The sequence below is a fragment of the Streptomyces sp. AV19 genome, from assembly GCF_015999245.1.
Lineage (GTDB): Bacteria > Actinomycetota > Actinomycetes > Streptomycetales > Streptomycetaceae > Streptomyces.
Genome location: NZ_JAEAMR010000007.1, coordinates 814,973 through 870,366, shown reverse-complemented (window position 1 = coordinate 870,366; position 55,394 = coordinate 814,973). Strand labels below are relative to the sequence as shown.

At 72.6% G+C, this 55,394-nt stretch carries 52 protein-coding genes and 1 pseudogene (1 of these 53 cut by a window edge); 26 read left to right on the top strand and 27 right to left on the bottom strand.

The window, feature by feature from the left end:
• Positions 1 to 1,873, top strand: the 3' portion of a protein-coding gene (locus tag I5Q34_RS13690) for a KGGVGR-motif variant AAA ATPase (RefSeq protein WP_277965258.1). 872 nt of this gene lie to the left of the window's left edge; the window shows 1,873 of its 2,745 coding nt (coding positions 873-2,745); its start codon lies off the left edge, out of view; it ends in the stop codon at positions 1,871 to 1,873.
• 151 nt (positions 1,874 to 2,024) lie between these two features.
• On the opposite strand, the gene I5Q34_RS13685 is transcribed toward I5Q34_RS13690, so the two are convergent.
• From I5Q34_RS13685 to I5Q34_RS13675, 3 genes are all read right to left on the bottom strand, one after another.
• Positions 2,025 to 2,429, bottom strand: a complete 405-nt coding sequence (locus tag I5Q34_RS13685) for a hypothetical protein (RefSeq protein WP_199892444.1) — start codon at positions 2,427 to 2,429, stop codon at positions 2,025 to 2,027.
• Between the two features lie 163 nt (positions 2,430 to 2,592).
• Entirely contained in the window at positions 2,593 to 3,255 is a 663-nt protein-coding gene (locus I5Q34_RS13680; RefSeq protein ID WP_199892443.1) for a sigma-70 family RNA polymerase sigma factor, read from the bottom strand.
• 175 nt (positions 3,256 to 3,430) lie between these two features.
• Positions 3,431 to 3,580 (bottom strand): hypothetical protein, encoded by a 150-nt coding sequence (locus I5Q34_RS13675; protein ID WP_199892442.1) that lies wholly within the window; start codon positions 3,578 to 3,580, stop codon positions 3,431 to 3,433.
• Between the two features lie 272 nt (positions 3,581 to 3,852).
• Between I5Q34_RS13675 and I5Q34_RS13670 the strand changes: the two genes are divergently transcribed.
• From I5Q34_RS13670 to recQ, 9 genes are all read left to right on the top strand, one after another.
• Complete coding sequence (locus I5Q34_RS13670) at positions 3,853 to 5,460, top strand: ATP-binding protein (RefSeq protein ID WP_199892441.1); 1,608 nt, start codon at positions 3,853 to 3,855, stop codon at positions 5,458 to 5,460.
• A complete protein-coding gene (locus tag I5Q34_RS13665; protein WP_199892440.1) occupies positions 5,457 to 5,861 on the top strand; it encodes a roadblock/LC7 domain-containing protein in 405 nt (134 codons plus the stop codon). The genes I5Q34_RS13670 and I5Q34_RS13665 overlap by 4 nt, the downstream gene beginning before the upstream one ends.
• Positions 5,858 to 6,220 carry a DUF742 domain-containing protein gene (locus tag I5Q34_RS13660; protein WP_199892439.1) on the top strand — a complete coding sequence of 121 codons (363 nt, stop codon included), beginning with the start codon at positions 5,858 to 5,860 and terminating at the stop codon, positions 6,218 to 6,220. The genes I5Q34_RS13665 and I5Q34_RS13660 overlap by 4 nt, the downstream gene beginning before the upstream one ends.
• Positions 6,201 to 6,815, top strand: a complete 615-nt coding sequence (locus I5Q34_RS13655; RefSeq protein WP_199892438.1) for an ATP/GTP-binding protein — start codon at positions 6,201 to 6,203, stop codon at positions 6,813 to 6,815. Before I5Q34_RS13660 ends, I5Q34_RS13655 begins: the two co-directional genes overlap by 20 nt.
• Positions 6,812 to 8,026 (top strand): cytochrome P450, encoded by a 1,215-nt coding sequence (locus I5Q34_RS13650; RefSeq protein ID WP_234428754.1) that lies wholly within the window; start codon positions 6,812 to 6,814, stop codon positions 8,024 to 8,026. Before I5Q34_RS13655 ends, I5Q34_RS13650 begins: the two co-directional genes overlap by 4 nt.
• Positions 8,026 to 9,306, top strand: coding sequence for a cytochrome P450 (locus I5Q34_RS13645; protein ID WP_199892437.1), 1,281 nt, complete (start codon positions 8,026 to 8,028; stop codon positions 9,304 to 9,306). Before I5Q34_RS13650 ends, I5Q34_RS13645 begins: the two co-directional genes overlap by 1 nt.
• Before the next feature lie 100 nt (positions 9,307 to 9,406).
• Positions 9,407 to 10,075 carry a VC0807 family protein gene (locus I5Q34_RS13640; RefSeq protein ID WP_199892436.1) on the top strand — a complete coding sequence of 223 codons (669 nt, stop codon included), beginning with the start codon at positions 9,407 to 9,409 and terminating at the stop codon, positions 10,073 to 10,075.
• A gap of 174 nt (positions 10,076 to 10,249) precedes the next feature.
• On the top strand, positions 10,250 to 12,292 hold the full coding sequence (locus I5Q34_RS13635) for a restriction endonuclease (protein WP_199892435.1): 2,043 nt from the start codon (positions 10,250 to 10,252) through the stop codon (positions 12,290 to 12,292).
• A 68-nt stretch (positions 12,293 to 12,360) separates the two neighbouring features.
• On the top strand, positions 12,361 to 14,238 hold the full coding sequence (recQ, locus tag I5Q34_RS13630) for a DNA helicase RecQ (RefSeq protein WP_199892434.1): 1,878 nt from the start codon (positions 12,361 to 12,363) through the stop codon (positions 14,236 to 14,238).
• 487 nt (positions 14,239 to 14,725) lie between these two features.
• Here the strand turns inward: recQ and I5Q34_RS13625 are convergent, their stop codons facing one another.
• The 7 genes from I5Q34_RS13625 to I5Q34_RS13595 all read right to left on the bottom strand — a co-directional run bounded on the left by I5Q34_RS13625 (position 14,726) and on the right by I5Q34_RS13595 (position 23,553).
• The gene (locus I5Q34_RS13625) at positions 14,726 to 15,577 is read right to left on the bottom strand and encodes a hypothetical protein (RefSeq protein WP_199892433.1); all 852 of its coding nucleotides are present in this window, start codon (positions 15,575 to 15,577) and stop codon (positions 14,726 to 14,728) included.
• 286 nt (positions 15,578 to 15,863) lie between these two features.
• A complete protein-coding gene (locus tag I5Q34_RS13620; protein ID WP_199892432.1) occupies positions 15,864 to 16,046 on the bottom strand; it encodes a DUF397 domain-containing protein in 183 nt (60 codons plus the stop codon).
• Between the two features lie 77 nt (positions 16,047 to 16,123).
• Positions 16,124 to 16,858: a helix-turn-helix transcriptional regulator gene (locus I5Q34_RS13615; protein ID WP_307811673.1), complete on the bottom strand. Its 735-nt coding sequence runs from the start codon at positions 16,856 to 16,858 to the stop codon at positions 16,124 to 16,126.
• 494 nt (positions 16,859 to 17,352) lie between these two features.
• A complete protein-coding gene (locus I5Q34_RS35770) occupies positions 17,353 to 18,378 on the bottom strand; it encodes a class F sortase (protein ID WP_199892431.1) in 1,026 nt (341 codons plus the stop codon).
• Positions 18,379 to 18,445: 67 nt separating this feature from the next.
• Positions 18,446 to 19,000, bottom strand: a complete 555-nt coding sequence (locus I5Q34_RS13605; protein WP_199892430.1) for a hypothetical protein — start codon at positions 18,998 to 19,000, stop codon at positions 18,446 to 18,448.
• A 123-nt stretch (positions 19,001 to 19,123) separates the two neighbouring features.
• Entirely contained in the window at positions 19,124 to 20,953 is a 1,830-nt protein-coding gene (locus I5Q34_RS13600; protein ID WP_199892429.1) for an MFS transporter, read from the bottom strand.
• A 224-nt stretch (positions 20,954 to 21,177) separates the two neighbouring features.
• Positions 21,178 to 23,553 (bottom strand): D-alanyl-D-alanine carboxypeptidase family protein, encoded by a 2,376-nt coding sequence (locus I5Q34_RS13595; RefSeq protein WP_234428753.1) that lies wholly within the window; start codon positions 23,551 to 23,553, stop codon positions 21,178 to 21,180.
• Positions 23,554 to 23,745: 192 nt separating this feature from the next.
• On the opposite strand from I5Q34_RS13595, the gene I5Q34_RS13590 reads away from it, so the two are divergent.
• The 3 genes from I5Q34_RS13590 (at position 23,746) to I5Q34_RS13580 (ending at position 26,252) form a co-directional block, all read left to right on the top strand.
• A complete protein-coding gene (locus I5Q34_RS13590; RefSeq protein WP_199892428.1) occupies positions 23,746 to 24,522 on the top strand; it encodes a GPP34 family phosphoprotein in 777 nt (258 codons plus the stop codon).
• A 407-nt stretch (positions 24,523 to 24,929) separates the two neighbouring features.
• A complete protein-coding gene (locus I5Q34_RS13585) occupies positions 24,930 to 25,787 on the top strand; it encodes a helix-turn-helix transcriptional regulator (RefSeq protein ID WP_199892943.1) in 858 nt (285 codons plus the stop codon).
• A gap of 270 nt (positions 25,788 to 26,057) precedes the next feature.
• A complete protein-coding gene (locus I5Q34_RS13580; protein ID WP_199892427.1) occupies positions 26,058 to 26,252 on the top strand; it encodes a DUF397 domain-containing protein in 195 nt (64 codons plus the stop codon).
• Positions 26,253 to 26,356: 104 nt separating this feature from the next.
• Here I5Q34_RS13580 and I5Q34_RS13575 read toward each other — a convergent pair whose 3' ends face one another.
• From I5Q34_RS13575 to I5Q34_RS13560, 4 genes are all read right to left on the bottom strand, one after another.
• Positions 26,357 to 27,481, bottom strand: a complete 1,125-nt coding sequence (locus I5Q34_RS13575) for an ADP-ribosylglycohydrolase family protein (protein WP_199892426.1) — start codon at positions 27,479 to 27,481, stop codon at positions 26,357 to 26,359.
• An 85-nt stretch (positions 27,482 to 27,566) separates the two neighbouring features.
• Positions 27,567 to 28,886: a hypothetical protein gene (locus I5Q34_RS34665; RefSeq protein ID WP_234428751.1), complete on the bottom strand. Its 1,320-nt coding sequence runs from the start codon at positions 28,884 to 28,886 to the stop codon at positions 27,567 to 27,569.
• Between the two features lie 78 nt (positions 28,887 to 28,964).
• Positions 28,965 to 31,592: a bifunctional FO biosynthesis protein CofGH gene (locus I5Q34_RS13565; RefSeq protein ID WP_199892425.1), complete on the bottom strand. Its 2,628-nt coding sequence runs from the start codon at positions 31,590 to 31,592 to the stop codon at positions 28,965 to 28,967.
• A 534-nt stretch (positions 31,593 to 32,126) separates the two neighbouring features.
• Entirely contained in the window at positions 32,127 to 32,984 is an 858-nt protein-coding gene (locus I5Q34_RS13560) for a TIGR03619 family F420-dependent LLM class oxidoreductase (RefSeq protein WP_199892424.1), read from the bottom strand.
• A 181-nt stretch (positions 32,985 to 33,165) separates the two neighbouring features.
• On the opposite strand from I5Q34_RS13560, the gene I5Q34_RS13555 reads away from it, so the two are divergent.
• Positions 33,166 to 34,611: a CehA/McbA family metallohydrolase gene (locus tag I5Q34_RS13555; RefSeq protein ID WP_199892423.1), complete on the top strand. Its 1,446-nt coding sequence runs from the start codon at positions 33,166 to 33,168 to the stop codon at positions 34,609 to 34,611.
• A 41-nt stretch (positions 34,612 to 34,652) separates the two neighbouring features.
• On the top strand, positions 34,653 to 34,832 hold the full coding sequence (locus I5Q34_RS13550; protein ID WP_199892422.1) for a hypothetical protein: 180 nt from the start codon (positions 34,653 to 34,655) through the stop codon (positions 34,830 to 34,832).
• A 23-nt stretch (positions 34,833 to 34,855) separates the two neighbouring features.
• On the opposite strand, the gene I5Q34_RS13545 is transcribed toward I5Q34_RS13550, so the two are convergent.
• On the bottom strand, positions 34,856 to 35,614 hold the full coding sequence (locus I5Q34_RS13545) for a helix-turn-helix domain-containing protein (protein WP_277965257.1): 759 nt from the start codon (positions 35,612 to 35,614) through the stop codon (positions 34,856 to 34,858).
• A gap of 304 nt (positions 35,615 to 35,918) precedes the next feature.
• On the opposite strand from I5Q34_RS13545, the gene I5Q34_RS13540 reads away from it, so the two are divergent.
• On the top strand, positions 35,919 to 37,133 hold the full coding sequence (locus I5Q34_RS13540) for a helix-turn-helix transcriptional regulator (RefSeq protein ID WP_199892420.1): 1,215 nt from the start codon (positions 35,919 to 35,921) through the stop codon (positions 37,131 to 37,133).
• A 148-nt stretch (positions 37,134 to 37,281) separates the two neighbouring features.
• Entirely contained in the window at positions 37,282 to 37,617 is a 336-nt protein-coding gene (locus I5Q34_RS13535; protein WP_199892419.1) for a DUF6415 family natural product biosynthesis protein, read from the top strand.
• 12 nt (positions 37,618 to 37,629) lie between these two features.
• Here I5Q34_RS13535 and I5Q34_RS13530 read toward each other — a convergent pair whose 3' ends face one another.
• Together I5Q34_RS13530 and I5Q34_RS13525 are read right to left on the bottom strand one after the other, a co-directional pair.
• Positions 37,630 to 38,106 carry a hypothetical protein gene (locus I5Q34_RS13530; protein WP_199892418.1) on the bottom strand — a complete coding sequence of 159 codons (477 nt, stop codon included), beginning with the start codon at positions 38,104 to 38,106 and terminating at the stop codon, positions 37,630 to 37,632.
• A 46-nt stretch (positions 38,107 to 38,152) separates the two neighbouring features.
• On the bottom strand, positions 38,153 to 38,620 hold the full coding sequence (locus tag I5Q34_RS13525; protein ID WP_199892417.1) for an NUDIX hydrolase: 468 nt from the start codon (positions 38,618 to 38,620) through the stop codon (positions 38,153 to 38,155).
• A gap of 77 nt (positions 38,621 to 38,697) precedes the next feature.
• Between I5Q34_RS13525 and I5Q34_RS34660 the strand changes: the two are divergent.
• A pseudogene (locus I5Q34_RS34660) lies at positions 38,698 to 39,156 on the top strand (DUF6879 family protein); the annotation flags it as partial.
• On the opposite strand, the gene I5Q34_RS36035 reads toward I5Q34_RS34660, so the two are convergent.
• The 4 genes from I5Q34_RS36035 to I5Q34_RS13505 are packed head-to-tail and all read right to left on the bottom strand — an operon-like array spanning position 39,084 to position 40,389.
• Positions 39,084 to 39,236, bottom strand: coding sequence for a hypothetical protein (locus I5Q34_RS36035; RefSeq protein ID WP_199892416.1), 153 nt, complete (start codon positions 39,234 to 39,236; stop codon positions 39,084 to 39,086). The pseudogene I5Q34_RS34660 and the gene I5Q34_RS36035 overlap by 73 nt on opposite strands.
• A complete protein-coding gene (locus I5Q34_RS13515) occupies positions 39,233 to 39,793 on the bottom strand; it encodes a DUF1697 domain-containing protein (protein WP_199892415.1) in 561 nt (186 codons plus the stop codon). The genes I5Q34_RS36035 and I5Q34_RS13515 overlap by 4 nt, the downstream gene beginning before the upstream one ends.
• A gap of 9 nt (positions 39,794 to 39,802) precedes the next feature.
• Complete coding sequence (locus I5Q34_RS13510; protein WP_199892414.1) at positions 39,803 to 40,195, bottom strand: VOC family protein; 393 nt, start codon at positions 40,193 to 40,195, stop codon at positions 39,803 to 39,805.
• Between the two features lie 32 nt (positions 40,196 to 40,227).
• The gene (locus tag I5Q34_RS13505; RefSeq protein WP_199892413.1) at positions 40,228 to 40,389 is read right to left on the bottom strand and encodes a hypothetical protein; all 162 of its coding nucleotides are present in this window, start codon (positions 40,387 to 40,389) and stop codon (positions 40,228 to 40,230) included.
• A 127-nt stretch (positions 40,390 to 40,516) separates the two neighbouring features.
• On the opposite strand from I5Q34_RS13505, the gene I5Q34_RS13500 reads away from it, so the two are divergent.
• Positions 40,517 to 41,185 (top strand): TetR/AcrR family transcriptional regulator, encoded by a 669-nt coding sequence (locus I5Q34_RS13500; protein WP_199892412.1) that lies wholly within the window; start codon positions 40,517 to 40,519, stop codon positions 41,183 to 41,185.
• On the opposite strand, the gene I5Q34_RS13495 is transcribed toward I5Q34_RS13500, so the two are convergent.
• The 3 genes from I5Q34_RS13495 to I5Q34_RS13485 form a co-directional block, all read right to left on the bottom strand.
• A complete protein-coding gene (locus tag I5Q34_RS13495; protein ID WP_199892411.1) occupies positions 41,165 to 42,079 on the bottom strand; it encodes a hypothetical protein in 915 nt (304 codons plus the stop codon). The genes I5Q34_RS13500 and I5Q34_RS13495 overlap by 21 nt on opposite strands.
• A gap of 63 nt (positions 42,080 to 42,142) precedes the next feature.
• Positions 42,143 to 42,343 (bottom strand): hypothetical protein, encoded by a 201-nt coding sequence (locus I5Q34_RS13490; RefSeq protein WP_199892410.1) that lies wholly within the window; start codon positions 42,341 to 42,343, stop codon positions 42,143 to 42,145.
• Positions 42,340 to 43,197: a MerR family transcriptional regulator gene (locus tag I5Q34_RS13485; protein ID WP_199892409.1), complete on the bottom strand. Its 858-nt coding sequence runs from the start codon at positions 43,195 to 43,197 to the stop codon at positions 42,340 to 42,342. The genes I5Q34_RS13490 and I5Q34_RS13485 overlap by 4 nt, the downstream gene beginning before the upstream one ends.
• 146 nt (positions 43,198 to 43,343) lie before the next feature.
• Here I5Q34_RS13485 and I5Q34_RS13480 point away from each other — a divergent pair, with 146 nt between their 5' ends.
• The 3 genes from I5Q34_RS13480 to I5Q34_RS13470 all read left to right on the top strand — a co-directional run bounded on the left by I5Q34_RS13480 (position 43,344) and on the right by I5Q34_RS13470 (position 44,547).
• The gene (locus tag I5Q34_RS13480) at positions 43,344 to 43,691 is read left to right on the top strand and encodes a hypothetical protein (RefSeq protein ID WP_199892408.1); all 348 of its coding nucleotides are present in this window, start codon (positions 43,344 to 43,346) and stop codon (positions 43,689 to 43,691) included.
• A 109-nt stretch (positions 43,692 to 43,800) separates the two neighbouring features.
• Positions 43,801 to 44,094: a hypothetical protein gene (locus I5Q34_RS13475; RefSeq protein WP_199892407.1), complete on the top strand. Its 294-nt coding sequence runs from the start codon at positions 43,801 to 43,803 to the stop codon at positions 44,092 to 44,094.
• A 147-nt stretch (positions 44,095 to 44,241) separates the two neighbouring features.
• Positions 44,242 to 44,547, top strand: coding sequence for a hypothetical protein (locus tag I5Q34_RS13470; protein WP_199892406.1), 306 nt, complete (start codon positions 44,242 to 44,244; stop codon positions 44,545 to 44,547).
• A 43-nt stretch (positions 44,548 to 44,590) separates the two neighbouring features.
• Here I5Q34_RS13470 and I5Q34_RS13465 read toward each other — a convergent pair whose 3' ends face one another.
• Positions 44,591 to 46,192, bottom strand: a complete 1,602-nt coding sequence (locus I5Q34_RS13465; protein WP_199892405.1) for an APC family permease — start codon at positions 46,190 to 46,192, stop codon at positions 44,591 to 44,593.
• Between the two features lie 699 nt (positions 46,193 to 46,891).
• On the opposite strand from I5Q34_RS13465, the gene I5Q34_RS13460 reads away from it, so the two are divergent.
• The 3 genes from I5Q34_RS13460 (at position 46,892) to I5Q34_RS13450 (ending at position 50,717) form a co-directional block, all read left to right on the top strand.
• Positions 46,892 to 49,822, top strand: a complete 2,931-nt coding sequence (locus I5Q34_RS13460) for a BTAD domain-containing putative transcriptional regulator (RefSeq protein ID WP_199892404.1) — start codon at positions 46,892 to 46,894, stop codon at positions 49,820 to 49,822.
• Between the two features lie 236 nt (positions 49,823 to 50,058).
• Positions 50,059 to 50,244 carry a hypothetical protein gene (locus tag I5Q34_RS13455; RefSeq protein WP_199892403.1) on the top strand — a complete coding sequence of 62 codons (186 nt, stop codon included), beginning with the start codon at positions 50,059 to 50,061 and terminating at the stop codon, positions 50,242 to 50,244.
• A gap of 263 nt (positions 50,245 to 50,507) precedes the next feature.
• A complete protein-coding gene (locus I5Q34_RS13450; protein ID WP_199892402.1) occupies positions 50,508 to 50,717 on the top strand; it encodes a hypothetical protein in 210 nt (69 codons plus the stop codon).
• 195 nt (positions 50,718 to 50,912) lie between these two features.
• Here the strand turns inward: I5Q34_RS13450 and I5Q34_RS13445 are convergent, their stop codons facing one another.
• The gene (locus tag I5Q34_RS13445) at positions 50,913 to 53,318 is read right to left on the bottom strand and encodes a PQQ-binding-like beta-propeller repeat protein (protein WP_199892401.1); all 2,406 of its coding nucleotides are present in this window, start codon (positions 53,316 to 53,318) and stop codon (positions 50,913 to 50,915) included.
• 185 nt (positions 53,319 to 53,503) lie between these two features.
• Entirely contained in the window at positions 53,504 to 54,307 is an 804-nt protein-coding gene (locus tag I5Q34_RS13440; RefSeq protein ID WP_199892400.1) for a VOC family protein, read from the bottom strand.
• 331 nt (positions 54,308 to 54,638) lie between these two features.
• Here I5Q34_RS13440 and I5Q34_RS13435 point away from each other — a divergent pair, with 331 nt between their 5' ends.
• Complete coding sequence (locus tag I5Q34_RS13435) at positions 54,639 to 55,286, top strand: TetR family transcriptional regulator (RefSeq protein ID WP_199892399.1); 648 nt, start codon at positions 54,639 to 54,641, stop codon at positions 55,284 to 55,286.
• Positions 55,287 to 55,394: the final 108 nt, after the last annotated feature.

The window sequence follows — 55,394 nt, the reverse complement described above, 5'->3', positions numbered from 1 at the left end:
CCTCCGGGCCGGTGCATCGGAGCTCTCGGCCCCGGTGTTGCTCGACCCCCGGGTCCAACGCATCTTCGTCACCACGCTCAGCCACCAGTCACTCGCCGGCACCGAGAGGCTGTTGGAGCAGCTGGGGCGCCGGGCGCCGGCACTGCAGGGCGTCGACCCGGCGAGCTCCGTGATCATCACGCAGTATCGACCCGATGTGCACGAGACCCATGTGGAACGGGCCTGCAACCAGCTGGCCAACGTGCTGTTCGCTTCGCTCAGGCAACCCGAGGGAGGACAGAACAACGAGCCCGACGACACCGGCGGTGTGGACACCGGCATCCTCTCCCAGCCAATCCGCAGCCGTTTCCGGGAAGAACTGCTCGCTCTTCCCTCGTCCTGGGACGCCGTGCTCAAGGTTCTGCAGAGTTGCGATGTCGCCGGTGTTCTGGAGCCCATCATGCCGACGCCGGCGCTCCAGGCTCTGCCCGAGAGCGAGGAAACGTCACCGGCGGTCGACTACACGACGCTGCGCCGCCGGCTTTGGACCACAGCCAAAGGACTGGTCTACGCCGAACGTCAGGGTATGTCGTCGGCCAGCGGCTTTCTGGTGACCGAACCCCTGCGCCGACTGCTGGGGGACCACCGCACCGAGCAGCCCTTGGCGCTGGTGGTCGGCGCCAAGGGGGCAGGCAAGACCTTCATGTACACGCGGGCATGCGCGGCCGGGTCATGGGACAGATTCGCCGAGCAGTCCGGCATCGAAGGCGTCCGCCTGGACGCGCGCGTATTGCCCGTCCTGGAATCCGTCAATCTCGAATTCGACGAACTGACGACGCAAGATCTCCGGGACGCCTTCGTTGTGGGGCATGGCGGGGAAGCCGGGCAGGCCGCCACCTCCCAGGAGATCAAAGACCGGCTGCACCAGGGCCTGACGACCCTGGGCCCCGATGACGAACTCGGTTGGCGTCGCCTGTGGATCGAGTGCCTGGCCATGGCCGCCGGAGTACGCCCGACGGGCAGTGATGGTGGCGCGGAAGCCGCACTTACCGAACTCGGCAGACGGACACGGGCGGTGTTCGTAATCGATGGGCTCGAGGACCTTTTTCAGGCTTTGGACAACGATTCCAAGCGCACCGCACTACGGGTACTGCTGATCGAAGTCCTCGCCTGGCTGCGCTCGCTGCGCGGTCGGCCCTTCGGGCTGGTGGTCTTCGTCCGTCAGGACCTGGTGACACGGGCGGTCCGCCAGAACAGCGGGCAGCTTCTGGACCGCTACGAGTCCTACGCACTGCGCTGGGACAAGGATTCGGCCCTCCGTCTCGCACTGTGGGTCACGGCACACGCCGGCGCACTGCCCACCCCTGTGGCCGAGCCCAGCATCAACGCACTCTCCTCCGACACGCTGGTGAAGACTCTCATCCCGGTGTGGGGGTGGAAAATGGGCTCGGCCAAGTCGCGCGAAGCGCGCTCACATCTATGGGTCCATGCCGCTCTCGGAGATTTCAACGATCAGGTGCAGGCCAGGGATGTCGTCGCCTTTCTCGCGGAAGCAGCGGAACTATCCATTCCGCACACGCTGGAGGACCGTGTTCTGGCACCGACCGCCATGCGAAAAGCGCTGTTCGCCTGCAGCGCGCTGAAGATCAACTCTATTCAGCAGGAGAATCCGGAAGTCGGTGAACTGCTCGCCCGCCTGAGGCAGGTACGGCCGCCGGTGACCGTGCCGTTGGAACTGGAGCAGGTGGGAATCTCTGTGCAGGAGGCCAGCTTGCTGGTGGAGTCCGGAGTCTTCCTCCGGGACGACAACGGACGCTACTGGGTCGCCGAGATCTACCGGCATGGCCTGCGGATCGGCAGCGAACGGAAGGTGCGGGTGCTGCGGCGACGCTGACCAGGAAACGGCCCCTCCGCCAGGAGGGGCCGTTCCGTCACCGTCGGGATTCTAAGTACCGGAAGCGTGTGGGCATCTATGCCTTCTCTGTGCGAACCTTCCCATGACCACGGTGCTGCCCTCCCTGTCACGAGCCCCTGTTGGGCACCGCCTATGAATGGCCCGCCAGACGCATATTTCCGGCGATTGGCTCGGTATCCGAGTCCGGCCGATGGGGCGTGCTCCTGCGCCGCAGGAGCATCACGACGCCAACGAGCGTGACGACACAGGCGAAGACGAGCACCACGAGAGTCCATCCACGGGTGAGAAGGACGCCGACACTGGCGGCCACCAGGCCGCCGGTCAGGCCGAGCAAGAGAAGCCGAGCAGGTACCCCCGTGGCCCGCTCGGCCTCGTACTGAAGGCCGCGTTCACCGGCGTCACCTCCTCCCTCATCCTCGAGTTCGGCCTCGACACGGTCGAGAAGCGCCTCCCACGACCGCGGGCTGATGCCGCCGTGGTTCTCCAGGAGGCGCGCTCGGAAGCACCGCGTCCTCTCCCGGAGCAGATCGTGCATGTCTTGCATTCCGTCCCCTCTCCGTACATGAGTTCCGAGTAGCGCGCCGCCGGGCAGCCGCCCCGGTGGCGCCGCTTTCCGGTCTTTCGGTTGTTCGGGCCTCTAGGACCCAACCTGGAATCAGGGGCCGCCCCCGTACCGGCCCGTGATCCCGAGAAGAGCTCTAGCCGGCGTCTCCGATCTCGTCGTGGACAGTCGTACGGTGAGTGGCAAGAATCTCCCGGACCTTGTCGAGACGACGCTTGACCGTCTGGCGGTCGATCCGCAGGTAACGGCTGATCTCGCTCTGATTCAGGCCCACCACGATCGACAACCACCCGACGTCATGCAGCTCGCCCTTGTCCGGCAGAACCTTCCGCAGGAACGCCTCGACGGCCTCGACCCCCTGACGGACGGCGTAGTCACTGGACTCGGCCTCCTCCTGGCCCCGGTCCGGGACGCTGTCCGTCGGGAAGGACCGGTCGCGGTCGTAGGCCCGGCAGGCGTCGGCGATGACATCCGACATGACCTTGGCCGCGAAGGCCCTCTCCCCGTCGCGCCGGTCGAGCCGGAAGGTGGGTTCCGTCCAGCGGCGGACCAACTGGACCAGACAGGTCTGCACGAGGTCCTCGAGATCCCGTCCGAGTCCCTTGGCGAGGACCATCCGCTCCAAGTGGGGTTTCAGCCGCTCGAGCTCCGCTACCTGCTCCTCCGTCAGTCTGCGGCGCGGGCGCCTCTCCATGGACGACGGAGGGTTCTGCCGGGGCACCTTCACGTGCGGGGCAGCGGACAGGGCGCGTTCGCCTCCGCCCGGCGTCCCCACCCGCACCTCGGGTGCGTTCGTCATCGGGTGGTCCTTCCTGTCGGGAGGTGCCGGTCGGCCGCCTCTTGACCTCTAATGCCGCCGGAAGGCCAGACGCATGGGGCATTTGATGTTCGTAACTTTGGGCGAAACATGGGCCATTGGAGTGGCTGGGGATCGGGACGCCCCGAGGAACGGCGGCGACACACCCATCCGCCGCCTAACCGAGAACTTGATGAAGGAAGAGTGCTACTCCGACGCCGACCAGGAGCGCGGTCCCCAACAAGGGGTTGAGGAACGCCACATAGGTGACGAGTCCCGCAACAATCAGAACCAACAGAACGAAGAAGGCCTTACGCTCCGGATCCATCAGAACCTCCTCAGGGCACATCCGGTGGACCACCACCTGCGGACCGTCCGCTCGAGCCGCGACTCACCCTCCATGCCGTTCGGGAACGCCGCACTTGAGGCAGACCCCTCCGTGACCCCCGTCACACAACGATGCTGCATGAATGACCTGCAGCCCATCGAACTCCGCGAAAGCGACCAACCACCAGGACACACCCACGACTTCCGCCACCTCCACCCCGCCCCGTACGCTGACGGCTGCTCCAGTTGAACATCGCCCCGGGGAACTACCTGATGATGCCGATACCGGAGGCCGTGTCCCTGGGTGTGGCCGTGGGCACGGCCGCCGCCGCTGTGATCGCCGGTCCGCTGCTGGTGCGCGCCCGGCGGGCGGCCGCGCGGCTGCGGGACGAGCGGGACGCGGCCGTCGGGGAGAGCCGGGCCCTGACGGAGCGTCAGCGCGTCTGGGAGGCCGAGCTGGAGCACCTGGCCGCCGAGCGGCTGCCGGCGGTGCTCCAGGGGAAGCGGACGACGCCGGGGCTGCGCCACGGGGAGCTGGCGGGCAGCGTGTTCGAGGTCTGGCAGCGGGCGCTGCTGGAGCGGACGGCCGGCGCCGTCACCGGCGTACGCACCCGCGAGGAGTCCGCGCGGGCCGCGTTCCTCGTCATGGCCGACCGCATCCAGGTGATGGCGCTCGCCCAGCAGCAGGGCCTGGACGTCCTCGAACAGACCGCGGAGGACCCCGTCCTCATGGCCGGACTGATGCGCGCCGACCACGCGGCCGCCCAACTCGCCCGGCAGGCCCAGACGATGAAGGTGCTGTGCGGTGCCTGGCCCGGACGGCAGTGGCCGGACGCCGTGCCGCTGCTGGACGTGGTGCGCGGCGCGCAGTCGCGGATCCTGGAGTACCAGCGCGTACGCGTCCAGGGCGCGCGGGACACGGCCGTCGAGCCCCGGGCCGTGGAGGCGCTCATCCACGCCGTCGCGGAGCTGCTCGACAACGCCACCCGCTACTCGCCGCCGACCGTCTCCGTGCTCGTGGCGATCCGGCCGGTGCACAGCGGGGCGGTCATCGAGATCGACGACGGCGGGCTGGGCATGACCGAACAGGCCCTCGCCGAGGCCGGGCTGCGCCTGGCGGGCGGCGAGGCGGCCCGGGGCCGCGGCTGGGGGCCCAACCCCCAGCTGGGCCTGTCCGCCGTGGGGCAGTTGGCGAGGCGGTACGGGTTCTCGGTGAAGCTGGACTCGCCGTCGGCGTACGGCGGCGTACGGGCGGTCGTCCTCGTCCCGTCGGCGCTGCTGACGGCGTCCCGCACGGTCGGGCCCCCGGCCGTACCGGCGCCCGCGCCGGAGGCACCGGTCGCGCCCGCGGCGCAGCGGGCTCCCGAGCACCCGCGCCCCGGGACCACGCCGGATCCGGCCGCCCCCGGCGCCCTCCCCCGCCGCCGCAACCGCCGCGCCACGACGGCCACCGGACCGGAGCAGCCGCGCCCCGAGGCCGCGCCGGGCCCGGCCCCCGACGGTCTTCCCCGCCGCCGCAACCGCCGCCCTTCGACGGCCGGCGGACCGGAGGAGCCTTCGCGCGCGGCCTCCGCCCCTCTCCCCCGACGCCGCAGCCGCCGGCCGGCGGCGGGCACCGGCGGCCCGGGCAGCGCCCTGTCCGCCCCCGGCGCGGCAGCCCTGCCGGGCGACAGCGGCACCGCCCCCGGCCGGGCCACCCGGCCCCCGGCCGCCCCGGCGGACCGGCCGGCCCTCTCCCCCCAGCAGGCCGCCGACTTCATGAGCAGCCTCCAGACCGGAACCCGGATCGGCCGGGAAGAGGCCGCCGGAGAGGCCAGGGGAGAGGCCCGCACGGCGGACGCGGCACCACCTGTGAACGACACCGAAAGGGAAACGCGTTGAGTACGAACGGGAATCTGGAGTGGCTGCTGGCCGACGTCCTGCGGGTCCCCGCGGTGCGGCACGCGCTCGTCGTCTCGCGCGACGGCCTGCGGCTCGCCGCTTCCCCCGGGATATCCGCCGACGAGGCCGACCGGCTGTCCGCGATCTGCTCCGGCCTGCTCTCGCTCGGCCACGAGGCCGCCGCCCAGCTGGCGGGCGCGGACAGCGCGCCGCGGCAGGTGATGGTGGAGTTCGACGGCGGGTTCCTGTTCCTGGTGGCGGCGGGCCCCGGCGCCTCGCTGGCCGTCGCCGCCGCCGCGGACGTGGACGCCGGGCTGGTGGCCCGGGAGATGCAGCACCTGGTGGTGCGCATCGGCACGCACCTCAGCAGCCCGCCCCGCGCCGACGCCGACGCTCCATGAGCGGCCCCGCGGGCACGGCCGGCGCCGGCCCCGTACGCCCCTATGTGATCACCGGCGGCCGGACGGCCCCGTCCCGCGACTCCCTCGCGCTGGAGACGCTGGTGATGGCCACGGGCGGCAGTACGTTCCCGCCCCCGGATCTGACCCCCGAGGCCGCCGAAATACTCGGCCTCTGCGTCCAGTTGCTGTCCGTGGCGGAGGTCGCCGCCCACCTGCGCCAGCCCGTCGCCGTCGTCAAGGTGCTCCTCGGCGACCTGCTCGACGCCGGCCTCGTCCTGACCCGTCCCCCCGTCACCGCGGCCGACCGGCACGACCCCTCGCTCCTGAAAGAGGTACTCGATGGACTCCGTCAGCTTTGACGTCGGCTCTGACGGCGCCCGTTACCTGCCCTCCACCGTCCGCACCTCCGTCAAGATAGTGATCGCCGGGCCGCTGGGCGTCGGCAAGACCACCTTCATCGGCTCGCTCAGCGAGATCCCGCCGCTGCGCACCGAGGAGACGATGACCCAGGCGGGGCAGGGCGTGGACGACGTGCTGCCCGGCAAGGCCACGACCACCGTGGCGATGGACTTCGGGCGGATCACGCTCAACCGGCGGCGCGTGCTGTACCTGTTCGGCACCCCGGGCCAGCCGCGCTTCTTCCCGATGTGGCGGCACCTGACGCACGGCGCGCTCGGCGCCCTCGCGCTCGTCGACACCCGGCGGCTGGAGGCGAGCTTCGACGTGCTGGGGCACCTGGAGGAACTGGGCGTGCCGTTCGCCGTCGCGGCCAACGCCTTCCCGGACGCGCCCGTGCACCCGGAGGAGGAACTCCGCGAGGCGCTCGACCTGTTGCCCGGCACCCCGGTGATGCTCTGCGACGCCCGCGACCGCTCGTCCTGCGCCGCCTCGCTCATCACCCTCGTCGACCACCTCCACACCACGGCCGCCGCCCCGGAGGCACCCGCGTCATGACCCCGACAGCCCTGTACGGAGCGGCGCTCACCGGCGACACCGAGGCCCTCTACGAGCGCCTGCGCCGCGAGCACGGCCCGGTCGCCCCCGTCGAGCTCGAACCCGGCGTCCCCGCCTGGCTGGTGCTCGGCTACCGCGAGCTGCTGGAGGTCACCCGCAACGAGGAGTGCTTCTCCCACGACTCGCGCCGCTGGCGGGCGCTGCGCGAGGGGCTGGTGCGTCCCGGCTCGCCGCTGCTGCCCATGATGGGGTACCGGCCGACCGTGCTCTTCGCCGACGGCCCCGAACACCGCCGGCTCCACCGGGCCGTGAGCGACGGCTTCGCCCGCCTCGACCAGCACGCGCTGCGCCGCAGCATCGCCCAGCTCTGCGGGATGCTGCTGGACGCCGTCGCCCCGCTCGGCCGCGCCGACCTGCTGGCCGACTACGCCCTGCAGCTCCCGCTGTGGACCGCCTCGCGCATGCTCGGCCTGCCCGACGGGCTCGCGCCCGAACTCATCGGCGCGGTGCGGGCGATGGTGGACAGCGGCCCGGACGCGCCCGCCGGCGACGCCGCGCTGCGGCGGATCCTCGGCGAGCTGGTACGGCGCAAGCAGACGGAGCCCGGCGAGGACCTCACCTCCTGGCTGCTGGCCCACCCCGAGGGGCTGTCGGCGGAGGAGGTGCTGCACCACCTCGCCGTCGTCATCGTCGCGGGCAACGGCCCCGCCGCGAACTGGACGGCCGCGACCGTCCGGCTGCTGCTCACCGACGCCCGCTTCCGCGGCCACGTCACGGGCGGCCGGCTCACCGTGGACGCGGCCCTGGACGAGGTGCTGTGGCGGGACGCGCCCGTACAGAACTTCCCCGGCCGCTACGCCACCCGCGACCTGCGCTTCGGCGGGCAGTCCGTCCGCGAGGGCGACGCGCTGCTGCTGGGCCTGGCGGCGGCCAACCGCGACCCGGCCGTCCGCCCGGCCGACGGGCACATCGTCCCCGGCAACCGCTCCCACCTGGCCTTCGGCGCCGGCCCGCACACCTGCCCGGCCCGGGACCCGGCGCGGCTGATCGCGCACACGGCCGTCGACACCCTCATCCACCGGCTGCCCGGCCTGCGGCTCGCCGTGCCGGCCGGGGAGCTGGCGTACCGGCCCTCGCCGTGGGCCCGCGCGCTGACGGCGCTGCCCGTCCGTTTCACCCCGGTTCAGCCCACCGTAGTTGGAGGTCAGTGATGAACGCTCCGTTCCGTCCCGATCCACTCCACCTCGATCCACTCCACCTCGATCCGTTCCGCCTCGATCCGTTCCGCCTCGACGTGACCGGTTCCGATCTGCACGGCGAGATACGCGAGTTGCAGGCCCTGGGCCCGGTCGTCCGCGTCGAGCTCCCCGACGGCATACCGGCCTGGGTGGTCACCCGGTACGAGGTGCTGCGCGACCTGGTCACCGATCCGCGCGTCGCCAAGGACCCGGCGAACTGGGCCCTGTTGGCGTCGGGCGCCGTCCCCGAGGGCTGGTCGCTCATCAACTTCGTCGAGCCGGCCGGAATGGTCACCGCCGACGGGGACGACCACCGGCGGCTGCGGGCCCTGGTCGCGCAGGCGTTCACGCCCCGGCGCATCGCCGGGATGCACGCGCGCACGGAGGCGACCGTGAGCGCCCTGCTCGACGACCTGGACGGCCACTTCGCCACCGGTGGCCCCGACACGCCCGTCGACCTGCGCCTCCACTACGCCTACCCCCTCGCCATGCGCACCATCGGCAACCTGCTGGGCGTACCGCCGGAGCGCTACGACGAGTTCCGCGCCCTGTCCGCGAGCCTCGCCAGCAGCGCCACCGGCCCCGACGAGGTCCTCACCACCCGCCGCCGGCTGCTCTCGCTGCTCGCGGACCTCGCCGCCGAGAAGCGGGCGCGGCCCGGCGAGGACATCACCACCGACCTGATCGCCGCCCGGGAGGACGGGGACCGGCTCTCCGAGGAGGAGCTCATCGGCACCCTCCTCCTCATGCTCGTCGCGGGCCACAGCACGACCCTCAACCTCGTGACCAACGCGGTGCGCGCCCTGCTCACCCACCCCGGGCAACTGGCCCTCGTGCTCTCCGGGGAGCGCCCCTGGACCTCCGTCACCGAGGAGATCCTGCGCTGGGACTCGCCGGTCGGCCACTTCCCGATGCGGTACGCGACGGAGGACATCCCGCTGGCGGGCGAGGTGATCCGGCGCGGTGACGCGATCCTCGTCTCGTACGCGGCGGCGGGCCGCGACGCGGACCGGTACGGCCCGACGGCCGGCGACTTCGACCTCACCCGCGAGCAGACGCGCCACCTGACCTTCGGCCACGGCGCCCACTTCTGCGTGGGCGCCGCCCTGGCCCGGCAGGAGGCGGGGGTGGCCCTCCCGGCCCTCTTCGACCGCTTCCCGAAGCTCTCCCTGGCCGTCCCCCCGGAGTCCCTGACGCCCGTCCCGTCCTTCATCACCAACAGCGTGGGCACGCTCCCCGTCCTGCGGGCATGACATTTGTCCCGGCGGACCCCCCACACCCGTCTCTGCCGGACGTGGAGCCCGCCGGGCGAGGCTGTTCCCGTACCCGAGGAACAGACCGCAGGAGCACCCCATGCCGCAGGACACCGCCCCCGCCCCGCCCCACCCCCTGGCGGCCTTCAAACCCCTCCTCCTGGACATCGCGCTCCCCCTCGGCTCCTACTACCTCCTGCACGCGGCCCTCGGCCTGGGCCTCGTCCTCTCCCTGGCACTCAGCAGCGTGATCCCGGCGGCGCACTCGATCGCCGACGCCCTCCGCAAGCGCACCTTCAACGCCCTGGCGACGGTGATGGTCGTCGTCAACGTCCTCTCCATCGCCCTCGCCTTCGTCGGCGGCGACGCCCGCCTGATGCTGGCCAAGGACTCCGCGATCAGCAGCTTCGTCGCCCTCGCCATCCTCTGGTCCGTGACCCGCGGCCGCCCGATGATGACGGCCGGCCTCAAGCCCATGCTGGTCAAGTCCAGCCCCGCCAAGTCCGCCGCCTGGGACCGCCTGTCGACGACCGACCCCCGCTTCCGCCGCCACGAGCGCGTCTTCAGCCTGGTCTGGGGCGCGGCCCTGCTGGCGGAGTGCGCGGCCCGCGTCGTCGGCGCGTACACGCTGCCGGTGGAGACGATGGCGTCCTGGGGCTCGACGGCGATGCTGCTGGGCGCGATCGCCCTGGGGATCGTGGCGGGCGGCGCCCTGGCGATAGCCCCGATGGAAAAGCTCCTGGCGGAGGCGGAGGCCGGCGGGGCGTGACCGTCGGGCCGATGCGCCTCCCCTGACCGTCCGTCATCCTGGGCCCTCATCCCGAGGGAGGCCGGGGAAACGCCCCCGCCCCCGACTAAAGTTGACGGGTCACCGCTGGTCACGCAGCCAGTACGTAACGCGGTTCCGGGACGGAAGCAGTCTCGGGGGGAGGGCTGATTCCGCATGACTCGTCGCTCCAACGGGCTGATAGGCATCTGGGCCGAGGCCCAGCGCGACCGCCAACGGCAGCAGGAGCTCAGGCAGCGGGCGCTGGTACAGGAGCAGCGGGAGCGGGAGCGGCAGCAGCGGGCGGCGGAGCGGGAGGCCGCGCGGCTGGACCGGGAGCGGCGGGCCGCCTACCGGCAGGGGCGGGAGGCCGAGGCGCGGCGGCGGACGGAGGAGCTCCAGGCGCGGGTCGCGGCGCTGGAGGGGCTGCTCGGGGCGGGGTGCGCGGCGCCGGGGTTCACGACGGGGCGGCTGGCGGAGCCGGAGGCGCTGGAGCCGTTCGGCCCGGGGCACCTGGGGCAGCCGACGCTGATGCCGGACCCGGGGCGGTACGGCCTCGGCAGACGGGCGCAGTACGAGGCCGACCTGCGCGCGGCGCAGGCCGCCGAGGCGCAGCGGCAGCACCAACTGGCCGCGTACCGGCGGCAGTACGACCAGTGGGCACAGGCCCGGCTGGCGCAGGTGCGGCAGCACAACGCGGGGGTCGCGGAGCTCGTGGGCGCACTGCGCGCGGGCGACCCTGACGCGGTCGTCGAGTACTTCTCGGCCGCGCTGTACGCCTCGACCGCCCTGCCGGACGAGTTCCCGCACCAGATCTCCGCCGCCTACGACCCGGGCGCCCGCCAGCTCGTCCTGGAGTGGGAGCTGCCGGGCTTCGACGTCGTGCCGGAGGTGAAGGCGGTGCGGTACATGCCCACCGCCGACCAGGAGAAGGAGACGGCCCTCCCGGTCACCCGGCGCAGGGCGCTGTACCGGGACGTCCTGGCGCAGTGCGTGCTGCTGGCGGTGCGCGAGCTGTTCGCGGCGGACGAGTACGGGGCGCTGGAGTCCGTCGTGCTGAACGGCTTCGTCGACGACCACGACCCGGCGACCGGGCGGCGGGCCCGTCTGGTGCTGGCGGCGGTGACGGTGGACCGGACGACGTTCGGGCGGCTGCACCTGGAGCAGGTGAGCGCGCCGGAGTGCCTGACGGACGCCCTGGGCGGGCGGCTGTCGGCGCGCCCGGACCAGCGCACGGCCGTCCGGCCGGAGCGGACGCCCGACGAGGTCGGCCGGGGCGTCGTCTCGCACGGCGGCGGGGCGGACGACGGCCCGGACCTGTTCGAGATGGACCCCGTCGCCTTCGAGGCGCTGGTCGCGGAGCTGTTCCGGGCCCGGGGCATGCAGGCGGTGATGACGACGCGGTCCAACGACGGCGGCGTGGACGTCGAGGCCCTCGACCCGGACCCGATCAGCGGCGGCCGGATCATCGTCCAGGTCAAGCGCTACCGCAGGACCGTCCCGCCGACCGCGGTGCGCGACCTGTTCGGGACGGTGCAGGGGGCCGGGGCGAACAAGGGCGTGCTCGTCACGACCTCGGGGTTCGGCCCCGGCTCGTACGCCTTCGCCAACGGCAAGCCGCTGACCCTGGTGTCCGGCGAGGAGCTGGTGGGGCTGCTGGCGCAGCACGGGCTGCGGGGGCGGCTGGGGCCGGGGCAGACGCCGCGCGCCCCCCGGACCGAGCCTCCCGCCGATCACAACGTGCTCGGGATGTCCTGGTCCGGCCGCGTCGCCCTGGACGTCTGCGCCCTGGTGTGCAAGGGCGCCCGGGTGCTCAGCGACGACCACTTCGTCTTCTACAACAACCCGCGCACCCCCGACGGCACCGTCCGCGCCGCCGAGCCGCTGCCCCGGTCCGGGGACCGGGCCGCCCTGCGGGTGGCCTTCGACGCGCTGCCGGCGGCCGCGGACCGGCTGGTGCTGGCGGCGGCCATAGATCCGGAGGTCAACCCGGAGGCCGACCTCTCCCTCTTCACCGACGCCCGGATCCGGCTGTCGGACGCGGCGGGGGCCGAGCTGGGGCAGCTGGAGGTGTCCGACGGGCGGCCGGGCGAGACGGCCCTGGTGCTGGGCTCGTTCCGGAAGCGGTCCGGCGGGAACTGGGACTTCGTCGTGGGAGGCAAGGGATACACGGGGGGCCTGGAGGCGCTGGTGCAGGAGTACGGGATAGAGGTGGCCTGAGTTGTCCACAAGCGCTGGGTTTTCCACAGGCCCCGACCGGGCCCGGCCGATCCTCGTACACTGCCCGAATGGCCGACCCCACTGAGAACAGCGAGCCCGGCGCGTCCAGCGAGGCGCTGGGGGTCCTGCGCCGCGTCTTCGGTTACGACGCGTTCCGCGGGGAGCAGGAAGAGATCATCGAGCACGTCGTCGCAGGTGGCGACGCGCTCGTCCTGATGCCCACGGGCGGCGGCAAGTCGCTGTGCTACCAGATCCCGGCACTGGTCAGACCGGGCGTCGGCGTGGTCGTCTCGCCGCTGATCGCGCTCATGCAGGACCAGGTGGACGCGCTGCGCGCCCTCGGCGTCCGGGCCGGCTTCCTGAACTCGACGCAGGACCTCGACGAGCGCCGCATGGTGGAGGCCGAGTTCCTCGCGGGCGAGCTGGACGTGCTCTACCTGGCGCCGGAGCGGCTGCGCCTGGAGTCGACCATGGGCCTGCTCGACCGGGGCAAGGTCTCCGTCTTCGCCATCGACGAGGCGCACTGCGTCGCGTCGTGGGGCCACGACTTCCGCCCCGACTACCTCGCGCTCTCCGCCCTGCACGAGCGCTGGCCCGACGTCCCCCGCATCGCCCTGACCGCGACGGCGACGGAGGCCACCCGCCGCGAGATCGCCGCCCGGCTGCAGCTCGGTGACGCCCGTCACTTCGTCGCCAGCTTCGACCGGCCCAACATCCAGTACCGGATCGCCCCGAAGAACGACCCGAGGAAGCAGCTCCTGGAGCTGATCCACGGCGAGCACCCGGGGGACGCGGGCGTCGTCTACTGCCTGTCCCGCAAGAGCGTCGAGGACGTCGCCGACTTCCTGGTCGCCCACGGCGTCGAGGCCCTCCCGTACCACGCGGGCCTCGACGCGCGCGTCCGCGCCGCCAACCAGGCGCGCTTCCTGCGCGAGGACGGCGTGGTGATGGTCGCCACGATCGCCTTCGGCATGGGCATCGACAAGCCGGACGTCCGCTTCGTCGCCCACCTCGACCTGCCCAAGTCCGTCGAGGGCTACTACCAGGAGACCGGCCGCGCCGGGCGCGACGGCCTGCCGTCCACGGCCTGGCTGGCCTACGGGCTCCAGGACGTCGTCCAGCAGCGCAAGATGATCGACGGCTCGGAGGGCGACGACGCGCACCGCCGGCGCCTGACCGCCCACCTGGACGCGATGCTCGCCCTCTGCGAGACGGTCGAGTGCCGGCGGGTGCGCCTGCTGGACTACTTCGGCCAGCCGGGCGGCGAGCCCTGCGGCAACTGCGACACCTGCCTGACCCCGCCCGTCACCTGGGACGGCACCATCGCCGCGCAGAAGTTCCTCTCCACCGTCTTCCGGCTCGCCCGCGAGCGGCGGCAGAAGTTCGGCGCGGGCCAGATCATCGACATCCTCCTCGGCAAGAAGACCGCCAAGGTCATCCAGCACGACCACGACCAGCTGACCGTCTTCGGCATCGGCACCGACCTCAGCGCCCCCGAATGGCGCGCCGTCGTACGGCAGTTGCTGGCGCTGGGCCTGCTCGCCGTGGAGGGCGAGTACGGCACGCTCGTCCTGACGGAGGCCAGCGGTGACGTCCTCGGCCGCCGCCGCGAGGTCCTGATGCGCCGCGAGCCGGAGAAGCCGTCGCGGGCCCGCTCGGCCCCGGGCAAGTCCCGCGGCGCGGCCCGCCCGGCCCCCGCGGACCTCCCCGAGACGGCCCTCCCCGTCTTCGAGACGCTCCGCGCCTGGCGCGCCGCCCAGGCGAAGGAGCAGGGCGTCCCCGCGTACGTCATCTTCCACGACGCGACGCTGCGCGAGATCGCCACCCAGCGGCCGGACTCGCTGGACGCGCTGGGCGGCGTGAGCGGCGTCGGCGAGAACAAGCTGGCGAAGTACGGGGAGCAGATCCTGGAGGCGCTGGGGGAGTTGGAGGAGACGCCGGCGTAGGAGGCGCTACGGCTGACTCGATCGCCCCGGGTGCGGTACCGTGCATCCGGGAAGCGCACCCGGAAACGGGCGCGTGACCTGCTGCCGGGGGCAAACGGCAGCGGAGCCCGCCACCACGCGGAGAGACGGCGACGGGCCCCTTAAAGGGAAGGACTCTGTGGTCCCTCAGCAAGCTGGATGCTGAGGGCCTACAGTCCGAACCTCACCTCCAACCACCACTGGACGAGCTTCGCAAGAGCGGTCCCGAGAATCGGGACCGCCACGAAGCGGCTGGTCCAGCGGAGTTGGCTCCGCATGTGTGTCCAGTCCTTCGCCTTCCTGTGACGGCTCAAGTGCGGCCGTCCTTCCTTTCGGAGTTAGCTCGCTGTGTGCGAGCCCCCCGACAGGGAGGGCGGACAAAGCCCCCCATGGCAGGGGGCACTGCGCGCAACGGCCACGCCCCGAAAGGCGGCCGCCGACCGAAGCCGTCGACGCAGACCTTACCGGTTCAACAACTGCCCTTGGGGCCAATCGCTTTACCCCGCTGCTCCCGGATCGTGCTCCGCATCTCCTGCATGAGTTCGGCGAATCCCACGGCCGCGAGCGAGTCCCCGTCCTCCGGCGGCTGCACGGTGGCGGCCGGTTCGCCCCGGCAGAGGCGGCACAGGCCACCGGGGAGCGCTTCCGGCGGGCCGGGGCGGCCACAGCCCGTACATTCCGGGACGCGACGGGGAGTTGGGGTGGGTTCGGGGGCCCTTTCCGGCGGCATCTTGTCCCGCAGCCGACGGCGGGCGAAGGCGCCCGGGCTGTGCACGGGAGTCGGCAGGCCGGTGGTGAGTGCGTGGGTGAGCTCTTGAGCGGTGGCACCCCGGGCGAACCATTCCTCGGCCAGGGATTCCAGGGCCTCGCACTCGGCCGCAGAGAGCATCATGCGCGGGTCGACCCGGCCGAGGGCCGCCAACGCGGCGTAGGCGGTGGAACGTTCGGGCCTTTGCGGCTTCGGGGGCGGCTCCTCCGCCGGGACGTCCCCGCGCCGGAACGTCTCCCACCAGGCGTCGTCGCGCGGCGTCCGCGAGAAGTACGTGCGCGACACCCACTGCGTCGCTCCGTCGCCGCGCCGCTCACGGAAGCGGCGGAGGTGGCCCACCTCGGAGAGGTTGCGGAGGGCCGTCCCGACGGCCTGCTGGCCATAGTCGGGAATCTCCTTCGCGAGCGTCTTCACGTCAATGGCCGCACCCTCGGGGAGACGGTCGATGTACGCGGCGATGGACGCCTCGCGGGCGGGCAGGTGTGCGAAGTCCGCACGGGAACGGGGGGCTTGGTGGGGTGCGGACCGCTTTCCGAAGCCGGGGGAGGCCATCGGGGGAGCGGGCGGGCACGGGGCAGCGCTAGAGTTGGCCATAGCCACGGAGATTTCCCTTATCTTGGATCTCTTGATGGTCAGACCCCCGTTCGGTGCGGCTAACACCGGCGGGGGTCGTTTGTTGCTGCGCACGCTACACGGCCCGCGCGGGGCGTCGCGACTCGATCACAAATTGTCATACGGGCGGGCATGCAAGCGAGTTGGGAGGGTGGGTGGGTGGGTTCAACCTCACCAACCATTCCTTGGAAAGGCGTCTCGGGTCTCGACGCCCGTATCCCGGAGCTCAAGCGTCGGGGACGGCCGCTATGAAAGCGGCCCAGGTGGGGGCGGGGAAGGCGAGTTGGGGAGTGGCCCTGAGCTTCGAGTCCCGGACGTGGACGGCCTCCGCACGAGGACATATCTCCAGGCAGTCGTTCCCCACATTTCCGCTGTAACTCGACTTGTGCCAGGCAGGTTCGGCTCTCACAGTTCCTCCAGCACCTCTTTGATGAACCTGATCGAGTCGGCGACACTCAGCGCCTTCGCCCGAAGCATGCCGTACCGCTACGTCAGGTTGCCGACCGTCTCCACTCCGGTGTGCATCACATGGGTCTCCTGACCTTCCACATACCCGAAGTGCTCGTGATCCTCCGTCTCAAGGAGGACGAATGGGCCGCCCAGTCCCCCATGGCCCAACGGGATGGGCAGCACCTGGATCAGGACGTTGGGAAGCGCCGATGCGTCGAGAAGTCGCAGCAACTGCCGCTTCATCACCATCGGTCCGCCGACGCCCATGCGCAGAGCGCACTCGTGAATCACGAAGTTGAAGACCGCGAGCGGCTTACTCGTGACCTTCGCCTGCCGCTGCATTCGTCCCGCCACACGCTGCTCGATCACCTCGTCATCCACGGGCGGCCAGGCCGTACTCATCAAGGCCCGTGCGTATTCCTCGGTCTGCAGCAAACCGGGGATGTGCATCGTCTGGTAGGAGGACACAGCGACCGCCTGGGCCTCCGCGTCCACGAACACCTTGGCGTCCGGCTCGTACGGCTCCGGCATCAGGTACCCCAGCGCCGCGAGCAACATCCCCTGCGCCCCGCACAGTTCGTCCGCGACCTGGAGCAGGCGCGGCGTCGGACGCCGTCTCCCCTGCTCCATCGCCTTCACGGTCTCGATCGTGTAGTTGGCCTCCTTGGCCAGCTCCTCCCGGCTCACCCCGGCCCGGAAGCGCCAGAGCTTGACCTGATTGCCGCAGTAGCGCCACGTGGGCGGGAGCTTGCCAATCCGTCCTGCTGTCATGGCGCGGAGGGTACGCGCGGGCCGCCCCCGCCCCGTGCGGCAAGCGGCCGGGTTCCCGCTCTTGAGTGAACGTACGGCGGGCCGCTGCCCGGTGGGGCGGCATTGCGCTCTGTCAACCAACCGTTTCGTCTCGGGCCCTTCGGGCCCAAAGAGGCGGGCTACGGCGACGGAGGGGGCCGGGCCGATGCACGTTGCCGAGCGCGGGACACGGGACACGGCAGCAGCTTGGCCCGCCCCCTGCTTGCGGGCGATTTGGTGCGCGAGGGCGCCGGGCACCCGGGGTCCGCCGCACCATTTCGCCCGCAATTGCATATTCAACGACCACACGGCCACCGCACTGCGCGGCAGGCTCAGCCCTCTCCGCCAGACACCCCCCGGCCCGCACCCGCGAGCCGGCCCCGGCCCTCCCCCCTCCCGTAGCCGGCCATCTTTGGGCCCGAAGGGCCCGAGACGAAAGGGGAAGCCGGCCAAGCACCATGCCGCCCCACCCACCCTCATCCACGCCCGCCCCCACGAATGTCCGCCCTGGGTGATGCCTTGGGGGATGCCCCGGAAGCCCCGGGAACCCTGGAAGCCCTAGGAGCCCTAGGAGCCCTAGGAGCCCCCGAAGCCTTCGGACCCCCCGGAGCCTTCGAGGCTCTCGGAGCTCCGGTCGCACCAGAAGCCCCGCCAGCTCTACCACCCCCGCCACCCCCACCACCCCCGGAAACCCTGGAAGCTCCAGGGGCTCTGTACGGGCCGGAGGCGCTCGGCACGACCGGAGCGCTCGGCGCACCGGGAGCCCTCGTCGCGCTGGAACCGGTGGAGGCGCTGGAAGCGCCCGGGGCACCGGACACCCCCGGAGTCCCCGAGGCCGGGCGGCGGTTGCCGCCGCCACCCCCCACCACCTCCGTCAGGTGCGCGTACACCACCACATTCCCCAGATACGCCCGCTCCTCCTCCGAGAAGCCGCCCCCGCACGTGATCACCCTCAACTCCGGCCGCCCGGAGGCTCCGTACACCTTCCGTGACGGGAAGTCGTCCCGCCCGTACACCTCGATCGCGTCGATCGTGAAGACGGCGGTGCGGCCGTCGACGCGCACGACCTCCACCGAGTTGCCCTTCTTCAGGGCGCCGAGGTTGTAGAAGACGGCCGGGCCGTCCGGGGTGTCGACGTGCCCCGCCACGACCGCCGTACCGATGGCGCCCGGGCGCGTACCCGCCGCGTACCAGCCCGCGATATTGCGGTCGTTGACCGGCGGGGTCGCCAACGACCCGTCCGGGAGCAGCCGGAGACCGAGCAGCGGCGCGTCGACGCGTATCTCGGGTATGCGCAGGCGCACCGGGGTCGCGGGCGGCAGCGGCCGGACCAGGGACTCGCGGTGGCGCGGTGTGAGCGCGCCGTGGGAGGCGAACGCCTCCGAGGGCGACGGCTGGGGCGGCGGCGCGGGGGCCCTCGCGCCGGTGTCCATGAGCCAGGTTCCGGTGAAGGCGCCGGCCGCGAGGAGCAGAGCCGCTGCGGTGACACGTGTGAAAGGCATCGGAGTCAGTCCTCCGCGGAGCGGGGCCCGGTTCCCGGCCGCCGCGGCGGCCGGGAACCGGAACCGCTCAGGCCCGGCCGCCGCCCGAGCGGCGACGCAGGAACAGCGTCCCGCCCACCGCCGCGGTGGCCAGGACCGCCGCCCCGGCGATGATCTCGGACGTTCCCGAGCCCTCGCTGGTGCCGCCGGCGCCGGTCTTCACCGGCCCCTTGGGGGGACTGACCGCCTTGCCCGGCATGCTCGGCGCGGCGCTGGGCTTGCCCGAACCGCCGGTGCCGACGACCACGTCACCCGTGGCCTCCTTGCCGTTCTTGCACTTGACCCCGATGCCGTACGTACCGGCCTTCGCCACATCGGGGATCTTGAACTGGCCGATCACCAGCTCCTTATGGGTCTCCGGCTTGAGCTGGAACGCGGAGGGACCTCCCACCGCACTGGCATCACCCGTACCGACGCCCTGCTTGCCGCAGGCGAGGGTGCTCACCGTGACCGTCGCGCCCGATGTGGCGGCACTCGGTTCGATCTCCAGCTTCTCGAAGTCCCCGGCGAAGGCGGGGGCGCAGGGCAGCCCGGCCACGGCTATGGTCAGGACGGCGCCGGCCAGCACTCGTGCAGTACGCATGCTCGTTCCTCCGTGCGCGCGGACGCGGCACACCGATGTGCCGCAGCAGGTGGGAGGTTCCGCGCACTTCGAGCGAACCGGCGTTCCGCACCCACCGCACGTCACGCGCGGTCGAACGGGTGATCAGCGCGCCAGATCGTCCGGGCAGCCCGTGCCGCGCGGCAGCTTGTACGGCGCGCCGATCCGGTACGTGCCGGCGTGCGGCGCGTGGAGGACCGTCCAGTCGTCCTCGGGCCGGTCGTCCCCGGCCGCCTGGTCGATCCGCTTCGTCAGACAGCCCAGCTCGTTGACCGGCGGTTCGCCGTTCGGCCCGGCCTTCGGCGGCTCGACCGGCTTGCCGGCCTCGTCCACCAGGCCCAGCCAGGGCGTGTACGGGATGCGGATGAGCACCGGCCCGGCGGACTTCACGCTGATCGTCAGCTCGTCCGAGTCGGCCCGCAGTACCTCCGCCGGGGCCGCGGCGAGCGGCGTGGGGTTCTTGACCGCGTACAGCCGCCAGTTGGCGTCCGACCAGACCTGCTGCAGGTAGGGCTGGCCCTTGGCGACGAGCTCGGCCTCCTTGACGGCGGCGTGGTCCGGTTCGTCGGTCGGCAGGACGACGTAGTGGACCGCCCAGCGGTCGAGCCAGTCGCGGTAGCTCCCCGGGGTGAGCAGGCCCTCCTTGTAGAAGAGCGGGTTCCGCTTCATGTCGGCCTGCCGGTTCCAGCCCCGGGCCAGGTTGACGTGCGGGGCCAGCGCGGACGCCTCGCGGTGGCTGCGGGCGGGGACGACCTCGACCCGGCCGCGCCCGGCGTCCAGCTTCTGGAGCCGGTCCACGAGCGGGGCCATCTCGCGCGCCCAGGACGCGGCGGGGGTGGTGTGAATGATGTCGGCGGTGGAGTTGGCGCCCTGCCAGATCGTGATCGTGGCGACGGCCAGGACGGTCGCGGTCCACTTGCGGCCGGTGCGCAGCCACTCCGAGCGCGGCGGGGTCCTCTGCTCCTGGAGCGCGGCGAGGAGGACCACGCCGCCGAAGACCATGCCGAGGCGCGAGATGTTGGTGCCGATCTGCGAGGGGATGAGCCAGACCAGCAGCACGCCGACCACGTACAGACCGGCCGCTATGCGCACGATCCGCCACTCCTTCGGCGTGAAGGCCAGCGCGAAGACCCCGCTCAGCAGCGGCAGGATCACCGACGCGACCGACATCGGCTGCTGCCCGGAGAACGGGAAGAGCCACGCCGACAGGCCGACCACCACGACCGGGGTGACCCCCAGCGCGTACGCCGCCGGCCGCCGCTTGCCCAGCCACAGGGCGGCGGCGACGAAGCCCACGTACAGGCCCGCGACCGGGCTGGACGCCGTCGCGAGGGCGGCCATCAGGGCCGCGAGACCCGCCCGGAGCCAGCGCCGTCTGCGCTCGGCGCGCCACTGCGACGGCCAGGCGAAGACCATGGCGACGGCGGCCAGGCCGAACATCACGCCGAGCGCGAAGGTCACCCGCCCGGAGATCGCGTTGCAGAAGATCGCGAACGCGCCGTAGAGGGACGGCCACAGCGGCCGCCGCACCGCGCGGCTGCGCACCACGAGGAGGGCGATCAGCCCGGCCGAGACGGTGCCCGCGATCATCATCGTCGGGCGCACGCCGAGCTGGGCCATCAGGTACGGCGAGATCGCGCTGTACGAGACGGGGTGCATGCCGCCGTACCAGGCGAGGTTATACGCCGAGGCGGGGTGCTGGAGGGCGAACTCGGCCCAGGCGTCCTGGGCCGCGAGGTCACCGCCGCTGTTGGCGAAGACGAACCGCCAGACGACGTGGAGCACCGCGGCCACGAACAACGTGACGGGCACGGTGCCGGTCAGCGCCGCGCGGATCCCCGGCCATGACGAAGGGGCGCCCGGCACTGTCCGTGCGGCGCCTGCCCTGTCCTGTTCTTCCGGTTTGCCGGCCCGCGCCGGGCCCACGGTGGTCACTGCGGTTTCTCCCCGTCCTCCCCGAGGTGGTCCCCCATTTTCACGCATTCCCCCGGTGCCCCGGAGTGTCCGGGGTCACGGTCCGGCCCTCGGGGGCCGCCGCGCGTGAACCCCGCGACGCTAGCACGGGCCGTCCGGGGCCGCCCGTGGCCGTGAAACGGCTCCTGGCCCGTACGAGTGGTCGATACGGATCAGGAGCCGGTTCCCGGGCGCCGGGGCGCCGGTCAGCCCAGGCGGGTCAGCTTGGAGCCGAAGGACGGCTCGCTCAGCGCCTTCTGCAGCGCCACCGGGACCTTCACCGCGTCCGGTCCGGACCCGATGAGGAGCTCGCCGACGACGGTGCCTGCCTTGGCCGAGTGCGGCACGGCGGTGTCCTTGGAGCCCTTGGAGCCCTTGGGCTTCAGGGCGAACTTCGCCTTCATGCCGCCCCAGCCGAAGCCCTTGACGTCCTTGGTGGCCACGACCGGGGTCCTGCCGCCGAGCTGGTCGTCCACGTAGCCGACGACCTGGCCCTTCTTGACGACGGTGGCCTGCTGGAGGCCGTTCTGGACGGCGGTCAGCTGCTCGTAGCTGACGTTCTTCGCCATCTTCAGGCTCATCTCGGCGTTGAGGTCGGGACCGCCCTTGAAGTGCTGGTCCATGGTGGCGCCGACGATCAGCAGCTCCTCGCCGCCGATCCGCTTGCGGGCCGCCCACATCAGAGCGCCGCCGGCCGGGGTGGAGGAACCCGTCTTGATGCCCAGCACGCCGGTGTGCTTGATCAGCAGGTCGTCGATGTTGCTGTTGATCGAGCCGTTGAGACCGTCGATCGGGGTGTTGGGCTTGGTCGTGATGTTGCGGATGACCGGGTCCTTGATCACCCGCTCGGCCAGCCGTACCTGGTCGACCGCGGTACTGACCGTGGTCTTGTTGAGGCCGCTGGGGTCGGTGTACGTGGTGTTCTTCATGCCGAGGTCCTTGGCGACGGCGTTCATCTTCTTGACGAACTCCGCCTCCGACCCGGCGTCCCAGCGGCCCAGCAGCCGGGCGATGTTGTTGCCCGACGGGATCAGCAGCATCTGGAGCATGTCGTACTCCGAGAACTTCTGCCCGGCCTTCAGCCCCCGGATCGCCGACTCGTCCTTGGCCTTCCCCTCCTGCTCCGCCTTCGGGTCGACCGTGATCTGCGGACCCTGCTCGGGCTTGTCCGGGCCCTGCATCTTCAGCGGGTGGTCGCGCAGGATGATGTACGCCGTCATGACCTTGGCCATGGAGGCCGTCGGCACGGGCTTCTGCTCGCCGTAGGTGCCCAGGTCGCCGACGCCGAGCACCTTGGCGGCGGACTGGCCCTCCCCGGGCCACTTCATGTCGAACTTCTCGCCGCCGAAGGTGTAGGCGGCCTGCTTGCCGAGCGACAGCTGCGCGTCCGGCAGCGGCCGGAACGCCTGCACCACGCAGAAGACGATCAGCAGCAGGACCGCTATCGGCGTGTAGATCTTCAGGCGCCGGACGGTGCTGCGCACCGGGGTGTCCGGCGGCGGCGGGGTGTTGGTCAGCTGGGCCAGGAGGTCGAGCGGTCTCGGCTGCCCGCCCTCCGGACCGTCCGGCGCCGGCGTCTGCTTCGTCGGCTCGGCCTCGGCCGGACCGGCCGGCTCCTGGGGGCGCTCGGCGGGGGCCGCGGGGGCCGGCGGGGCGACCTTGACGGGCACGGCGGGCCGGGGCGGCTTCGGGGGCGCGACCGGCGCGTCGTCCGACTTGAGCGGGACGAAGCGGCTCGCGCGCTCGTCGCCGGTGGGCGCGCCCTTGGGCGGCGCGGCCGGGGTCTTGACCTCGGGGGTCTTGACCTGCGGCGCCTTGATCAGGGCCGTGGGCTGGTCGCCGGGGTCGGGCTCGGCGGAGTCCGCCTTCGCGGGGGCCTTGGCCTTGGCGGGCTTCGGCGCGTCGGCGGCGGCGGGCGCCTTCAGCAGCGCGGTCGGCTGGTCGGCCGAGGCGCCGGCCGAGGCCGTCCTCGCCCCGGCGGGCGCGGTCGCGACGGACTTCATGTCCGCCTCGGAATCCGCCTCCGGCTCCGCCGGCTTCGGCGCTTCGATGACCGGCGCCTTCAGCAACGCGGTCGGCTGGTCCGCGGAGGACTCCGCCGAGCGGTCCGCGCGGGACGCCTCCGGGCGCGGCGTGGAGGCGTCCCCGATCGTCTCGGGCGCGTCCTCGTCCGCACCGGCCACCCACGAGGCCACGGCGGCCTTCAACCGGGCGTCGCCGGCCGAGGTGTCGGCGCCCTTCGGGCGGGCGTCGCCGGGCGCGGCGGCGTCCGGCGCGCCATCCTTCGGACGGTCGCCTTCCGCTTCCTCCCGCTCCGCGGGCTTTGCATCCGCATCGGATCCGGCGTCCGCCGGGCGGACCCCGTCCCGCTCCTCACGGGCGGCGTCGTGCCGCGTCCGCGCCGCGGCGTCCGACTCCGCCGGTGCCTTCCGCGCACCGAGCCGCGGGTCGTGCTCGCCAGCCGTCTCCCCCGACGGCTTCCCCTGCTCAGACTTGTCGGGGGACTCGCCCGCCACCGATGCCTCCTCGATTCCCGCGCCGTACGCCGAGGCGGGGCGGCCAGCGCCCCGCTTCCCGGACATTCTCAACGTCTACCAGTGTCCTCTGCCGTCGGCGTGCCAGCGCGCGACCGCCCGTCAAGCGGCTTCCACGGCTTCACCCATGTGCAAGACGAGACGACATACCTACCGGTTCCCACCCGAAGCCACCACGCACTCTCGACAGACCAATGTGAGAGGGGTCACCCTGTCACTCATCCACGCGGGGAGGCATGGATGGGCAGGAGCCGCAGAACAATTCCGGAGGAGCTTCTGCTGCTCGCCTTGGACCCGGCCACCGGGACCACGGCGCAGCCGCAGTCGCTCGACCTCGGTCTCGCCGGAGCCCAGCTAGTGGAGCTGGCTCTGGCCGGACGGATAGCCCCTGACGGGGATCGTATCGCCGTGGTGATGCCACGGCCCACAGGAGATCCGACCCTGGACTCCGCGCTCGAACTGCTGCGCCGCCGCGGCAGCCCGGTCCGCGCGGTGCACTGGATCGGCGGACCCCGCCTGGGGCTGCGTCAGACGTATCTCACCCACCTGGAGCGGTGCGGCATGGTGCACGCCGTCGCCGGCCAGATGTGCGGGGTGCTGCCGACCACCCGTTACCAGGCGACCGAAACGGCCATCAGCCGGGAGATCAGGGCCCGGCTCGACAGCGCGATCCGCACCGGCGTCCCGCCGGACCCGCGGACCGCGGCACTGGCCGCGCTGGCCCACGCGGTCGGCCTGGGCAAGCACCTGTACCCGGGCAACGAGGGCCGCTCGTCCAGGTCCCGGCTGCGGGACCTGATCCGGCACGACCCGATGGGCGGGCTCGTGGCGCACGCCGTGCTCGACGTGCAGAACGGGGTGGCCCAGCCGCGCCGGTCCCAGGCGGTGGCCGGCGGCGGGAACGGCGGCCCGGGGCGCCGGAAGGCGTCCGTCCGGGGCGCGGTGGCGTCTGCTGAAACCGTTCCTCAGTCCGTGGCGCCCCATGGCGGGGTGATGGCCCGCGCGGCGGCCTCGTGAGGCCGTGGCAGCCGGCCGCCCGGCTCCGGAGGGGATTTCCCCGGCGGAACGCCCTCCGGCGACGGAACGCTTTCCGGTGACGCGCGGAACCGGGTGACGCGGTGACATGAGTGACCCGGTCGCCCGGTGGGGCGGAAAGCGGTGACCCGGCCGCGCCGGGCCGCGGGGGACGGTGCGGCCGTCCCCCGCCCCGGCATGCCGTGCCCGCCCGACGACCCGTGCGCGGGGCGGTGGTCCGGCCGCCGTCCCGCGCAGGCGCGCCCGCGTCCGTACGGACCCGCGCGCCGACGTGACTTCGGTCATCGCGAGAGGACGCTGTGTCGGCATTTTCCAGCGCCGCCCCGGCCGGTGGTGGCAGGCTGCGGGGGCTAGGAGACAGCAGCATGACGGAGCCGGAGGTGCGTCCCGTGGCGTCCAGTGTCAACCCCACCGTAAGGCGGCGCCGATTGGGGCAGGAGCTGCGCAAGCTCCGTGAGCTCAAAGGGATGACGGCCGAGGAGGTGGCCGAGCGGCTCCTGGTGTCGCAGTCGAAGATCAGCCGGCTGGAGAACGGCCGTCGCAGCATCAGCCAGCGCGACGTCCGCGACCTGTGCGGGGTGTACGGGGTCGAGGACCACCGCATCGTCGATTCGCTGATGCAGATGGCCAAAGAGTCACGCCAGCAAGGCTGGTGGCATGCCTTCGGCGACATTCCGTACAGCGTCTACATCGGTCTGGAGACCGACGCGGCCTCGCTGCGGATCTACGAGGCGTCGCTCATCCCCGGCCTGCTCCAGACCCCGGGGTACGCCAGCGCCGTCACCGAGGGCTCGTGGCCGGAGGCGACCGCCGGCGAGGTCGAGCGGCGCGTGCAGGTGCGGATGCGGCGCCAGGAGCGGATCACCGACCCGGTCAACCCGCTGCGCCTGTGGGCGGTCATCGACGAGTCGGCGCTGCGGCGCATCGTCGGCAACCGGGCCATCATGTGCGAACAGCTGGAGCACCTCGTCGAGTTCAGCCTCCAGCCGCACATCACCGTGCAGATCCTGCCGTACGACGTGGGCGCGCATCCGGGGATGTACGGCAAGTTCTGCATCCTGGAGTTCCACGACCCGCAGGATGCCAGCACGGTCTACCTGGAGGGCATCACCAGCGACCTGTACCTGGAGAAGCCCAACGACGTGCAGGCGTACAGCGTGATGTACGAGCACCTGCGGATGCAGGCCCTCAACGCCGAGCAGACGCGGCAGTTCCTGCTGAGCGTCGCGGACGAGTACCGCGACTGAGCACCGCCCCGGGAAGCGCCGTCGGCCGAGCACCGCCCCCGGAAAGTGCCGTCTCCGGGACGGCCTCCGCCTGGGGAGGCGGAACGGTACACCTGGTGCCGCGCCACTGGGAAGAGTCGCCTGGAATATGCCATCCGGTCGAGTGAACAGCCAGCTCATCCGGTGATGTTGGCGCGTACCGTCGGTCGCACCTTCGGGAAGCCGGCACCACCCCCGATTGCGACAGGCAGTACTTACACCGGCAGTACTCACAGGCAACGGAGCAACACCATGGCAATTCAGCAGGGCATGTCCACGTGGCGGAAGTCCTCCCACTCCCTCAACGGCGACTGCGTCGAGGTCGCCTCCTTCCTCCTCGGGTCCGTCGCGGTGCGCGACTCCAAGGCCCCGCGCCGCGCCGAGCTCGGCTTCACGCCCGAGGCGTGGGAGGCCTTCATGACGACGGTCACCCCCGGGGCCAAGTGACGCCCTGACCCGACCCCGTCGGCAACGGCGCGTCGGGCGGGCGTGGTTAGGCCCGTCCGGCGTCCGTCCGACGTGGTTCCGCCGGGCGCGGCCCCGGGCCGGGATCAGGCCCGTGGGTACCGCGCCAGCCAGGCGGCCGAGGAGCCGGCCGGGCCGTGCAGCGAGGCGCCCTGCGTCAGCTCCATGGCGAAGTCGTCGGCGAGTTGGAGGATGGTGGCCCGTCCCTCCAGCTCGGCGAGCCACCCGGCGGGCAGCGCGGTCTCCCCGTGCAGCGCGCCGAGGAGGTTGCCGCAGATCGACCCGGTGGAGTCCGAATCCCCGCCGTGGTTGACGGCGAGCAGCAGCCCGTGGCGCACATCCTCGGCGACGAGCGCGCAGTAGACGCCCATGGCCAGGGCCTCCTCCGCCACCCACCCCTGGCCTAGCGACTCCACGCGCTCGGGCGTCGGCAGGCCCTGGCGCACCGCGCCCAGGGCCTGCCGCAGCGCCCGGCTCGTCTCCTCGTGCCCCGGGCGGCCGACGAGCAGGGCCAGGGTCCGCTGAACGGCGGCGTCCAGCGATTCGCCGCGCGCGACGCCGTGGACGATGACCGCGAACGCCCCGGCGGCGAGCGAGCCCGTGGGGTGCCCGTGCGTCTGCACGGCGCATTCCACGGCGAGTTGGAGGACGAGCTCCGGTTCCCAGCCGACCAGGAGCCCGAAGGGGGCCGAGCGCATCACCGCGCCGCACCCCTTGGAGTCGGGATTCCTCGGCTCCTCCAGCGTGCCCATCCGCTCGTCCGCCAGCCCGGACAGGCAGGCGTTCCCGGGGGCCCGCCGGGAGTAGAGCCACTCCTCATGGGCCAGCCAGCCGGCGTCCGGCTCCCGCTCGTCCGGTCCCCAGTCGCGCTGGGTGGCCGCCCACCGCAGGTATGCGCGGTGGACGTCGGTCGGCGGGTGCCAGGCGCCGGCGTCCCGGCGCACCTGGGCCCGTATCAGCCCCTCGGCGGTGAAGAGCGTCATCTGGGTGTCGTCGGTGACGGCGCCCCGCCGGCCGTAGGCCGGGACGTAGTCCTCGACGCCGTGCGGCCCGTGGGCCGAGCGGATCGCCTCCAGGGAGTCGAACTCGATGCCCGCGCCGAGCGCGTCACCGATGGCGCCGCCCAGCAGGCAGCCGCGCACCCGGGCGCGGAAGTCCTGCTGTTCGGCCCGGCCCCACAGGGGCGTCCCCGCACCGACGGTCGTGGTCACGTTCCGGCCTCCCGGCTTCCGACTGGACTCGGTCCTGCTGCGGCTTGCGGTCGGCACAGCACTGTAATCGACCGCCCGTGCGGGCCTACTGGGTTTTGGCCGGTCGCACGGTGTTCATGATCTTGTCGATCTCGGCCTCCGGCAGCGCGTCCGGAACGCCCTGGTCCGCGTAGACGACCCAGCCGTGGAACGTCCCGTCGGGCAGCTTCTGCGCGATGCTCTTGACGATCGCGGTCGGCGGCACGCACTTGCTCGGCCGGTTGGTGACGGTGACCTTGGCGGTCGCCGTGTAGCCCTCGATGCCGTTGTGCTTCCAGGGCGTCGCCTGGCCCACCTGGATCTTCGGCTTGCTGCTGCCGAGCCCTCCGTAGGCCATGACACCCCAGTTGCCCGCCCAGTTGCGGGCGTTCTCCTGGAGCGTGCCGTCCGTGCCGCCGCCGGTGGTGCCGACGGTGGCGAGCTGGCCCTTGCCGGCCTCGCCGAAGGCGTTCGGGTTGGGGTTCGAAGCGCAGCCGCCCTCACGGAAGTTGGCCGTTCCGGTCATCGCGACGACCGGCTTGCCCTTGTCGGCGTACGAGATCATCGTGTCGCCGGGCAGGAGCTTCCACTTGGCGTCCTTGCCGGGGACGTCGTAGCTGAAGCCGTGGCGCTCGTAGGTCTGGGTCTGCCAGCCCTGCGGCACCTGGTGGGCGGATGCGGCCGGGGAGGACGCGGACGCCTCGGGCTTCCCGGGGGCCTGCGGGGCGGCGGAGGCGCCGCCCTTGGCCTCCTGTTGCTCCTTCTTGCCGCCCTCGCCGTCCCCCAGCACATAGAAGAGGCCGCCGCCGATGACGCCCAGCGCGACGACGCCGCCGACGACGGCGAGGAGGGTCTTGTTCTTGCGCGGCGCGGGGGCGGGAGCGGGCGCGCCGTACGGCTGCGGCTGCGGCTGCCCGAACTGCGGCGCGGCGCCGGCACCGTACGCGGGCGGCGGGACGGCACCGGCACCCGCGCCGGGAACGGGCCCCGGAGGCGGCGGCACGGCACCCGCGTTCGCCCCCGGCACAGGGCCCGGCGGCGGAGGGAAGGCACCGGGCACGGGGCCGGGCGGCGGCACGGCACCACCGGCACCCGCGTTGGCGCCCGGGACGGGACCGGGCGGCGGCGGTACGGCGCCCGCGCCCCGGCCCGCGGCCCCGCCCGCCGCCGGCGGAGGCGGCGGCACCGCCGGTCCGCCGACCATCGTCGGCTGCGCATGCCCCGTACCGCCCTCGCCCCACGTCGGCGGCGGGCCGAAGCCGCCCTGGGGAGCGGACGGCGGGCCCGGCTGGGCAGGCGTCTGCTGCTGTCCGTATTGCGGCTGACGGCCTTCCGGGTCGGGCTGATGGGGCTGATGGGGCTGTGGGGGGTTCTGGGGCCAAGACATGCGGGACACCCTATGCGCGGGACCGTCTCCGTCCGATCGAGGCCGGGCGACAGTCCCGCAACACCGGTCGACGACCGGTCAGTCGTTCCCCAGCACCGGCAGCAGTTCCGGAAGGTGGCCGTCCGAAGCGAGGGCCGCCGTCCGGCGCTCCTCCGGCACCTCGCCGTACGCCGTCGTCCGTGGCCGCGACGGACGCCCCGCCGCCTCCGCGATGGCCTCCAGGCCGCGGATCGAGCGGTACGAGCCGTACGAGGAGCCCGCCATGCGGGAGATGGTCTCCTCCATCAGCGTGCCGCCCAGGTCGTTGGCGCCCGAGCGGAGCATCTCCGCCGCACCCTCCGTGCCCAATTTGACCCAACTGGTCTGGATATTGGGGATGTGCGGGTGGAGCAGCAGCCGGGCCATGGCCGTGACCGCCCGGTTGTCGCGCATCGTCGGGCCGGGGCGGGCGATGCCCGCGAGGTAGACGGGGGCGTTGGTGTGGATGAACGGAAGCGTCACGAACTCCGTGAATCCACCGGTCTCCGCCTGAATGCCCGCCAGTGTCCGGAAGTGCCCGAGCCAGTGCCGGGGCTGGTCCACGTGCCCGTACATCATCGTGGACGAGCTGCGGATGCCCAGTTCGTGCGCGGTCTTGATCACCTCGATCCATGTGCTGGTCGGCAGCTTGCCCTTGGTGAGCACCCAGCGGACCTCGTCGTCGAGGATCTCGGCCGCCGTGCCCGGGATCGAGTCGAGCCCGGCCTCCTTCGCCGCGGTCAGCCACTCGCGGATCGAAAGCCCGGTCCGCGTCGCGCCGTTGACGACCTCCATCGGCGAGAAGGCGTGCACGTGCATCCCCGGCACGCGTTCCTTGACCGCCCGCGCGATGTCGAAGTACGCCGTGCCCGGCAGGTCCGGGTGGATGCCGCCCTGCATGCACACCTCGACGGCACCGACGTCCCACGCCTGCTGGGCCCGGTCGGCGACCTGCTCCAGGGAGAGGGTGTAGGCGTCGGCGTCCGTGCGGCGCTGGGCGAAGGCACAGAACCGGCAGCCGGTGTAGCAGACGTTGGTGAAGTTGATGTTCCGCGTGACGATGTACGTCACGTCGTCGCCGGCCACGTCCCGCCGCAGGTCGTCCGCGATCCCGCACAGCGCGTCCAGCGCCGGTCCGTCGGCGTGCAGCAGCACCAGCGCCTCGGCGTCGGTCAGCCGCGTCGGGTCGTCGGCCGCCTGCCGGAGCGCCGTGCGGACGTCGCCGTCCAGCCGCTCGGGGACCATCCCCGGCGCGGCGGCCTCCCGCAGCGCCTCCCAGTCGCCGTAGACCTCGTCGAAGTCGTCCCGCCGGTCAGAGGTGCGGCCCTCGCTGTCGATGGTGCGGTGCAGCTCGGTGCGCCCGGAGGGGACGAAGACCTCCTCGGGCTCCTGCCACGGCAGCCCGCGCACCTCGGCGTCCTCCCGGGCCAGCCCGGTCCCGGGGTCGGCCAGCGCCCGGACGTGCGGCAGCACGCGCGGGTCGAGCCACGGCTCGCCGCGCTTGACGAACTCCGGGTAGATGGCGAGACGTTCCTTCAGGACGAACCCCTCGGCGGCGGACCGCTCGGCGAGTTCCTCGATCTGCGGCCAGGGGCGCTCGGGGTTGACGTGGTCCGGGGTGAGCGGGGAGACCCCGCCCCAGTCGTCGATCCCGGCCCGGATGAGCCGCCCGAACTCGGCGTCCACCAGGTTCGGCGGGGCCTGGAGGCAGGCGGAGGGGCCCATGATGTGCCGGGCGACGGCGACGGTGGCGACGAGGTCGTCCAGCTCCGCGTCCGGCATGCCGCGCATCGCGGTGTCCGGCTTGGCGCGGAAGTTCTGCAGGATGAGCTCCTGGATGCCGTGGTAGGCCCGGGAGACCTTGCGCAGCGCGAACAGCGACTCGGCGCGCTCCTCGTACGTCTCCCCGATCCCCAGCAGGAGTCCGCTGGTCAGCGGCACCGAGCTGCGGCCCGCGTCCTCCAGGTGCCGCAGCCGGACGGCGGGGTCCTTGTCCGGCGAGCCGTAGTGCGGCCCGCCGGGCTCGCTCCACAGCCGGCCGGCCGTGGTCTCCAGCATCAGGCCCATGGACGGCGAGACGGGCTTGAGCCGCTGGAAGTCGGTCCAGGACATGACGCCCGGGTTGAGGTGCGGCAGGAGGCCGGTCTCCTCCAGGATCCGGACGGAGATGGCGCGGACGTACGCGAGGGTGTCGTCGTAGCCGTGCGCGTCCAGCCACTCGCGGGCCTCGGGCCAGCGCTCCTCCGGCTTGTCCCCCAGCGTGATCAGGGCTTCCTTGCAGCCCATCGCGGCCCCGCGGCGGGCGATGTCCAGCACCTCGTCCGGGGACATGAACATCCCCTGGCCCGCCCGCCGGAGCTTGCCGGGGACGGTGACGAAGGTGCAGTAGTGGCACTTGTCGCGGCAGAGGCGGGTGAGCGGGATGAAGACGCTCTTGGAGTAGGTGATGACCCCGGGACGCCCGGCGGCCTCCAGCCCCGCGTCGCGCACCCGCGCGGCCGAGGCGCAGAGGTCCTCCAGGTCCTCCCCCCGGGCCTGCAGAAGGACCGCCGCCTCCGTGACGTCCAGCGCGACGCCGTCACGGGCCCGTTTGAGGGCCCTCCGCATGGAGTTCGCGGTCGGTGCCTCCGGTACGGGAAGTTCCGGTACGGAAGGTTCCGGTACGGGACGTGATGCGCTCGAAGTCATCCCCCGAGCATACGAGCGGGTTGAGGGGATGCCAGGGGAGATCACGCCTGGTTGGTGTGCCACTGGTCACGTTAAGCGGAGGGTCTCTCCGGTAGCGGTGCTCCGCCGCCCGACTGCCCGTCAGGCCCCCGCGGGAGCCCGCGGGATGCCGGGCGCCACCGGGCGCGGCGAAGCCGCATGACAGCGGCCGAGGCGAAGCCGCATGACAGCGGCCGAGGCGAAGCCGTGCGGCAGAGACCGAGGCGAAAGCCGTGCGACGGGGGCCCGGGGCGAAGCCCCGAAAGGGGGTCCAGGGGCGAAGCCCCCGGCGGGGCCCAGGGGCGGAGCCCCGGAGGCGGGGTGCAGGGGGCGGAGCCCCCATCCAGCCCGTCTGGGGGTTGCCCCCTCCGGGGAGTTTGAGGACAACCGCGCGGAGCGCGGTTTCGGGGGTGCAGGGGGCGGAGCCACCGCCCCTACCGCGCGGAGCGCGGTGCCGGGCCGAGGGGCGGAGCCCCGGAAGAAACGGTGAAAGGGCGGGCCGGGGGCAAACCCCCCTCACAGAAACTCCGCCAGCGCGTCCAGCGCCCGCAGCACCTCCCCCTCCCCCGCCGCGGGCAGCCCGACCACGACCTCCTCGATGCCCTGGTCGGCCAGGTGCGCCAGCTTCCCCGCCGACGGGTGCACCGCGTACGGAATGACGACCGGCTCCCCCGGCCGCCCCGCCTCCGCCCACGCCGCCCGCAGTTGCGGCAGCGCCTCCCCGAGCCCGCCCCCGCCGATGGGCAGCCAGCCGTCCGCGTACTCCGCGACGGCGGCGAACAGTCCGGGCCCGGCGGTCCCGCCGATCAGCGTGCGCGGCCCGACGAGCGGCGGTGCGCCCACCCGCTCGCGCGGCGGCAGCAACGGCTTGGGGTGCGCCCAGCTCGCCCTGACCGACCCGAACTCGCCCTCATAACCGGTCGGTTCGGCCGCCCACAGGGCCCGCATCAGCGCCATCCGGTCGCGCACCAGGGCGCGCCGGGTGCGCCACTCGACGCCGTGGTCGGCGGCCTCCTCCACGTTCCAGCCGTAGCCGATGCCGAGGGTGAACCGGCCTCCGCTCAGGTGGTCCAGCGAGGCCGCCTGTTTGGCGAGGACGATCGGGTCGTGCTGGGCGACGAGGGCGACGCCGGTGCCGATGGCGATCCGGTGGGTGACGGCCGCGGCCTGGGCCAGCGCGACGACGGGGTCGTGGGACCGGCCGTACTCGCGCGGCAGCGGCTCGCCCATCGGCGCGGGCGTGTCCCGGCTGACGGGGATGTGGGTGTGCTGGGGCAGGTAGAGGCCCGAGAAGCCGCGCTGTTCGAGCTCGCGGGCGAGCCGGACGGGGGTGATCGTCTCGTCCGTGAGGAAGGCCGTGGTCGCGATGCGCATGCGGGAACCTCCGTGGCGGGCATGGCGGGCGGGACATGGCGGGCTACCCACGGTAAGCCCTGAAGGGCCCCAGGGGACCCATGTCGAACAGCCGACACACAACCGTCAATCGCCGTACGTTCCGCCGCGCGCCGGGCGGGCGTACAACGGTCTCCGGGAGTTTCCGGAGAAGGAGGGCGGGATGGAGCGACGGAACGTCCTGAAACTGACGGCCGGCACGCTTACGCTCGGCGGTGTGACGCCCGCGCCCGCCGCCGGGGCCGACGGCCCGGCCGAGACCCGCCGCATCACCGGCCGGCTGCCGGCCGGCGCGCCCGACTACGTCTACCTCCCCGTGGAAGTCCCGCGCGGGATCCGCGAGATCACCGTCTCCTACGCCTACGACAGACCGTCCGTCCCCGCCGGCGTCCCCGGCAACGCCTGCGACATCGGCATCTTCGACGAGCGCGGGACGGGGCTGGGCGGCGCGGGGTTCCGGGGCTGGTCGGGCGGGGCGCGAACGGAGTTCTCCATCGCCGCCGACCGGGCCACGCCGGGCTATCTGCCCGGGCCCGTCCGCTCCGGGACCTGGCACGTCGTCCTCGGCCCGTACACGGTGGCGCCGCAGGGCCTGGCGTACGAGGTGACGGTCACCCTGCGGTACGGACCGACGGGCGCCGTCGCGTCCCCCGTCTTCCCGCCGCAGCGGGCCCGGGGCCGGGGCCGGGCCTGGTACCGGGGCGACGGCCACCTGCACAGCGTCCACTCCGACGGCCTGCGCACCCCCGCCGAGATCGCGGCGTCGGCGCGGGCGGCCGGGCTGGACTGGATCGTCACCACCGAGCACAACACGACGTCCGGCCACGGCGCGTGGGAGGGCCTGTGGGGCGACGACTTCCTCATCCTCACCGGCGAGGAGATCACCACCCGCAACGGCCACGTCCTGGCCCTCGGCACCGACCCCGGGGTCTTCGTCGACTGGCGCTACCGCGCCCGCGACGGCGTCTTCCCGCGCTTCGCCCGGACCGTCCGGCGCGCGGGCGGACTGGTCGTCCCCGCCCACCCGTTCGCGACCTGCCCCGCCTGCAACTGGAAGTTCGGCTTCGACGAGGCGGACGCGGTCGAGGTCTGGAACGGCCCCTGGACGCAGGACGACGAGATGGCCGTCGCCGCCTGGGACGCTCTCCTGGCCGGCGGCCACTGGCTCCCCGCGATGGGCAACAGCGACGCCCACCGCGCCCCGCAGCCGGTCGGCTCACCCCACACGGTCGTCCTGGCCGACGACCTGTCGCGCCCGGCGCTGCTGTCCGGGCTGCGCGCGGGGAGCAGCTGGATCGCGGAGTCGTCGGCGGTCGGGCTGTCGTTCGGCGCGGTGTCCCCGCGGGGCGCTCACGCGGGCATGGGCGAGCGCTTGCGGGCCCGCGAGGCGACGATCCGCCTCCAGGCCACGGGCGTTCCACCTGGCGCCACGGCCTCGTTCATCACGGACCAGGGCACGCTGCTGACGGTTCCCGTACCGGAGGACGGCCTGGTGGACTGGCGGACTTCGGCGGCCCGGTCGGCGTACGTCCGGGCGGAGGTACGGCGGCGGGAGGGGGGCATGGTGGCGCTGACGAACCCGGTGTTCCTCGGGGAGGCACGGGCGTAGAAGGCGTGACCCGCCCCTCCAGTTGGCTGTTGAATGCAGCTGTGTCTGATGACCTGTGGAACCGGCTGTCGACGGAGTCGCGAGCCGAAGTCGACCGACTGATCGGCATCAAGCGCAACGTCGAGGCAATCGCGTTGATGCGCGAGCGTGCCGGTGAACCTGCACCACACATCCATAAGTGCCTTGACCTACTGGAACGGCGCAGAGACACCTTGCGGTAGCCAAGAAGTGAAGAGGGCCCCTCTCACGCCGCCTTGCCCGCAGCCGTGCGGCAGTCGCGGCAGAGGCCGGGGGCGGGGGCGCGGAAGGCGCGGTCGCAGCCGTCGCAGGTCTGGAGGGGGTCCGGGCGGGGTGGGGCTGCGGGGCGTGGTTCCAGTGGCGTGGTGGGGAGTTGGGGCGGCAGCCAGCTGGTGAGGCGGTAGCGGAGGAGGCGGGCGGGCCAGGGGATGCGGCCGACGGGGAGGTCGGCGGTGAGGGTGCGGGTGATCTGGTGGGGGCCGATGTCGCGGTCCAGCCAGGCGCGGACGGCCGGGGCGAGGCGGCGTACGTCCTTCTCGGAGAGGACGAGGCGCGGGTCGTGGCGGCGGAGCGCGGCGAGGAGGTCGGCGGCGGGCTGGTCGACGGGCGGCAGCGGGGGCTCGGGGCGGGGCTCGGGCTTCACCCGGGGCGGTGGGGCAGGGCACTCGGTGGGCTCAACTGGCGGACGGGGGTGGGTTCGCGGCCACTCGTGCCAGCGTGTCACGGTCACGACGCGCCCCTCCTCGGTGCGTACGCGCTCCCGCTCCAGGTATCCGGCCTCCTCCAGCTCGCGCAGGGCGCGGGCGATGAGGACGTCGCCCTCCTTGAAGCGGCCGGAGAGGGCCTTGATGCTGATGACGGCGCCGTCGGGGAGCGACTGCACGTAGAGGCCGATGCCCAGGGCGACCAGGGAGAGGTCCTGGTTCTGGGCGAAGTGGTTGCCCACGACGGTGAACTGGGAGGTGTGGCGGTGCCTGATGTGCACCACGCCTGCGCGCGCGGGGGCGCTAGACTGCGCAACAGTCATAGGGAAGGGACCAGCTTCCTTGATGATCAGGCCCTCGGCCGGGATGCCAGTCCCGCCGGGGGCCGTCGTCGTTTTTGGGTTGTTGGCGCGACCGTACCGCGCCGATCCCGGCGCCTGCCACGAAGTCACCCGATGGGGTGACGAGGGAGGGGTTGGGAGGGAATTGGTTCTTTCCCCGGTTCCTTTAACGGGACGGCCCGATGGGCTGGTTGGCGGTCCACCGGGACCTCGGATCCTCGATCCGGGGCGTAGCGTCGGACGCATGGCGAATGAACACCTGGGCGATCGGGTGGGCCGGTTGCGGAGGTTGGCGGATCTGACGCAGGAAGCGTTGGCCGAGCGGGCCGGTGTATCGGCGGACGTCGTACGGAAGTTGGAGCAGAAGCGGAAGCACTCCGCCCGGCTGCCCACGCTGCATGCCTTGGCCAAGGGATTGGGGGTGGAGGTCACCGCGCTGCTGGGCGATCCGCCCGGCATCCCGTCGAACGGGGAGGCCGAGCCCCCGGCCCTGGTCGCCGTCCGGCGGGCGATCGTGCCACCGCTGTTCGCTCCGCCTCCCGAACCGAGCGGTGCGGAACGGCTGACCCCGGCGTTGCTCCGCTCCGAGATCGAGGAGGCGTGGACGCTGTACCACTCGGCCGACTTCGGCCGCCTGCTGGAGACCCTGCCGGACATCATCGCGGACAGCCGCCTGGCCTCGGCGGTCGGCGACAACGCCGAACGAGCCGTCGGGCAGGCCGCGTTGGCCAAGTCGCTCCAGCTCGCGGGGCACCTCTCCATCCGCCTGGGCAAGACGGACCTCGCCCTCTCCGCGCTGGAGCGCGCTCTCGCGGCGGCCCGCGAGGCGGCCGACCCGCTGCTCCCCGCCATGGTCTGCAACTCCGTGGCCTGGGCCTATCAGCGCCAGAACCGGCTGGACGACGCCCTGCGCTTGGCCGTCCACGCCGCCGACCGCGTGGAGCGGAGCCGGGTGCACACCGCGGAAGGCGTACGGGTCCGGGGCGGGCTGCTGATGTCCGCCGCGACCAGTTCCGCCCGCTCCGGCGATTACGACACCGCCAACGACATGATGCGCACCGCCGAGCGGGCGGCGGGCCGCCTCGCCACCCTGCCGCCTCCCGTCAACGGGAAGTTGGTGAGCGTCTTCAGCAGGTCATCGGTACGCATCGAGCGCGTACGGCTGTCGGTGCAGCACGGCCGCCCGGAGGAAGCGCTCCGGCTCGCCCGGGGGATGCGGCTCGCCGCCGACACACCGATCTCGTGGCGGACGTGGCTGCTGCTGGACGTGGCGCGCGCCCACGCGGACGTCGGCAACGCGCGGGAAGCGGTCAAGTCCCTGGAGAAGCTGCACCGACTGGCCCCGGCCTGGATGCGCCACCACACGTTGGCCGTCGCCATCGTCGGCGATCTCTGGTCCGGACCGTCCCGCCCTCCGGGGCTGCGCCGGCTGGCGGAGCTCCTGGGCGTCGCCGACTAACGCGACAGAACTGGGACGTTACGTCCCTGGGACCGCACGGGACACGGCGGCAGCCTGGGCCCGCACGGCAACCGTTGCCGTGCCACCGCCGGAAGAAAGGCGATCGACCATCGTGTGCCCTGCTCCACATCACCCACGGGTCAGCACCATGATGACCGGTGAGACCGGCCCCCTCGACCTGGTGACCATCCGCGCGACCGTCCGCCGCGCCCTCCAGGAACGCCCCCACCCGCCCCGGGTGGCAGAGATCCGCGAGATCACCGCCACTCTGCGCGGACACCTCCAGCGGATGCTCCGGGCGGCGCGTGCCCGTACCGACGAGCTCGAACGGGGCAGCCTCGCCTGGATCCAGTGGACCGCTCTCATCCACCGCGGACAGGACGACCTGGTACGCGCGGTCGACACCGGTACCCGGGCGGCGGCTTCGCACATGGACGACCTCGCCCGCACTTGCCGCCGCCTTGCGGACTGCCTGGACGAATAAGCCTGGGCTGCGTCAATCGCGGGCTGCGCCTTCGGGCCACAGCACATGAACCGGGATGCCGACGACGTGAGCGTGAGCCACGACGTCGGCGGTGCCGCCGTAGCCGCGCGGCGGCTGCCCGTCCCATACGGCGATGAGTGCATCGACCAGGCCGACGAGAAGTTCGCTGCCGGCCATATGAGCGTGCGAGTCGGATACGACGCGTCCCGTCCGGTGCACCTTCGTTGCATGGCCGAGCAGGTGGTCGTAGGTCGGGTGATGCCAATCCGGCAGGCGATCCCGGTACTCCTCGGCCGGGATCACCACCTCGAGCCGGCCACCTTGCCGAAGCACGGACTGTCCGAACCAGGCATCAGGCCCGTCCGCGATGCAGCTGACGCCGATCAACGCGTCGGGAGCATAGGCGAACACCGCCTCATCGAGCATCCGTCTGACGACTGCCTCGACTTCGGAGGACAGACCGCGATGCCCAGTGATTCCGACTCTCATGGATTCCTTCCGTTGAGAAACACCATCAAGCATCGCGGCCAGGCGTTCACCGGATGGCGGGCATACGGCCCGACCGCCAATCGTTCACCCTCATACGGATGTTGTTCACCATGGGCAGCGTGTCCACTTCGGACGGGTCGAACCACCGGACCTCCGTCGACTCCTCCGAGACCTCGATGTCCCCGCCCACCGGCCGGGCGAGAAAGCAGATGGAGAACTCCTGGCGCACTTCTCCGTCGTCGTAGGCGAAGACGTGCCCAGGATTGCTGTACGTGCCGACGATGCCGGTGATCTCGACGTCCAGCCCGGTCTCCTCGCGTGTCTCCCGCACGGCGCAATCCGCCAGGGATTCACCGATGTTCATGGCACCGCCGGGCAGTGCCCACATGCCGTTGTCCGATCTGCGCTGGAGCAGGATGCGGCCATCGCCGTCCACCACGACAGCCGAGGCGGCGGGGACCAGACTGTTGGCGACGGGAGCGTCCGGGTCGTCCTCGAAGTCACGTCTGCTCATGGCCTTCTCTCCTATCGGTGACGCTGAGACACAGATACTCCACATGAACGTCGAAGCAGGGCGAAAGGACGTACACGATGACGCAGAGTTTGAGCAGCTTCGCGGAGCTGCTGCGATCCGCCGAGCGGTCGGCCGTTCATCTGGAGATGCGCGATGTCTACGACGTGGACGGCGAGGCGGAGCGCTTCGCCGCCTGGAGGCGGGGGCATCGTCTCGATCCGGCGGACCGGCCGAGTTGGTGGCGGCCCTGGCTCGATCTGGTGCAGGAGGTCACCGGCAAGGGCGTGGTCATGCGCCGCGCCCGCATCGTGTCGGAGCCGGTGAGCGAGTACATCCGGTTCGAGCACTCCGGGACCTTCACCAATATCGCCGCCGGGGAGGACATCCGCTGGCTGCCGAGAGAGCGGGCCGAGGAACTCGCCCTCCCGGAGCATGACTTCTGGCTCTTCGACGGCCGGATCGTTCAGTTCAACGTCTTCGACAGCGGCGGCAGGTGGGTGAGGACGGAGCAGGCCGTCGACGCCGCCACGGCACGCGCGTGCGCCTCGGCCTTCGAGGCCGTGTGGGCCCGGGCCACCCCGCACGAGAAGTACGCCGTCTGGCAGGCGGCGCTCAACTCGCCGTCATCTCCACCAACTTCACCACCGTGTTCCAGTTCCGGCCCGTCGCGAACGCCCCCTCCGCCGGAGTCACCCTCGACAGCGCCGCGCCCAGATCCGAGCGGCCCAGGCCCTCCGGGGCGTAGAGGTAGAGCGCGCGGTCGCCGAGGCGGAACTCCTCGGGGTGGTATCGCGACTTCGCCGCTTCGAGGTGCGCGAAGCGGGACGGGTCGGGACGGGCGGAGCAGTACAGGACGTGCAGTTGCTTCGGCTCCAAGTCGGCCGCCGGGAACGGGCAGGCGGCCGCTACCGCCTTCAGGTATGCGTGGTCGCACACCAGGACGTCCACGGTGAAGCCGAAGCGCTCCGCGAGGGCGTCGCGCAGGCCCGCCGCCAGGGTCTCCTCGTCGGACCCGGCGGCGGCGGTGAAGACCGCGTTGCCACTCTGGAGGTACGTCCGTACGGCTCCGTGGCCAAGCCCCGCCAGCAGCGTCCGGAGCTCGGCCATCGGGACCTTCCGGTGCCTGCCCACGTTGATGCCGCGCAGCAGCGCCGCGTACGCCTTCGGCGCCATCCCGGCAGCCTACGAGGCGTCGGCGGGGGTGACCCACTCCAGGAGCTCGACCACGACCCCGTTGGGGTCGGTGACCTGGAAGAGGCGCTCGCCCCAGGGCTCCTCCCGCAGCGGCATGGTGATCTCCACGCCCTCGGCGCGCAGCCGGCGTTCCTGCGCGTCGAGGTCGGTGACGGTGAAGGCCACGATCAGACCGGAGGCACACCGGTCGCGCTGCTCCGGCGGCAGGACCTCTATGCCGCGCCGAAGCAGGACGAGGTTGAGGGCCGCGTCCTGGTGGGAGAGCGAGACGAAGCCGTCCGCCTCCATCGCCACCGCGTAGCCGAAGTGGGTCATGAAGAAGTCGCGGGAGGCGGCGACATCGTCGACGGTCAGGGACAGGGCGGATGCGGTGATGTTCAAGGGGCTCCTTGGGAGGTTCGACTGGAGGGGAATCAACGGGGGCCGCGTGAGCGGCTGTTGAGCTGGGGGCGCGGGGTGGTGGACCGGGGTATCGGGGCCTGGGTCCGCCACGACGTCCCAGCCTGGCGGGCAGCCGGGCCGGAGCCGCCGCCCTGACGGGCGATGAGATCGGCGAGATTGAGCTGCTTGCGCATGGTGTGGCCCCTTTCAGCCTTCGACGTCCGGCTTCAACGTCCGGGCGAATCTTGCAACGGACGTAAAGTTAGACCGGACGCAGCGCGTACGTCAAGAGGAAAAGTACATCGGGGGTAAGATTTCCTCATGACCACCGAACCCATGGGGCTCAGGGAGTCCAAGAAGCAGGAGACCAGGCAGCTGATCTCCGACCACGCGACCCGGCTCTTCATCGAGCACGGCTTCGAGTCCACGACCATCGCCGAGATCGCCGTCGCGGCCCGGGTCGCCAAGAAGACCGTCACCAACTACTTCCCGAGGAAGGAGGACCTGGCCTTCGACCACCAGGAGGAGTTCGTGGCGAGCCTGGCCCGGGTCGTCGCCGGCCGGCCCGCCGGCGCCTCGGCGCTGACCGCGCTGGAGCGCGCCTTCCTCGCCGCCGTGCGGGAGCACAACCCCGTCGCCGGCTTCGCCGGGCCGGAGTTCTCCCGGATGATCGCCGACAGCCCGACCCTCACCGCACGGCTCCGCGACCTCCACGACCGGCGCGAGGAGGCCCTCGCCGAGACTCTCGCGGCGGCGGACGGCGCCGAGGCCGGCGACATCACCCCCCGCGCGGCCGCGGCCCAGCTCGGCGCCGCGCACCGCGTCCTGTTCCAGCGGATCCAGGAGCTCACCCTCGCCGGGGAGGGGAACGCCCGCATCGCCGACCTCGTCGCCGACGACGCCGAGCGCGTCTTCGGCCTCCTGGAGCCGTCCCTCGGCGACTACGCCGTGAGGGACTGCGCCGTCAGATCAGAACAGCCCGCCCCGTGACGCGTGGCCCAGCCGCAGCGTCTCCTTCAGCGACAGACTGCGCAGCAGGTCACCAGGGGTGACGAAGTTCGGCTCGGCCTCCTTGGCGCGGATCGCCTCCAGGGCCTGGCCGGCGGGCAGCGGCCCGCCGTGCAGGGCCCTGCCGAACGCGGCCATGGAGGCGAGGAGTTCCTCGTCGTCCGGGTCCGTGGGGAGGTGCCCGCCGAGGGGCAGGCGCCCGGCGGCCGCGGTGCAGGCCGAGACGAGGGGCGCGACCGCGGCCTCCGTGGCGGCCGGGTCGAAGGGGCCCGTCTTCGGGAGGGCCTGCACGCGCGGCAGGGCGGGGTGCGCCTCGGCCCAGTCCAGGAGCGACTGCCCCTCGGCCGCCCCCCGTACGCCGCCACCGTCCGTCTTCAGGACATACGGGTCGCCCGGGATCGCCTCGTAGTGACAGCGGTAGACGAACTCCGAGCAGATCATGGGCTGCCGGCCCATCTCGGCCATCGCGTTGAGCGCGGCGGCGGCCCGGTCCAGCGCGGTGCGCGCCAGCAGCCGCCCGCCCGGCGGCAGCGGGACGCGGCGGGTGACGCACAGGACGGCCAGCAGCACGATCTGCTGGTACGCGTAGGAGGTGCGGCCCGCGTCCAGGTAGCGGCGGGCCACGTCGAGGACGGGCGTCATGTCGGCGGGCGCGGCGAGCGTACGGCCGACGACCAGGTCGTGGCCCTCCTGGGCGCGCGCGAACGAGAGGGTGTGCAGACCCTTCCCGGTCACCTCGGCGAGACCCTCCTCGCCGACCGCCAGCGCGGCGTGGCTGACTTCGGAGTCGTCCATGAGGCAGATGGCGCGGGAGAGGGCCTCGGTGCCGCGGGAGAGGACGACGTCACCGGGCTTGATCTGTTCGGGGAGGGGCATGGGGGCTCCAACGGGGCGCAGGGATTCGGTCCGGGAGCGTGCGATGCCCGCGCGGCGGGGCGCTCAAGCGCGCGGGCGCGGTCCGTCCGCCGTACGGGTGAACCGCCCGGAGCCACGGCGCCCACGACGCCCACGCACCACCGCCCCGTACACCGCCGACGCCACCGGCACCGCCAGGAGGACACCCGGCGGCAGCAGTCCGCCCGCCACGAGGAAGCAGCAGATCGCGTACGGGATCAGCAGAGGAAGAGCCCGGTGGATCACGGACGGCCTCCTTCCGCACCGCCGCGTCGCGCCGCGTCCAGGTAGCCGGCCAGCTCGCGCCACTCCCCCGCGTCCGCCGCGGCGTCGCCGGACATCGCCGCCGGATCCTCCCGCCAGGCGTCCCGCACCCCCGCCGAGATCCCGGCGTCGCCGCCCGTGAACAGGGCGCCCAGCTCGTCCATCCGGTCCACCAGCCGCCGCACCGCGCGGTCCGCCGACGGCGTCCCGGCCGCGCGGAGCCGCTCGGCGCGGCGGTACAGCTCCGGCCACTCGACCTCCAGCAGGTAGTGCGCGGCGGGACCGAGCGCTCCGGCGCGGTCCGCCAACTCCCGCATGCCGTCCGCGTCCACGTGGCGGCGGAGCGCACGTCCGCCCTCCGGGCCCGGGCGCCCGGCCGCCCGGAGCGCGTCGAGGAGCGTCGCGGCCGACACGGAGCCGCCGGCCAGTTCGGCATCGAGGCACACGAGGCGCTCCCGGAGCGCGTCCAGCGCGGTGAGCGCGGACTCGACCTCCGCCAGGTGGTCGCGGACCAGGCGCACGGGGTCGACGCCCGCGTCGAGGCAGGCGCCGATCGTCTCCAGGCCCAGCCCCAACTCGCGCAGCGCCAGCACCTGGTAGAGGCGGGCGAGGTCGTCCTCGGTGTACTCGCGGTGCCCGCCGGCGGTCCGGCGGGACGGGGTGAGCAGACCGATGGTGTCCCAGTGGTGGAGCGTGCGCACGGTGAGCCCGGACGCCTCGGCGAGCGGGCCGACCTTCCAGGCTGCGGAACGGGCCGTGGAACGGGCTGCGGAACGGGCCGTGGGACCAGCTGCGGAACGGTCCGTGGGACCGGCGGCGGAAGCGGAAGCTGTCATGTGGTCACCATGCCTCCTCACGCCGCGTGAGGTTCAAACCCGCCCGCGCGGGAGCCCCGCGGGTTCCCGCTCCCGCACGCCCGTTCCGGCGGCGCCGTTCCGCGCCCACTATCAGGGCGAACGCCGAAAACGAGAGAGGAAACCCCGTGAATCCGAGGAAGTTCCGCCTCGCGCCGGTGGTGGCGGTGGCCACCGCGGGCCTGCTGTTCGCCGGCACGGCGGGGGCGGCCGTCGCGGCTCCGGCGGAGGAGACGCCGAGCGCGACCAGCTCCGCGACGGGCGAGGCGACCGGTTCCGCCCCGAGCGAGGAGGCGGACGAGCAGGCCAAGGAGCTGAAGAAGAGCGGCTGGAAGGCGGACGGCTGGTACCACGACGAGTACGCCTGCCAGGAGGCCGGCGAGCGCGGCAAGGACGACCACAAGTGGCGCGACTACAAGTGCAAGAAGGAGAAGCGCCACGGCCATTGGCAGTGGCACCTGTACTACCGCAAGTAAGGGGCAGGAGCCCGACCCGTGCCCTCCGGACCACCACCCGGAGGGCACGGCTTCCCCGGCAGGACGTCCTCGGACCGGCGAACGCCACATCTCCAAGGAGCAGGCGACCATGAAGACGAGCAACTCCCGCCTGGTGCGGGCGATGGCGACGACGACCGGGCTGCTGCTCGTCGCCACGGCGGGCACGGCGGCCGCCTCGGCGCCGGCGGAGCGGCAACCGGACGCGGTGGCCGTCACCGCCCCGATCGGACCGACGCCGGGGCCTTGGCGCCCCAACCACTGGTTCCGCCAGAAGCACATATGCGAGCAGGTCGGCCGCGAGGGCGTGGCCGGCGGCAAGTGGCGCGCGTACAGGTGCCGGCCCGAGCACTACCGCATGTGGCACCTCTACTTCCACCCCTGAGGAACGACCGTCCGCCGCCCCCTCCGTCCCGGCCCCCCGCCCGGGACGCACTCGGGACCCCGCTCCCGTCCCCCCGGGACACCGGGCTTCCTATGGTGGCGTTCAGGCCCACAACCAGGGCGAACGCCAAGGAGAGAGGGGAAACCCATGAAACAGAGGATCTTCCGTCCCGCGCAGGCGGCGGCGGTGGCCGTCGCGGGGATGCTGCTCGCCGGCACGGCGGGGGTCGCCGTCGCGGCGCCCTCGCAGGAGTCGTCGGGCACGGCGTCCGGCGTCACCGCCGCCGCGCAGGCGTCGCGCTGGTACGCGGACGGCTGGTACCGCGACCACCACTCCTGCCGCAAGGCCGGAGAGGACGGCAAGCAGCACCACAAGTGGCGCGACTACAAGTGCCAGCGCGAGTACAGGCACAGCTGGCACGGCTACTACTGGCACCTGTACTACCGCCGTTGAGGAGGAACGAGCGGCCCTCACCCCCCAGGGCGGGGGCCGCCGCCTACGCGTCCTCCGCCACCAGCACCGGCGTCGCCGCCGTCAGCGACTCGCCCCGGAAGAACGCCGGGCTCCGCCGCCGCATGACCTCCATCAGCACGCCGCCCAGCACCAGCAGCCCCACCCCGATGACGAAGACCGACCCCACCCCGAACACCGAACTGCCCGTCCCGTACGCCGGGTTCCACATGTCGTGGAGCGTCTTGGCGAAGACGGCCGCCAGCAACAGCCCGCCCAGGACCGGCAGGACGCCCTTGAAGAGCGCGTCGCGCGCGGACCGCCGCAGCTCCGCGCGGAAGAACCAGGCGCAGGCGAAGGCCGTGATCGCGTAGTAGAAGCAGATCATGAGGCCGAGCGCGTAGATGGTGTCGACGAGCACGTTCGCGCTGAGGAAGCTCATCACCGCGTAGAAGACACCGGTGGCCGCGCCCGCCACGACCGTCGCCCGGCCCGGGGAGCGGAAGCGCGGGTGGACGACGGCGAACGAGGGCGGCAGGGCGCCGTACGCGCTCATGGCCAGCACGGTGCGGGCGACGGGCAGGAACGTGGTCTGGAGGCTGGCCGCGGCGGAGGCGAGGACGGCGACGAAGAGCAGGGCGCCCAGGGCCCGTCCCATGACCGGTTCGGCGAGGACGGCGAAGACGTTGTCCTCGGTCCGCGGGTCGCCGAGTCCCGCGCCGGCGTACCGCTGGGCGGCGACGCCGGTGAGCAGGTACGAGCCGACGAGCACGGCCATGGCGAGCAGGGCGGCCCGGCCGGGCGTCCGGTCGCTGCCCTCCGTCTCCTCGTTGACGGCCAGGCACGCGTCCCAGCCCCAGAACATGAAGATGGAGAGGGAGAGTCCGGCGGTGAAGGAGGAGAAGGAAGGGACGGCGAAGGGATCGATCCAGTCCCAGGAGAAGCCGGGCGCGGCGGCGGGGGCCTTCGCCAGGGCCATGGCCACGAACAGCGCCAGCACCGCGAGTTGGAGCGCGACGAGCACGTACTGCGTGCCTTTGGTGGCGGTCATGCCGCGGTAACTGACCGCCGTGGCAACGGCGATGAGCGCGAGGCAGGTGACGACGTGCACGATCCGGTTGTCGTCCAGGGCCGCGACGCCCGCGCTGCCGGTGAGTTCGCCGAGGAGGAGGTAGAGGAAGGAGGTCGCGACGCCGGCGAGGTTGGACAGGACGATGATCGTCGCGACGACCAGCCCCCAGCCGCACATCCAGCCGACGCGCGGACCGAAGGCGCGTACGGTCCAGGTGAAGGACGTGCCGCAGTCCGGGACCGCCCTGTTGAGCTCGCGGTAGGCGAAGGCGACCAGGAGCATGGGCAGGAAGCCCGCCAGGAAGACGGCGGGCATGTGCGGTCCCACCTGGCCGGCGGTCGGGCCGAGGGTGGAGGTCAGGCAGTAGACCGGGGCGACGGTCGAGATGCCGATGACCGCGCTGCCGAGCAGGCCGACCGAGCCGCGGCCCAGGCCCTTGGCCCGTACGCCGCCCTTGGCGGCACCCTTTTGGGCGGCGCCCTTGGCGGCCCGTACGTTCCCGGCGTCGCCCGTCACATCGCCCGTCACCGTGCCTCCGCCCCGCGGAGGGCGCTCGCGCGCTGCTGCATCCACCATGACCGGGACGTTAAGCGGTGCTGTTTCCGCGACCGGAGGATTGCGCCTCCGTAAAGCCTCCTTAACTTGGCGGCATTACTCGCCAGTTGGCCTGACAAATGAAGGAGAATTTCAGGTTACGGCAGGTAACACTCAGGCCGCGAGGCCGGTTCGGCGGAGTGCGGAATTCGCAGGCCAGCCCTTTTTGCCCCGATTCAAAATTTCCCGGGCCGACCCGGGGCCGGGTCGCCGGGGAGGTCCGCCAGGGAGGCCCGCCGGGGAGGCCCGCGTCACACCGCGGAGAACGCCCTGGAGCATCCGACGTCGTTATCCGGCCGCCTCCGCGCGCCGCACAAATGCCCATAGAACCACCGGCGGCGCACGCCCGCGGCCCGGTCCGCCACCGCGCGGAACGACCGCACGTCGCCGTCCCACGGAACGGGCCCGGGTCGTACAATACCCGGTCCGAATAAGGCGAGTTGTGGCCGGTGGTCCTGTTCAGCCGGACGTCCGGGGTCCGCCGGCCGCCGGACCCGGCCAGGTCCGCCCCGGCGGAGGGCACCGCTCCGGGGAGGCCGGCCACGGCCCCGTACAGCACCGGTGACCCGGGGTTCGTACCCCCCGGCCGTCTCCCCGGAGAGGGCCGGACCGGTGCTGACGCCGGGGCCCGGAACAGGGCAGACTGACCGGTGCCACCGAGGGGACGAGCAGGGGGTCACGATGGCCGGGGACACAGGGCACGAGCAGCGGTTGCGCTTCGCCGTGCTCGGACCCGTCCGCGCGTGGCGCGGCGACGAGACAGTGCGGACCGGCTCACCCCAGCAGCGGGCCCTGCTCGCGGCCCTGCTGCTGCGCGGCGGGCGGACGGCCACCGCGGCCGAGCTGGTGGACGCGCTGTGGGGCGACGACCCCCCGCACGCGGCGCTGGCCGCGCTGCGCACCTACGCCTCGCGGCTGCGCAAGGCGTTCGGGCCGGACGCGGACGTGCTGGCCAGCGAGGCGGGCGGGTACGCGCTGCGGACCGGCGTCGGGTCCCTGGACATCGACACCGCCGAGCGGCTGGCCGCCGAGGCGGACAAGGCCCGCGTGGGCGGCAACCCCGGCGGCGCCCGCGCCCTGATCAACGAGGCCCTGGCCGTCTGGGACGGCGAACCGCTGGCCGGCCTGCCCGGCCCGTACGCCGGGACGCAGCGCGCCCGGCTGGAGGAGTGGCGGCTCGGCCTGCTGGAGACCCGCCTCGACCTCGACCTGGAGATCGGCCACCACGCCGAGGCGGTCTCCGAGCTCACCGCCCTCACCGCCGCGCACCCGCTGCGCGAGCGGCTGCGCGAGCTGCTGATGCTCGCGCTGTACCGCAGCGGACGGCAGGCGGAGGCCCTCGCCGTCTACACCGACACGCGGCGCCTCCTCGCCGACGAACTGGGCGTCGACCCCTGCCCCGAGCTGGCCAAGCTCCAGCAGCGGATCCTCAACGGCGACGCGGACCTCAACCTGCACCTGCCCACGGACCAGGGCGCCGCCGGCCCGGCGTTCATCCGCCCCGCACAACTCCCGGCGACCGTCTCCGACTTCACCGGCCGGGCCGCCTTCGTCGACGAGCTCAGCCACCAGCTCGCCACCGCCGACGGGCGGATCATGGCGGTGTCCGCCGTCGCGGGCATCGGGGGCGTCGGCAAGACGACGCTCGCGGTGCACGTCGCGCACGCGGCGCGCAACCACTTCCCGGACGGGCAGCTGTACGTCGACCTCCAGGGCACGGGGCCGGTCGTCGCGGACCCGGAGGCGGTGCTCGGCGCGTTCCTGCGCGCCCTCGGCACGCCGGACTCGGCGATTCCCGAGGGCCTCCAGGAGCGCTCCGCCCTCTTCCGCTCCACGCTCGACGGCCGCCGCATCCTGACGCTGCTCGACAACGCCCGGGACGCGGCCCAGGTCCGCCCGCTCCTCCCCGGCACGGAGGGCTGCGCGGCCCTGGTCACCAGCCGGACGCGGATGGTGGACCTGGCCGGTGCCCACCTCGTCGACCTGGACGTCATGAGTCCCGAGGAGGCGCTGGTCCTCTTCACGCGGATCGTGGGCGAGGAGCGGGTGGGCGCGGAGCGCGACGCGGCGATGGACGTCGTCGCGCTCTGCGGCTTCCTCCCCCTCGCGATCCGCATCGCGGCCTCGCGCCTCGCGGCCCGGCGTACGTGGACGGTGTCCGTCCTCGCCCGCAAGCTCGGCGACGAGCACCGTCGCCTGGACGAGCTCCGGGCCGGCGACCTCGCGGTCAAGGCGTCCTTCGAACTCGGCTACGGCCAGCTCGAACCGGCCCAGGCCCGGGCCTTCCGCCTCCTCGGCCTCCCCGACGGCCCCGACATCTCCCTGTCCGCCGCGGCGGCCGTCCTCGACCTGGACCCGGAAGAGACCGAGGAACTCCTCGAAACCCTGGTCGACACCTCCCTCCTGGAATCCGCCGCCCCCGGCCGCTACCGCTACCACGACCTCCTCCGCCTCTACGCGCGTTCGTGCGCGGAGCGCGACGAACACCCGCCGGAGGAGCGGGAGTCGGCGATGTCGCGGCTGCTGGACTTCTATCTGGCGACGGCGGCGGGGGTGTATGTGCTGGAGCGGCCGGGTGACCAATTACTGAAGCATCTGACGCCCACCCGGCATCCGGGGCTGGCCTTCACCGACCGCGCGGCGGGAGCGGACTGGCTGCACACCGAGGCGGGGTGCATGTTGGCATGCGCACGACGGCATGCGGCGGACACCGGGGACCCGCTGAGGAAGGCCGTGGACCTGCTGCAGGCGCTCAACGACCTCATCGAATCCGGCGCCTACTCACGGATGTACGCGAACGCGGCGACCGGTCTCCTGGCCGCCACCCGGGCTTCGGGAGACACCTGGGCGGAGGGCCGCGCGCGAACCGTCCTCGCGCACGTCCACACCCTCGCGGGACGGTTCGCGGAAGCGGACGAAGTAGCGGCGGAAGCGGTGCGCCTCGCGCACGACAGCGGCGATGTGTTCACACTCTGCATGGCCGCGAACTTCCGCGCGATCGTCAGCATCTACCAGCAGCGGTACGAGGATGCGGAGACGCACTGCGTCCAGGCCCTGAGCTCCTTCCGCAGCGACGGCAACCGCAACGGTGCGGCCAGCGCGCTCAGCAACCTCTCCCGCATCCATGGGCACACCGGACGATCGGATTCCGCGGTACGCCTCGCCGAGGAGAGCCTCGACATCTACCGCGACCTCAATGTCTCGTGGCGGCTGGCCAACGGCCGCTATGCCTACGGCATGGCCCTGGCCAGCGCCGAGCAGCACGAGCGCGCCCTGGCGCAGTTCTCGGAGGCCCTGTCCATTTTCAGGAGCAACAGGCAGCGCATGTGGGAAGGATGGAGCCTCTACCGCATGGCGGAGATCCACCACGCCATGGGCGACCATGCCCAGGGAGCCTCCCACGCCGAGCAGGCACTGGCCCGGTTGCGCGGCATCAGCGGAGAATGGCGGAGGGGTGACATCCTCGCGGTGCTCGGCCACTGCCTCGTCCGGCTCGGACAGCGGGAACGTGCCTACGCCTGCTGGACGGACGCGTTGTCCGTGTTCGAGCAGCTGGGATACGAGAAGGAAGCCACCGAAGTGCGGGGCCTGCTCAGGCTGGCCAACGCTTAGGCCCTCTCCGTCCGCGCCCTCATCACACCGTCGTTCATCATTCGTTTATCGGCGCACGCCATTCTTGGTTGTGTCGATCCGTCGCGTCGGGGGGCAGACGGGTCGTGTGGTGCGCCACCACTAGGGTGAACAGCCCTGAAAACACCTGTCCGGCGGCCTTCGGGGGAGTCGCCGGACGGGTGTTGCAAACCCCGTCGTACTGCACGACTCGCACTTTCCGATGGAGTTGAACGACCATGAGCGACGAGAACCAGCTCAACCCCACTCTGCCCGCACCACAGCAGGACGGCCAGATCGCGAACAACGCGGCAGGGCTCGGCACCGCGAACGCAACGGGGGTCGGTACCGCGCGGCTGAAGGCCAAGGTCCAGAAGTTCGGTGATTCTCCGGACGACAACCACGCGGGTTCCGAGCCGGTCTGATCCGACCGCTCGGCCCGGCCCCGCAGGCAAGGGGCGCTCCCGGCACACTCCGGGAGCCCCCGGCCGGGCAGGACGAGGCGAAACCCCACGGCGCGGGGGAACAGGGGGCTTCGCCGACCCGCATTCCAGCAGAGCCGGCATCGGCGACACGGAGGGGGAGCCGCCGATGCCGGCCTCTCTGTTGGACGGCGGAGTTCACCGACGACTTCCCCAGCGGGAAGCGAAATCGCAAGCCCCCGCCCCCCGAGCAAAAAGGAGTCTCCATGAACCGCAAGACCATGGCCGGCGCCAGGAGGATGTCAGCCGTACTCGCCATCGCAGGCGCCGCCGCGGCCCTGAACACCCTGCCGGCCGCCGCCGACAACCACGGCGGATCGGTGGAGAGCGCCGCCTATGCGACGTCCGCTCTCTCCGGCGACCCCGCCACCACCACGGGCGTGGACGACCATCACGCGAGCACCATGGAGCTCTGACGGTTCCACGCACGGACAGGCCCCTCGGGAAGACCCGAGGGGCCTGTCCGCTGTGCGTACTCCGTTAAGTCTTCCGGTATTTCGTCCGACAGGGCGCGCACGGTCCACGCACTCCGCCCCCGCCCAGCGCCAGGGCCCCCGCTGGTTGTGCCCGGCGGCGCCCGTCCCGTCCCGGAACGGGCGCCGCCGCCCAACTCACCTGCGCGCCTGCCCCGTTCCCTTCGCCGCGTCCAGGGCGTAGACGCAGCGGTCCTTGCTGCAGGCGTACACGACGCCGCCGACCGCCAGCGGGGTGCCCGTGATCTCGCCGCCCGTGGCGAGCTTCCAGCGGAGCTGGCCGCCCTGCGCGTCCAGGGCGTACAGGCAGTGGTCGGCGGAGCCGAAGTGGACGCGGCCGTCGGCGACGGCCGGGGAGCCGACGATCTCGCCGCCGGCGGCGAACCGCCAGCGCGGGGTGCCGGTGACGGCGTCCAGGGTGTAGAGCGCTCCCCCGCTGCCCAGGTGCACCAGGCCGTTCGAGACGAGCACGGGCGCGCTCGACTGGCGGGCCTCGGTGGCGATGCGCCAGCGCTCCTGGCCGCTCGCGGCGTCGAGGGCGTAGACGGTGCCGAGGTAGTCGGCCGCGTAGACGCCGCCGTTCGCGTACGCGGGCGGGCCGAGGAAGACCGCCGGTGCCTCGAAGCGCCAGCGCACGTCGCCGCGGGCGTTGTCGACGGCGAGCAGGCGGGTGCCGGCGGCGATGTACACCACCCCGTCGGGGGCGGAGTGCAGCCGCACCGGGACGCCGCCGCAGGACGAGGCGTCGCCCACCGGGTAGGACCAGCGCTCCGTGCCGCCGCGGGCGTCGAGGGCGCGCAGCCGGCCGTCGGACCAGACGAAGACGGTGCCGTCGTGGACGACGGGCCCGCAGTCGGGGGTCTCGAAGTCGGTCTGCAGGCCGCCGGTCTCCCACAGCAGTTCGCCGGTGGCGGCCTCCCACGCCTGGGCGCCGCCGCCCCGGGTGCCGGTGACGACCGTGCCGCGGTCGGTGCCCAGGGAGTACACCCAGCCGTCGGTGGACAGGCGCCAGCGCTCGGTGCCGTCGGCGGCGTCGAGGGCGTAGAGCGTGGGCCCGTCGGAGGCGTGTATGCGGCCGTCCGCCACGGCCATGGCCCAGGCGACGTCCCGGGTCTTGAACTGCCGCCGCCCGCTGGCCACGTCGAGGGCGTGCACCTCGAAGGAGGTGACGTACACCAGGTCGCCGGCGACGACCGGGGTGCCCCAGACGTCGTTGGACATGCGGAACCGCCAGGGCCGCCAACGGGACGGGTCCACCGTGGAGTTGGGGGGCGCCTCGGGCGCGGCGGGGGCGGCGGTGGCGCCCGGCGGGCGCACCCAGGACGCGCCGGGCGCCACATACGGCTCGCGGGCGTCCGCGACGCGCGGGCCCGGGCCGATCGGCACCTGGGCGCCGGGCAGCCGCACGGCGCCGTCCGCGGTGGAGACCGGGGCCGCCGCGTGCCGCCCCTGGGCGACGGGCGCGGGGGCCGCGGTCAGGCCGCCGCGCGGATCCGGGGTGCGGGGCCCGGTGACCCGGGAGGAGTCCGCCCAGCCGGGGGCGGCGGGCGCCCGGGACGGCTCGTACGACGGGGCGGCCGGGGGCCGCGCGGGGCGGGGCGGGGCCGCCGCGGAGCGGGCGCCGCGGGCGGGGGCGGCCACGGGCCGCTGCCCGGCCCGGCGCCGCTCGATGAGCGAGACGGCGTTGGCCGGCAGCCAGGCCGAGGCCGTGCCGCTGTCGTCGCCCCCGCCGGAGGCGAACAGGTGCGGGCCGAGCTGCGCCTGGAGGTCCGCCGGGGTGGGCCGGTGCTCGGCCGCCATCTGCATGCAGGAGTCGATGAGCGGCCGCAGCTCGTCCGGCAGCCCGCCGAGGTCCGGGCCCTCGCGCAGCAGCATGAAGACGGTCTCGACCGGGTTGGCGCCGTGGAAGGGGGAGTGGCCGGTGGCCGCGAAGACGAGCGTGGAGCCGAGCGAGAAGACGTCGCTGGCGCCGGTGACGCTGCGGGAGTCCCGGGCCTGCTCGGGGGACATGTACGCGGGCGTGCCGACGGCGACGTTGGTCATCGTCAGCCGGGTGTTGGACACCCCGGAGGCGATGCCGAAGTCGATGACGCGCGGCCCGTCCTCGACCACGAGGACGTTGGACGGCTTGAGGTCGCGGTGGACCAGCCCCGCGCTGTGGATCGACTGGAGCGCCTCGGCGATGCCGGCGGCCAGCCAGCGCACGGCCTGGGCCGGGAGCGGCCCGCACTCGTTGATGATCTCCTCCAGCGAGGGCGCCGGGACGTACGCGGTGGCCAGCCACGGCACGGCCGCGCGCGGGTCGGCGTCCACGACGGCGGCCGTGTAGAAGCCGCTGACCGCCCGCGCCGCTTCCACCTCACGGGTGAAGCGGACGCGGAAGAGCTGGTCCTCGGCGAGCTCCGTGCGCACCGTCTTGATCGCCACCCGCCGGCCCGATGCCGAGCGCGCGAGATAGACCAGTCCCATGCCGCCGGCTCCGAGCCTGCCGAGCACCTCGAACGGGCCGATCCGTCTCGGGTCGTGCTGCGTAAGCTGCTCCAACTGGCCTGCCACCTCCCCGTGGGGGCTTGAAGGGTCGTTCCAGCCCCGTGCAGCGTCTCACCGCGAATTATCCCGGGGTACGCGCCCTGATTCTTCCTGGCCACGGCCCCGGTTGCGAACCCGGGTCACGCTTCGGCGTGTCCATGTCGAAACCGGAAGCCCCGCTCCCGCCCTCCCGCCGCCGGTCAGCGCGGTGCGCCCGCCCTCTCGACGACGGCGAAGTCCGCGCCCTGACTGTCGGTCAGCACCGCGAACCGCCCGTACGGGGCGTCCTTGGGCCCGCGCCGGACGCGGCCGCCCAGCCGTCCGGCGGCCTCGGCCGCGGCGTCGCAGTCGGCGACGGCGAAGTGGACGAGGAAGTGCGCGGGCATCACCTCGGGGAAGTCCTCGCCCATGACGGCCCGCCCGCCGACCGCGTGCTCCGGACCGGGCGGCTCCCCGGCGGGCGTCCACAGCGCGTAATCCGCCGTCGCCTCCCCGCTGCCGGGCGCGTGCGCGACAAGACCGAACACCCGCTCGTAGAAGGCATCCACGGCCGCCGCGTCCCGGGTGTACACCTCGGTCCACGCGAACGACCCCGGCTCGCCGCGCTCCTCGAAGCCGCGGTGGGTGCCGGCCTGCCAGACGCCGAGGACGGCGCCGCCCGGGTCGACGGCGAGCAGCATCGTGCCGAACGGGCCGACGGCGAGCGGCCCGGTGACGACCTGCCCGCCCGCCTCGGTGATCCGCCGGGCGGTCGCGGCGGCGTCGGCCGAGGAGAAGTGGACGCACCACGCGGTGGGCATCCGGCCGTCGGGCTTGGGCGCGAGGGCGGCGACGGCACGGCCGCCCTGGAACGCCTCGGCGTAGGACCCGTATTCGGGCCCGGAGTCCCGGAAGGTCCAGCCGAAGAGCCCGCCGTAGAAGCGCTTGCCCGCGTCGACGTCGGGCAGCATGACGTCCGCCCAGCACGGTGTGGACCGCGGGCCGGTGTCCGTGGCCTCGCCCATGGGCGCCGCCTCCTTCCGCTGCGCGGCTTTCCGCCGCCACAGCAGCCACGGTATCGGCGGAACACCGATCCCGCCCGGTCGGCGGCAACGGACCAAAGGTGCCGGGAAAACACCCGGCAAGGGGATGCGGGAGGCCCCGGAAAGCAGGCCGGGAAAGGCCCGGTCCGCGACTTGCCGATAAGACAATTCACCAGTACGGGCCAATCCCCGGACGCTCTCATTTCCTCCCGCGAAAACCCCGCTGACCTGCACGACAACCCCTTTCGGCACCCCCGTCCCCATTTGCACGCGACCGAATCGCGCTCCGATCACCCCTCGGTAAGCTGACGGCATGACAGGACAAGTACGCACCGTCGACGGCCGGGTGGCCGGCAGGCGTGGTCAGGCGACGCGGCAGAAGCTGCTCGACTGCCTCGGCGAAATGCTCAGCTCCTCCCCTTACCGCGATGTCAAGGTCATCGACGTCGCCCGGCGGGCCGGCACCTCGCCCGCGACCTTCTACCAGTACTTCCCGGACGTCGAAGGCGCCGTCCTCGAACTCGCCGAGGAGGTGGCGGCCGAGGGCGCGGGCCTGACGCAACTGGTCGCCGGGCGCTCCTGGGCCGGGAAGGCGGGCAAACAGGCCGCCGAGGAGCTGGTGGACGGCTTCCTCGCGTTCTGGCGGCGGAACGACGCGATCCTGCGCGTCATCGACCTGGGCGCGGCCGAGGGCGACAAGCGGTTCTACAAGATCCGCATGAAGATCCTCAACGCCGTCACCAGCTCCCTGACGGAATCGGTCAAGGAGCTCCAGGCCAAGAAGAAGGTGGACAAGGACGTCAACCCCGGTGCCGTGGCGGGCTCGCTGGTCACGATGCTGGCGGCGGTCGCCTCGCACCAGAAGGGCTTCACCACCTGGGGCGTGAAGCAGGCCGACCTCAAGCCGAACCTCGCGCTGCTGGTGCACCTGGGCATCACCGGCAAGAAGCCGGTCAAGTAACGCGCGGCCGTACGCACGTCCTGTCATTCGCGGCGGCGGGCCGCCGGGCACGTGCCCGGTCTCCGAGCTCGTCCGCGCCTACGACCGCTACGCCGCCTCCGGCGAGAT

What these genes read in the sequence shown, in the direction of transcription:
- I5Q34_RS13650 (WP_234428754.1), top strand. Translation starts at nt 6,812, where the DNA reads ATGACCCCGACAGCCCTGTACGGAGCGGCGCTCACCGGCGACACCGAG.
- I5Q34_RS13565 (WP_199892425.1), bottom strand. Translation starts at nt 31,592, where the DNA reads ATGACTTCGAGCGCATCACGTCCCGTACCGGAACCTTCCGTACCGGAA.
- I5Q34_RS13685 (WP_199892444.1), bottom strand. Translation starts at nt 2,429, where the DNA reads ATGCACGATCTGCTCCGGGAGAGGACGCGGTGCTTCCGAGCGCGCCTC.
- I5Q34_RS13440 (WP_199892400.1), bottom strand. Translation starts at nt 54,307, where the DNA reads ATGGGCGAGGCCACGGACACCGGCCCGCGGTCCACACCGTGCTGGGCG.
- I5Q34_RS13640 (WP_199892436.1), top strand. Translation starts at nt 9,407, where the DNA reads ATGCCGCAGGACACCGCCCCCGCCCCGCCCCACCCCCTGGCGGCCTTC.
- I5Q34_RS13615 (WP_307811673.1), bottom strand. Translation starts at nt 16,858, where the DNA reads ATGACAGCAGGACGGATTGGCAAGCTCCCGCCCACGTGGCGCTACTGC.
- I5Q34_RS13535 (WP_199892419.1), top strand. Translation starts at nt 37,282, where the DNA reads ATGATGACCGGTGAGACCGGCCCCCTCGACCTGGTGACCATCCGCGCG.
- I5Q34_RS13635 (WP_199892435.1), top strand. Translation starts at nt 10,250, where the DNA reads ATGACTCGTCGCTCCAACGGGCTGATAGGCATCTGGGCCGAGGCCCAG.
- I5Q34_RS13560 (WP_199892424.1), bottom strand. Translation starts at nt 32,984, where the DNA reads ATGCGCATCGCGACCACGGCCTTCCTCACGGACGAGACGATCACCCCC.
- I5Q34_RS13505 (WP_199892413.1), bottom strand. Translation starts at nt 40,389, where the DNA reads ATGCGCAAGCAGCTCAATCTCGCCGATCTCATCGCCCGTCAGGGCGGC.
- I5Q34_RS13655 (WP_199892438.1), top strand. Translation starts at nt 6,201, where the DNA reads ATGGACTCCGTCAGCTTTGACGTCGGCTCTGACGGCGCCCGTTACCTG.
- I5Q34_RS13595 (WP_234428753.1), bottom strand. Translation starts at nt 23,553, where the DNA reads ATGTCCGGGAAGCGGGGCGCTGGCCGCCCCGCCTCGGCGTACGGCGCG.
- I5Q34_RS13450 (WP_199892402.1), top strand. Translation starts at nt 50,508, where the DNA reads ATGAACCGCAAGACCATGGCCGGCGCCAGGAGGATGTCAGCCGTACTC.
- I5Q34_RS13680 (WP_199892443.1), bottom strand. Translation starts at nt 3,255, where the DNA reads ATGACGAACGCACCCGAGGTGCGGGTGGGGACGCCGGGCGGAGGCGAA.
- I5Q34_RS13605 (WP_199892430.1), bottom strand. Translation starts at nt 19,000, where the DNA reads ATGCGTACTGCACGAGTGCTGGCCGGCGCCGTCCTGACCATAGCCGTG.
- I5Q34_RS13530 (WP_199892418.1), bottom strand. Translation starts at nt 38,106, where the DNA reads ATGAGAGTCGGAATCACTGGGCATCGCGGTCTGTCCTCCGAAGTCGAG.
- I5Q34_RS13675 (WP_199892442.1), bottom strand. Translation starts at nt 3,580, where the DNA reads ATGGATCCGGAGCGTAAGGCCTTCTTCGTTCTGTTGGTTCTGATTGTT.
- I5Q34_RS13475 (WP_199892407.1), top strand. Translation starts at nt 43,801, where the DNA reads ATGAAGACGAGCAACTCCCGCCTGGTGCGGGCGATGGCGACGACGACC.
- I5Q34_RS13500 (WP_199892412.1), top strand. Translation starts at nt 40,517, where the DNA reads ATGACCACCGAACCCATGGGGCTCAGGGAGTCCAAGAAGCAGGAGACC.
- I5Q34_RS13580 (WP_199892427.1), top strand. Translation starts at nt 26,058, where the DNA reads ATGGCAATTCAGCAGGGCATGTCCACGTGGCGGAAGTCCTCCCACTCC.
- I5Q34_RS13625 (WP_199892433.1), bottom strand. Translation starts at nt 15,577, where the DNA reads ATGGCCTCCCCCGGCTTCGGAAAGCGGTCCGCACCCCACCAAGCCCCC.
- I5Q34_RS34665 (WP_234428751.1), bottom strand. Translation starts at nt 28,886, where the DNA reads ATGTCTTGGCCCCAGAACCCCCCACAGCCCCATCAGCCCCATCAGCCC.
- recQ (WP_199892434.1), top strand. Translation starts at nt 12,361, where the DNA reads ATGGCCGACCCCACTGAGAACAGCGAGCCCGGCGCGTCCAGCGAGGCG.
- I5Q34_RS13455 (WP_199892403.1), top strand. Translation starts at nt 50,059, where the DNA reads ATGAGCGACGAGAACCAGCTCAACCCCACTCTGCCCGCACCACAGCAG.
- I5Q34_RS13525 (WP_199892417.1), bottom strand. Translation starts at nt 38,620, where the DNA reads ATGAGCAGACGTGACTTCGAGGACGACCCGGACGCTCCCGTCGCCAAC.
- I5Q34_RS13435 (WP_199892399.1), top strand. Translation starts at nt 54,639, where the DNA reads ATGACAGGACAAGTACGCACCGTCGACGGCCGGGTGGCCGGCAGGCGT.
- I5Q34_RS13515 (WP_199892415.1), bottom strand. Translation starts at nt 39,793, where the DNA reads ATGGCGCCGAAGGCGTACGCGGCGCTGCTGCGCGGCATCAACGTGGGC.
- I5Q34_RS13460 (WP_199892404.1), top strand. Translation starts at nt 46,892, where the DNA reads ATGGCCGGGGACACAGGGCACGAGCAGCGGTTGCGCTTCGCCGTGCTC.
- I5Q34_RS13470 (WP_199892406.1), top strand. Translation starts at nt 44,242, where the DNA reads ATGAAACAGAGGATCTTCCGTCCCGCGCAGGCGGCGGCGGTGGCCGTC.
- I5Q34_RS13540 (WP_199892420.1), top strand. Translation starts at nt 35,919, where the DNA reads ATGGCGAATGAACACCTGGGCGATCGGGTGGGCCGGTTGCGGAGGTTG.
- I5Q34_RS13555 (WP_199892423.1), top strand. Translation starts at nt 33,166, where the DNA reads ATGGAGCGACGGAACGTCCTGAAACTGACGGCCGGCACGCTTACGCTC.
- I5Q34_RS13645 (WP_199892437.1), top strand. Translation starts at nt 8,026, where the DNA reads ATGAACGCTCCGTTCCGTCCCGATCCACTCCACCTCGATCCACTCCAC.
- I5Q34_RS13465 (WP_199892405.1), bottom strand. Translation starts at nt 46,192, where the DNA reads ATGGTGGATGCAGCAGCGCGCGAGCGCCCTCCGCGGGGCGGAGGCACG.
- I5Q34_RS13485 (WP_199892409.1), bottom strand. Translation starts at nt 43,197, where the DNA reads ATGACAGCTTCCGCTTCCGCCGCCGGTCCCACGGACCGTTCCGCAGCT.
- I5Q34_RS13590 (WP_199892428.1), top strand. Translation starts at nt 23,746, where the DNA reads ATGGGCAGGAGCCGCAGAACAATTCCGGAGGAGCTTCTGCTGCTCGCC.
- I5Q34_RS35770 (WP_199892431.1), bottom strand. Translation starts at nt 18,378, where the DNA reads ATGCCTTTCACACGTGTCACCGCAGCGGCTCTGCTCCTCGCGGCCGGC.
- I5Q34_RS13670 (WP_199892441.1), top strand. Translation starts at nt 3,853, where the DNA reads ATGATGCCGATACCGGAGGCCGTGTCCCTGGGTGTGGCCGTGGGCACG.
- I5Q34_RS13660 (WP_199892439.1), top strand. Translation starts at nt 5,858, where the DNA reads ATGAGCGGCCCCGCGGGCACGGCCGGCGCCGGCCCCGTACGCCCCTAT.
- I5Q34_RS13495 (WP_199892411.1), bottom strand. Translation starts at nt 42,079, where the DNA reads ATGCCCCTCCCCGAACAGATCAAGCCCGGTGACGTCGTCCTCTCCCGC.